The sequence below is a fragment of the Streptomyces sp. 840.1 genome (assembly GCF_003751445.1).
Taxonomy (GTDB): Bacteria; Actinomycetota; Actinomycetes; order Streptomycetales; family Streptomycetaceae; genus Streptomyces.
Map to the genome: position 1 here is coordinate 1,481,337 of NZ_RJUU01000001.1, position 55,272 is coordinate 1,536,608.

At 72.1% G+C, this 55,272-nt stretch carries 55 protein-coding genes (2 of these 55 running past the window's edge); 22 read left to right on the top strand and 33 right to left on the bottom strand.

All coding sequences use genetic code 11. The features are described 5' to 3' along the window. On the bottom strand, window positions 1-452 hold the beginning of the coding sequence (locus EDD93_RS06830) for an acyl-CoA dehydrogenase family protein (protein ID WP_123524296.1). Its footprint begins 802 nt before the window's first position; only the first 452 of its 1,254 coding nucleotides appear in the window; it begins with the start codon at window positions 450-452; its stop codon lies beyond the left edge, outside the window. A 163-nt stretch (window positions 453-615) separates the two neighbouring features. Between EDD93_RS06830 and EDD93_RS06835 the strand changes: the two genes are divergently transcribed. Continuing rightward, window positions 616-1,785 (top strand): thiolase C-terminal domain-containing protein, encoded by a 1,170-nt coding sequence (locus tag EDD93_RS06835; RefSeq protein ID WP_123524297.1) that lies wholly within the window; start codon window positions 616-618, stop codon window positions 1,783-1,785. 7 nt (window positions 1,786-1,792) lie between these two features. Here the strand turns inward: EDD93_RS06835 and EDD93_RS06840 are convergent, their stop codons facing one another. Both EDD93_RS06840 and EDD93_RS06845 read right to left on the bottom strand, forming a co-directional pair. Then, window positions 1,793-2,197, bottom strand: coding sequence for a type II toxin-antitoxin system VapC family toxin (locus EDD93_RS06840; protein WP_123524298.1), 405 nt, complete (start codon window positions 2,195-2,197; stop codon window positions 1,793-1,795). After that, complete coding sequence (locus EDD93_RS06845) at window positions 2,190-2,468, bottom strand: type II toxin-antitoxin system Phd/YefM family antitoxin (RefSeq protein ID WP_123524299.1); 279 nt, start codon at window positions 2,466-2,468, stop codon at window positions 2,190-2,192. The genes EDD93_RS06840 and EDD93_RS06845 overlap by 8 nt, the downstream gene beginning before the upstream one ends. A gap of 102 nt (window positions 2,469-2,570) precedes the next feature. On the opposite strand from EDD93_RS06845, the gene EDD93_RS06850 reads away from it, so the two are divergent. Next, window positions 2,571-3,272 (top strand): pyridoxal 5'-phosphate synthase, encoded by a 702-nt coding sequence (locus EDD93_RS06850; protein WP_123524300.1) that lies wholly within the window; start codon window positions 2,571-2,573, stop codon window positions 3,270-3,272. 30 nt (window positions 3,273-3,302) lie between these two features. On the opposite strand, the gene EDD93_RS06855 is transcribed toward EDD93_RS06850, so the two are convergent. Both EDD93_RS06855 and EDD93_RS06860 read right to left on the bottom strand, forming a co-directional pair. Further along, window positions 3,303-3,491, bottom strand: a complete 189-nt coding sequence (locus EDD93_RS06855) for a ferredoxin (RefSeq protein WP_123527620.1) — start codon at window positions 3,489-3,491, stop codon at window positions 3,303-3,305. Between the two features lie 56 nt (window positions 3,492-3,547). After that, window positions 3,548-4,804: a cytochrome P450 gene (locus EDD93_RS06860; protein WP_123524301.1), complete on the bottom strand. Its 1,257-nt coding sequence runs from the start codon at window positions 4,802-4,804 to the stop codon at window positions 3,548-3,550. A gap of 197 nt (window positions 4,805-5,001) precedes the next feature. On the opposite strand from EDD93_RS06860, the gene htpX reads away from it, so the two are divergent. Beyond that, window positions 5,002-5,913, top strand: a complete 912-nt coding sequence (htpX, locus tag EDD93_RS06865) for a zinc metalloprotease HtpX (RefSeq protein WP_123524302.1) — start codon at window positions 5,002-5,004, stop codon at window positions 5,911-5,913. Window positions 5,914-5,929: 16 nt separating this feature from the next. Then, window positions 5,930-6,514: a PspA-associated protein PspAB gene (locus EDD93_RS06870; RefSeq protein WP_123524303.1), complete on the top strand. Its 585-nt coding sequence runs from the start codon at window positions 5,930-5,932 to the stop codon at window positions 6,512-6,514. 30 nt (window positions 6,515-6,544) lie between these two features. Here EDD93_RS06870 and EDD93_RS06875 read toward each other — a convergent pair whose 3' ends face one another. Next, window positions 6,545-7,009: a GNAT family N-acetyltransferase gene (locus tag EDD93_RS06875; protein WP_123527621.1), complete on the bottom strand. Its 465-nt coding sequence runs from the start codon at window positions 7,007-7,009 to the stop codon at window positions 6,545-6,547. Window positions 7,010-7,686: 677 nt separating this feature from the next. Between EDD93_RS06875 and EDD93_RS06880 the strand changes: the two genes are divergently transcribed. Continuing rightward, window positions 7,687-9,123, top strand: coding sequence for a hypothetical protein (locus EDD93_RS06880; protein ID WP_260255643.1), 1,437 nt, complete (start codon window positions 7,687-7,689; stop codon window positions 9,121-9,123). Window positions 9,124-9,172: 49 nt separating this feature from the next. Here the strand turns inward: EDD93_RS06880 and EDD93_RS06885 are convergent, their stop codons facing one another. The 3 genes from EDD93_RS06885 to EDD93_RS06895 all read right to left on the bottom strand — a co-directional run bounded on the left by EDD93_RS06885 (window position 9,173) and on the right by EDD93_RS06895 (window position 10,936). Next, window positions 9,173-9,781, bottom strand: coding sequence for a DJ-1/PfpI family protein (locus EDD93_RS06885; protein ID WP_123524305.1), 609 nt, complete (start codon window positions 9,779-9,781; stop codon window positions 9,173-9,175). A 94-nt stretch (window positions 9,782-9,875) separates the two neighbouring features. Further along, window positions 9,876-10,127: a DUF397 domain-containing protein gene (locus EDD93_RS06890; protein ID WP_123524306.1), complete on the bottom strand. Its 252-nt coding sequence runs from the start codon at window positions 10,125-10,127 to the stop codon at window positions 9,876-9,878. After that, window positions 10,124-10,936: a helix-turn-helix transcriptional regulator gene (locus tag EDD93_RS06895; protein WP_260255644.1), complete on the bottom strand. Its 813-nt coding sequence runs from the start codon at window positions 10,934-10,936 to the stop codon at window positions 10,124-10,126. Before EDD93_RS06895 ends, EDD93_RS06890 begins: the two co-directional genes overlap by 4 nt. An 82-nt stretch (window positions 10,937-11,018) precedes the next feature. Between EDD93_RS06895 and EDD93_RS06900 the strand changes: the two genes are divergently transcribed. Next, a complete protein-coding gene (locus tag EDD93_RS06900) occupies window positions 11,019-11,423 on the top strand; it encodes a hypothetical protein (protein WP_123524308.1) in 405 nt (134 codons plus the stop codon). Between the two features lie 139 nt (window positions 11,424-11,562). Here EDD93_RS06900 and EDD93_RS06905 read toward each other — a convergent pair whose 3' ends face one another. Then, window positions 11,563-12,345 carry a thioesterase family protein gene (locus tag EDD93_RS06905; protein WP_123524309.1) on the bottom strand — a complete coding sequence of 261 codons (783 nt, stop codon included), beginning with the start codon at window positions 12,343-12,345 and terminating at the stop codon, window positions 11,563-11,565. A gap of 80 nt (window positions 12,346-12,425) precedes the next feature. Continuing rightward, a complete protein-coding gene (locus EDD93_RS06910; protein WP_123524310.1) occupies window positions 12,426-13,493 on the bottom strand; it encodes a zinc-binding dehydrogenase in 1,068 nt (355 codons plus the stop codon). 152 nt (window positions 13,494-13,645) lie between these two features. On the opposite strand from EDD93_RS06910, the gene EDD93_RS06915 reads away from it, so the two are divergent. Then, the gene (locus EDD93_RS06915; protein ID WP_123524311.1) at window positions 13,646-14,203 is read left to right on the top strand and encodes a TetR/AcrR family transcriptional regulator; all 558 of its coding nucleotides are present in this window, start codon (window positions 13,646-13,648) and stop codon (window positions 14,201-14,203) included. 67 nt (window positions 14,204-14,270) lie between these two features. Here the strand turns inward: EDD93_RS06915 and EDD93_RS06920 are convergent, their stop codons facing one another. Together EDD93_RS06920 and EDD93_RS06925 are read right to left on the bottom strand one after the other, a co-directional pair. Then, on the bottom strand, window positions 14,271-14,654 hold the full coding sequence (locus EDD93_RS06920) for a Zn-ribbon domain-containing OB-fold protein (RefSeq protein WP_260255891.1): 384 nt from the start codon (window positions 14,652-14,654) through the stop codon (window positions 14,271-14,273). 80 nt (window positions 14,655-14,734) lie between these two features. Then, entirely contained in the window at window positions 14,735-15,187 is a 453-nt protein-coding gene (locus EDD93_RS06925; protein ID WP_123524313.1) for a DoxX family membrane protein, read from the bottom strand. Between the two features lie 184 nt (window positions 15,188-15,371). Between EDD93_RS06925 and EDD93_RS06930 the strand changes: the two genes are divergently transcribed. The 4 genes from EDD93_RS06930 (at window position 15,372) to EDD93_RS06945 (ending at window position 20,725) form a co-directional block, all read left to right on the top strand. Then, window positions 15,372-16,559 carry an NAD(P)/FAD-dependent oxidoreductase gene (locus tag EDD93_RS06930; RefSeq protein WP_123524314.1) on the top strand — a complete coding sequence of 396 codons (1,188 nt, stop codon included), beginning with the start codon at window positions 15,372-15,374 and terminating at the stop codon, window positions 16,557-16,559. 294 nt (window positions 16,560-16,853) lie between these two features. After that, window positions 16,854-19,082: an acetate--CoA ligase family protein gene (locus tag EDD93_RS06935; protein ID WP_123524315.1), complete on the top strand. Its 2,229-nt coding sequence runs from the start codon at window positions 16,854-16,856 to the stop codon at window positions 19,080-19,082. Window positions 19,083-19,164: 82 nt separating this feature from the next. Continuing rightward, window positions 19,165-20,004 carry an enoyl-CoA hydratase/isomerase family protein gene (locus EDD93_RS06940; protein WP_123524316.1) on the top strand — a complete coding sequence of 280 codons (840 nt, stop codon included), beginning with the start codon at window positions 19,165-19,167 and terminating at the stop codon, window positions 20,002-20,004. Window positions 20,005-20,104: 100 nt separating this feature from the next. Next, entirely contained in the window at window positions 20,105-20,725 is a 621-nt protein-coding gene (locus EDD93_RS06945; RefSeq protein WP_123524317.1) for a flavin reductase family protein, read from the top strand. A 52-nt stretch (window positions 20,726-20,777) separates the two neighbouring features. On the opposite strand, the gene EDD93_RS06950 is transcribed toward EDD93_RS06945, so the two are convergent. Beyond that, entirely contained in the window at window positions 20,778-22,094 is a 1,317-nt protein-coding gene (locus EDD93_RS06950; RefSeq protein ID WP_123527622.1) for an MFS transporter, read from the bottom strand. 282 nt (window positions 22,095-22,376) lie between these two features. Between EDD93_RS06950 and EDD93_RS06955 the strand changes: the two genes are divergently transcribed. Then, complete coding sequence (locus tag EDD93_RS06955) at window positions 22,377-22,652, top strand: hypothetical protein (protein ID WP_260255645.1); 276 nt, start codon at window positions 22,377-22,379, stop codon at window positions 22,650-22,652. On the opposite strand, the gene EDD93_RS06960 is transcribed toward EDD93_RS06955, so the two are convergent. Together EDD93_RS06960 and EDD93_RS06965 are read right to left on the bottom strand one after the other, a co-directional pair. After that, window positions 22,609-23,061, bottom strand: coding sequence for a DUF2809 domain-containing protein (locus EDD93_RS06960; protein WP_123524319.1), 453 nt, complete (start codon window positions 23,059-23,061; stop codon window positions 22,609-22,611). The genes EDD93_RS06955 and EDD93_RS06960 overlap by 44 nt on opposite strands. Further along, window positions 23,058-24,326 (bottom strand): MFS transporter, encoded by a 1,269-nt coding sequence (locus EDD93_RS06965; RefSeq protein ID WP_123524320.1) that lies wholly within the window; start codon window positions 24,324-24,326, stop codon window positions 23,058-23,060. The genes EDD93_RS06960 and EDD93_RS06965 overlap by 4 nt, the downstream gene beginning before the upstream one ends. A gap of 151 nt (window positions 24,327-24,477) precedes the next feature. On the opposite strand from EDD93_RS06965, the gene EDD93_RS06970 reads away from it, so the two are divergent. Further along, on the top strand, window positions 24,478-25,470 hold the full coding sequence (locus EDD93_RS06970; protein ID WP_123524321.1) for a GlxA family transcriptional regulator: 993 nt from the start codon (window positions 24,478-24,480) through the stop codon (window positions 25,468-25,470). 26 nt (window positions 25,471-25,496) lie between these two features. Here the strand turns inward: EDD93_RS06970 and EDD93_RS06975 are convergent, their stop codons facing one another. From EDD93_RS06975 to EDD93_RS06985, 3 genes are all read right to left on the bottom strand, one after another. After that, window positions 25,497-26,546 (bottom strand): Zn-dependent alcohol dehydrogenase, encoded by a 1,050-nt coding sequence (locus EDD93_RS06975; protein ID WP_123524322.1) that lies wholly within the window; start codon window positions 26,544-26,546, stop codon window positions 25,497-25,499. After that, window positions 26,543-27,742, bottom strand: coding sequence for an acyl-CoA dehydrogenase family protein (locus EDD93_RS06980; protein WP_123524323.1), 1,200 nt, complete (start codon window positions 27,740-27,742; stop codon window positions 26,543-26,545). Before EDD93_RS06980 ends, EDD93_RS06975 begins: the two co-directional genes overlap by 4 nt. Window positions 27,743-28,051: 309 nt before the next feature. Beyond that, on the bottom strand, window positions 28,052-28,969 hold the full coding sequence (locus tag EDD93_RS06985) for an SDR family oxidoreductase (protein WP_123524324.1): 918 nt from the start codon (window positions 28,967-28,969) through the stop codon (window positions 28,052-28,054). A gap of 83 nt (window positions 28,970-29,052) precedes the next feature. Between EDD93_RS06985 and EDD93_RS06990 the strand changes: the two genes are divergently transcribed. Continuing rightward, window positions 29,053-29,979 (top strand): cyclase family protein, encoded by a 927-nt coding sequence (locus tag EDD93_RS06990; protein WP_123524325.1) that lies wholly within the window; start codon window positions 29,053-29,055, stop codon window positions 29,977-29,979. Between the two features lie 81 nt (window positions 29,980-30,060). Here EDD93_RS06990 and EDD93_RS06995 read toward each other — a convergent pair whose 3' ends face one another. The 4 genes from EDD93_RS06995 to EDD93_RS07010 all read right to left on the bottom strand — a co-directional run bounded on the left by EDD93_RS06995 (window position 30,061) and on the right by EDD93_RS07010 (window position 34,461). Next, window positions 30,061-30,636 carry an ATP-binding protein gene (locus tag EDD93_RS06995; protein WP_260255646.1) on the bottom strand — a complete coding sequence of 192 codons (576 nt, stop codon included), beginning with the start codon at window positions 30,634-30,636 and terminating at the stop codon, window positions 30,061-30,063. Window positions 30,637-31,131: 495 nt separating this feature from the next. Next, a complete protein-coding gene (locus tag EDD93_RS07000) occupies window positions 31,132-32,091 on the bottom strand; it encodes an acyl-CoA dehydrogenase family protein (RefSeq protein WP_123524326.1) in 960 nt (319 codons plus the stop codon). A 7-nt stretch (window positions 32,092-32,098) separates the two neighbouring features. Beyond that, window positions 32,099-33,256, bottom strand: coding sequence for an acyl-CoA dehydrogenase (locus EDD93_RS07005; RefSeq protein WP_123524327.1), 1,158 nt, complete (start codon window positions 33,254-33,256; stop codon window positions 32,099-32,101). Window positions 33,257-33,267: 11 nt separating this feature from the next. Then, a complete protein-coding gene (locus tag EDD93_RS07010; protein WP_123524328.1) occupies window positions 33,268-34,461 on the bottom strand; it encodes an amidohydrolase family protein in 1,194 nt (397 codons plus the stop codon). Between the two features lie 144 nt (window positions 34,462-34,605). Here EDD93_RS07010 and EDD93_RS07015 point away from each other — a divergent pair, with 144 nt between their 5' ends. Beyond that, window positions 34,606-36,144: a class I adenylate-forming enzyme family protein gene (locus tag EDD93_RS07015; protein WP_123524329.1), complete on the top strand. Its 1,539-nt coding sequence runs from the start codon at window positions 34,606-34,608 to the stop codon at window positions 36,142-36,144. A gap of 523 nt (window positions 36,145-36,667) precedes the next feature. Here the strand turns inward: EDD93_RS07015 and EDD93_RS07020 are convergent. Together EDD93_RS07020 and EDD93_RS07025 are read right to left on the bottom strand one after the other, a co-directional pair. Further along, complete coding sequence (locus EDD93_RS07020; protein WP_123524330.1) at window positions 36,668-37,189, bottom strand: EF-hand domain-containing protein; 522 nt, start codon at window positions 37,187-37,189, stop codon at window positions 36,668-36,670. A gap of 93 nt (window positions 37,190-37,282) precedes the next feature. Next, complete coding sequence (locus EDD93_RS07025; protein ID WP_260255893.1) at window positions 37,283-37,651, bottom strand: STAS domain-containing protein; 369 nt, start codon at window positions 37,649-37,651, stop codon at window positions 37,283-37,285. 387 nt (window positions 37,652-38,038) lie between these two features. On the opposite strand from EDD93_RS07025, the gene EDD93_RS07030 reads away from it, so the two are divergent. After that, the gene (locus tag EDD93_RS07030; protein ID WP_123524332.1) at window positions 38,039-38,638 is read left to right on the top strand and encodes an RNA polymerase sigma factor; all 600 of its coding nucleotides are present in this window, start codon (window positions 38,039-38,041) and stop codon (window positions 38,636-38,638) included. A gap of 113 nt (window positions 38,639-38,751) precedes the next feature. Further along, complete coding sequence (locus EDD93_RS07035; RefSeq protein WP_260255894.1) at window positions 38,752-40,032, top strand: zf-HC2 domain-containing protein; 1,281 nt, start codon at window positions 38,752-38,754, stop codon at window positions 40,030-40,032. A 34-nt stretch (window positions 40,033-40,066) separates the two neighbouring features. On the opposite strand, the gene purU is transcribed toward EDD93_RS07035, so the two are convergent. Together purU and EDD93_RS07045 are read right to left on the bottom strand one after the other, a co-directional pair. After that, window positions 40,067-40,972, bottom strand: a complete 906-nt coding sequence (gene purU, locus EDD93_RS07040; protein ID WP_123524334.1) for a formyltetrahydrofolate deformylase — start codon at window positions 40,970-40,972, stop codon at window positions 40,067-40,069. 28 nt (window positions 40,973-41,000) lie between these two features. Next, window positions 41,001-41,447, bottom strand: a complete 447-nt coding sequence (locus EDD93_RS07045) for an SCO4402 family protein (RefSeq protein WP_024494606.1) — start codon at window positions 41,445-41,447, stop codon at window positions 41,001-41,003. 186 nt (window positions 41,448-41,633) lie between these two features. On the opposite strand from EDD93_RS07045, the gene EDD93_RS07050 reads away from it, so the two are divergent. Continuing rightward, complete coding sequence (locus EDD93_RS07050; protein ID WP_123524335.1) at window positions 41,634-42,914, top strand: ABC transporter substrate-binding protein; 1,281 nt, start codon at window positions 41,634-41,636, stop codon at window positions 42,912-42,914. Between the two features lie 57 nt (window positions 42,915-42,971). Here the strand turns inward: EDD93_RS07050 and EDD93_RS07055 are convergent, their stop codons facing one another. Together EDD93_RS07055 and EDD93_RS07060 are read right to left on the bottom strand one after the other, a co-directional pair. Next, window positions 42,972-44,474 carry a hypothetical protein gene (locus tag EDD93_RS07055; RefSeq protein WP_185092230.1) on the bottom strand — a complete coding sequence of 501 codons (1,503 nt, stop codon included), beginning with the start codon at window positions 44,472-44,474 and terminating at the stop codon, window positions 42,972-42,974. 187 nt (window positions 44,475-44,661) lie between these two features. Then, the gene (locus tag EDD93_RS07060; protein ID WP_123524337.1) at window positions 44,662-46,044 is read right to left on the bottom strand and encodes a transcriptional regulator; all 1,383 of its coding nucleotides are present in this window, start codon (window positions 46,042-46,044) and stop codon (window positions 44,662-44,664) included. 335 nt (window positions 46,045-46,379) lie between these two features. Here EDD93_RS07060 and EDD93_RS07065 point away from each other — a divergent pair, with 335 nt between their 5' ends. Genes EDD93_RS07065 through EDD93_RS07075 form a run of 3 tightly spaced genes read left to right on the top strand, consistent with a single transcriptional unit; the run spans window position 46,380 to window position 49,552 of the window. Continuing rightward, the gene (locus tag EDD93_RS07065) at window positions 46,380-47,036 is read left to right on the top strand and encodes a bifunctional DNA primase/polymerase (RefSeq protein WP_123524338.1); all 657 of its coding nucleotides are present in this window, start codon (window positions 46,380-46,382) and stop codon (window positions 47,034-47,036) included. 39 nt (window positions 47,037-47,075) lie between these two features. Next, entirely contained in the window at window positions 47,076-47,906 is an 831-nt protein-coding gene (locus EDD93_RS07070; RefSeq protein ID WP_185092231.1) for an ABC transporter ATP-binding protein, read from the top strand. Continuing rightward, on the top strand, window positions 47,903-49,552 hold the full coding sequence (locus tag EDD93_RS07075) for a transporter (protein ID WP_123524339.1): 1,650 nt from the start codon (window positions 47,903-47,905) through the stop codon (window positions 49,550-49,552). The genes EDD93_RS07070 and EDD93_RS07075 overlap by 4 nt, the downstream gene beginning before the upstream one ends. 60 nt (window positions 49,553-49,612) lie before the next feature. Here EDD93_RS07075 and EDD93_RS07080 read toward each other — a convergent pair whose 3' ends face one another. Further along, window positions 49,613-50,497: an alpha/beta fold hydrolase gene (locus EDD93_RS07080; RefSeq protein WP_123524340.1), complete on the bottom strand. Its 885-nt coding sequence runs from the start codon at window positions 50,495-50,497 to the stop codon at window positions 49,613-49,615. Window positions 50,498-51,154: 657 nt separating this feature from the next. Next, the gene (locus EDD93_RS07085) at window positions 51,155-51,847 is read right to left on the bottom strand and encodes a metal-dependent transcriptional regulator (protein ID WP_123524341.1); all 693 of its coding nucleotides are present in this window, start codon (window positions 51,845-51,847) and stop codon (window positions 51,155-51,157) included. 208 nt (window positions 51,848-52,055) lie between these two features. On the opposite strand from EDD93_RS07085, the gene EDD93_RS07090 reads away from it, so the two are divergent. After that, window positions 52,056-52,811 carry an SIS domain-containing protein gene (locus tag EDD93_RS07090; RefSeq protein WP_123524342.1) on the top strand — a complete coding sequence of 252 codons (756 nt, stop codon included), beginning with the start codon at window positions 52,056-52,058 and terminating at the stop codon, window positions 52,809-52,811. Between the two features lie 67 nt (window positions 52,812-52,878). Here EDD93_RS07090 and EDD93_RS07095 read toward each other — a convergent pair whose 3' ends face one another. Both EDD93_RS07095 and pdxH read right to left on the bottom strand, forming a co-directional pair. Next, on the bottom strand, window positions 52,879-54,312 hold the full coding sequence (locus tag EDD93_RS07095) for a PAS domain-containing protein (protein ID WP_123524343.1): 1,434 nt from the start codon (window positions 54,310-54,312) through the stop codon (window positions 52,879-52,881). 356 nt (window positions 54,313-54,668) lie between these two features. After that, on the bottom strand, window positions 54,669-55,272 hold the 3' portion of the coding sequence (gene pdxH / locus EDD93_RS07100) for a pyridoxamine 5'-phosphate oxidase (RefSeq protein ID WP_123527624.1). Its footprint extends 41 nt past the window's final position; only the last 604 of its 645 coding nucleotides appear in the window; its start codon lies off the right edge, out of view; the stop codon is at window positions 54,669-54,671.

The following is a 55,272-nucleotide window of genomic DNA, read 5'->3' on the forward strand; positions in this document are numbered from 1 at the left end:
CGGCCGCCGCCCGCCCAGCTGCCGCCGGTCAGGTCGCCGGTGAGGCCGAGGGCGGTGGCGAGCGAGCCGCCCGGGACGGCCAGGGTCGCGGTGAGCCCGCCCGCCGCGATCTCCGGCAGCAGGGCGGTGCGCTGCTCCTCGGTGCCGAGGGCGGCGATCAGGGGCGCGGCGAGCACGGCGGTGGCGAGCAGCGGCGACGGCAGCAGCGCGCGGCCCGCCTCCTCGCAGACGACGGCGAGCTCGGCGGGGCCGCAGCCGGCGCCTCCGTACTCCTGCGGGAGGGCGAGTCCGGGCAGCCCGAGGTCCTGGGCGAGCCGGCGCCACAGTTCGGCGTCGTAGCCGTCCCGCGTGCCCACCGCGCTCCTGACGTCGTCGGGGCCGCTGTGTCTGGCCAGCAGTTCGCGCACGGTGCGGCGGATCTCGTCCTGTTCCGCGGTGAAGGCGGCATCCATCGTCGGACTCCTTCCCCTCAGAGGCCGACGGCCTCTGATCTGACGGGGCGTCATGCTAGGGCGGATCCTCCGAGATTCCCAGAGCCGCGCACCGCGACGACGCCCAAGATCCAGGCTCCACGCGCTGGTTCACGTCACCACAATCTGATGTACCGTCAGATTCATGCCCTCTTCCTCCCGCAAGGTCGCTGTCGTCGGCATATCACTGGCCGACTGCGGACGCGTCGACACCGCGACGCCGTACGCCCTGCACGCCCAGGCCGCCCGCCGGGCGCTGGCGGACTCGGGTCTGGACCGGTCGGTCGTCGACGGGTTCGCCTCCGCCGGGCTCGGCACCCTCGCCCCGGTCGAGGTCGCGGAGTACCTGGGGCTGAAACCCACCTGGGTGGACTCCACCTCGGTCGGCGGATCGACCTGGGAGGTGATGGCGGCCCACGCCGCGGACGCCATCGCGGCGGGCCGCGCCAACGCCGTACTGCTGGTCTACGGGTCGACGGCGCGGGCGGACATCAAGGCGGGCCGCCGCACGTCCAACCTCTCCTTCGGGGCCCGGGGCCCGCTCCAGTTCGAGGTGCCGTACGGGCACTCGCTGATCGCCAAGTACGCGATGGCCGCCCGCCGCCACATGCACGAGTACGGCACCACGCTGGAGCAGCTGGCCGAGGTGGCGGTGCAGGCCCGCGCGAACGCGGCGGCCAACCCGGACGCGATGTTCCGCGACCCCGTCACGGTCGACGAGGTCCTCTCCGGCCCGATGATCGCCGACCCGTTCACCAAGCTGCACTGCTGCATCCGCAGCGACGGCGGCTGCGCGGTGCTGCTGGCCGCCGAGGAGTACGTACCGGACACGGCGAAGGACCCGGTCTGGATCCTCGGAACCGGTGAGCACGTCTCGCACTCCGCCATGTCCGAGTGGGACGACTTCACGGTCTCGCCCGCCGCCGTCTCCGGCCGCCTCGCGTTCGAGCGGGCGGAGGTGCGGCCCGCCGAGATCGATCTGGCTGAGATCTACGACGCGTTCACCTACATGACCCTGGTGACGCTGGAGGACCTGGGCTTCTGCGCGAAGGGCGAGGGCGGCGCGTACGTCGAGAAGGGCCGCACCGGCCTGACCGGCGAGCTCCCGGTGAACACGGACGGCGGCGGCCTGTCCGCCTGCCACCCCGGCATGCGCGGGCTGTTCCTGCTGGTGGAGGCGGTACGCCAGCTGCGCGGCGAGGCGGGGGAACGGCAGGTCCGCAAGGCGGGCGGCCGGCTGCCGGAACTGGCCGTGGCGTCCGGGACGGGCGGCTGGTTCTGCTCGTCGGGGACGGTGGTGCTCGGTCGGGGGTGAGGCGCGCTCACACGGCGACGACCGTGAGCATCCCTTCGAGCCCCCTGAAGTCGTCCGCGTTACGGGTGAACAGCGGCAGCTCCCTGACGGACGCGATGGAAGCGATCATCAGGTCCATCCGCCGGGGCCGGGGGTTACGGCCTGCGGCGACGACGAGAGACACCAGACTCCCGTAACGGGCGGCAGCTTCTCCATCGAAGGGCAGCGGTTCGAAGTCGGCCACCGCGGCGCCCAGCTTCTCCATCCGTGCCGCCCGCCCGGCCGGGTCCCCGGCCATCGCCACACCTTGCTGAAGCTCGGCCATCGTCACGGCGGTGAGCAACGGAAAGGCCGGCAGATCCTCGGCGCTCAACAGATCGAGATCGATATAGGCGCAGGTGTCGAGCACCCCCGAGCCGAAGCGCTCAGCCACGTGCGCGCTCCCAGGGATCGTCGCCCCCGACGCGGTCCTCATCACCGAAGAGGTCGTCCGCTTCGCGGCGCATCAGCACGGCATCCACTCGGGGCAGCCGTCGATGCCGGGCCACGAGCTCCTCGGCACTCAGCTTCCGCTTGCGCGTGAGCGGCCTGAGCTCCGCGACCTCTATCCCGTTACGGGTGATGTGGAAGACCTCCCCCTCTTCCACGGCGTTCATGACATCGGCGGAGCTGTTACGGAACTCTCGCTGCGTAATGGTCCTCATACACTCACTGTAGCGCCACGTGTCCCGCCGTGCTACAGCGTGAGGCGGCAAGAGCGCAGTCGTGGCTTCGGTTCCGGCCCGCTCGTGAGGTCCAATGGCCGCATGACCGACGCCTCCGCACAGCACGCCTTCCGCGCACTGCTCCACACCCAGCGCGTGTGGGACATCGAGCTGCCCGCCTTCGACCCCGCCGCCGCGCCGGACACCCCCCTCCCGCTCTTCCACGCGTGGTTCGCCGAGGCGGTGGCCGCCGGGCAGGCGGAGCCGCACGCGATGACCCTGGCCACGTCCGACGCGGAGGGGCTGCCCGATGTGCGGACCCTGATGCTGCACGACGCGGACGAGCGAGGCTGGCACTTCGCCACCCACGCCACCAGCGCGAAGGGCCGCCAGCTGGCCGCCCGCCCGCACGCCGCGCTCGGCTTCTACTGGCCCGCGCAGGGGCGGCAGGTACGGGTACGGGGTCCGGTCACCGCGTGCCCGGCCGCCGAGAGCCGGGCCGATCTGCACGCCCGGTCCACCGGGGCACTGGCCTCCGCGCTGGTGGGGCGGCAGAGCGAGGTGCTCGGCTCGTCCGAGGAGCTGGCCCGCGCCTCCGACGCCGCCTGGGACCGGGCCCGGGAGGAACCGGATGCGGAGGTGGCGTCCTGGACGCGGTACGTGGTCGAACCGTACGAGGTGGAGTTCTTCCAGGGCGACGCGCGGCGCCGGCACATCAGGCTGCGCTACCACCGGGGGGCCGGGACCGGGACCGGGGCGGCGGGGGCCGCCGGGGCCTGGCAGCGGGAGCTGCTCTGGCCCTGACGGCAGCCGGTCGCCCCGGTCGCGGAGCGCTCAGTTCACCGTGATCGCCTGCACGGGGCAGGCGCGGGCCGCCTCGCCGACCATGGGACCGGTGAGGGCGTCGCCCGGTTCGGGCAGCAGCTCGCTGAACCCGTCGTCGTCCTGGGTGAACACCCTGGGAGCGACGAGCGCGCACTGCCCCGCGCCGATGCACACGTCCTTGTCAATATCGATCTTCATCGTCATCTGCACCTCGCCTGAGCCTTCGTTCGGATGTCGGTCGTCCCGGATGCCGGTCACCATGTGACGGGCAGTTCCAGCAGCCCCTGGAGCGTGTCGCCCGGCTTGAACGGGACGTCCTCGGCGGGCACCGCCAGCCGCAGGCCGGGAAGGCGCTCGAAGAGGGCGGGCAGCGCGATCTCCAGCTCGGCCCGTGCCAGGTTCTGGCCCAGGCACTGGTGGATGCCGAAGCCGAACGCGACGTGGTTGCGCGCGTTGCGGCCGAGGTCCAGCTCGTCGGGCGACGGGTACACGGACTCGTCGCGGTTGATCACCGACGTGGACAGCAGGACGCCGTCCCCCGCCCGCACGGTCACCCCGCCCACCTCGATGTCCTGGACGGCCACCCGCGACAGCCCGTCCGCGATGGACAGGAACCGCAGCAGCTCCTCCACCGCGGCGGGCATCCCGCTGCCGGGGGCGTCATCGGTGGAGGCACCGGCGGCGCGCAGACGGGCCAGCTGTTCCGGGTGCTGGAGAAGGGTGAAGGTGCCCAGCGAGATCATGTTCGCGGTCGTCTCGTGACCGGCCACGAGCAGGATCTCGGCCAGCCGCACCAGCTCCTCGGTGTCCACCGCGCCGGTCTCCAGCTGCTTGACGATCAGCTCGTCGAGCAGCCCCTCGCCGGGATCGCGCCGCTTGCGCCCGATCAGTACCCGGAAGTACTCGTCGAGGGCGTCCCGCGCGGCCTCGACGTCGGAGGCCTCGGGGCCGCGGAGCAGCTTGCGCGACTGGGCTTCGAAGAAGTCGTGGTCCGCGTAGGGGACGCCGAGCAGCGCGCAGATGACCATCGAGGGCACCGGCAGCGCGAAGGCGGTGACCAGGTCCGCCGGTGGCCCCTGCTCGACCATCGCGTCGAGCAGGGCGTCCACGGTCGCCCGGATCTGCGGCCGCAGCGCCGCCGTCCGCCTGACCGTGAAGCTCGGGATGAGCATCCGGCGCTGGGCGTTGTGCTCGGGATCGTCGACGCCGATCAGCTCGACGCGCCGCTGGGTGGTCTCGGCCTGCCGTTTGACGAAGAGCGGGAAGTCGGGGTGTTCCCGGTCGGACGACAGCCTGGGGTCCACCAGGAGCGACCGCGCCTCGGCGTGACCGGTCACCAGCCACACCGTCCGGCCGGTGTAGAGACGGACGGGGGTCACCGACTGCTGGCCCCGGCTCTCGCTCGGGTATCCCGTCGGCGGGTGGTAGGGGCAGCTGCGGTTCTGCGGAAAGGCGACGGTTCCGGTGTCGGTCTCGGTGACGACCTGGTTCTCGGTGTCGGTCTCTGTCATGGAGGACCTCGCAAAGAGATGGGGGAGTCCTGCCGATCACTCACCACTAGATGCCCCAGGCACCTAATTGGGCTAGGCGTAGTTCGGCCAAATCCCCCGTACCGGACTCGCCCGTCATGGCTCGTACGCTGCCACCCTTATCCCATTTCAACCACCGAGGAGCACTATGGGAAGCAGATGAGGACTGGAGGTCACCCATGACCCGAACCCGTAGCCGGTACGCCTCGGACCGCGGTCTCACCACACGCATGGTCACCACCATGTTCCTGATCGGCTTGCTGTACGTGGTCCTGGTCGGCGTACTGCTCGCCGTGCTGCGCGGTGCCTGGCCGATCATCCTGATCATCACCGGGGGCATGTTCATCGCCCAGTTCTGGTTCAGCGACCGCATCGCGGCCTTCAGCATGGGCGCCCGCGAGGTCACACCCGAGCAGGCACCGGAACTGCACGGCGCGATCGACCGCATCTGCGCCCTCGCCGACATGCCGAAACCACGGGTGGCCATCGCCGAGAGCGATGTCCCGAACGCGTTCGCCACCGGCCGCAGCGAGAAGACGGCCCTCGTCTGCGCGACCACGGGACTGCTGCGCAGACTGGAGCCCGAGGAGCTGGAGGGCGTGCTCGCCCACGAGATGTCGCACGTCGCGCACCGTGACGTCGCCGTCATGACGATCGCCTCGTTCCTCGGCGTACTCGCGGGCATCATCACCCGGGTCGCCCTGTGGGGCGGGTTCTCCCGCAACAGCCGGAGCAACGACCCCGTCGGCATCGCGATCATGCTGATTCCGCTGATCAGCGCCGTCGTCTACGCGCTGAGCTTCCTGCTGACCCGGCTGCTCTCGCGCTACCGCGAGCTGTCCGCCGACCGCACCGCCGCACTGCTCACCGGCCGCCCCTCGGCCCTGGCCTCCGCCCTCACCAAGGTGAGCGGCCAGATGGCCCGGATCCCGACGGAGGACCTGCGGAAGGCGGAGCCGTACAACGCCTTCTACTTCGTCCCGGCCTTCTCCTCCAAGGAGAGCCTGAGCCGGCTGCTCTCCTCGCACCCGACCCTCGAACAGCGCCTCGACCAGCTGTCCCGCATCTCCGCCGACCTGTCCCGTCCCTGAACCGAGGAGTACGTCCGTGGGCCTGCTCGACACCATCCTGGGCCGCAGCAAACCGGTCCGCCCGGACCTCGACCAGCTTTTCGCCGTCCCGTCGGCCGCGCTCACCCTCCAGGCGGCGACGGGCTTCGTCCCGACCGGCCTCGGCTCGGTGTGCTTCGCGGGGGTGGAGGGCGCCACCTTCGCCCGTATCCAGCAGGACGTACGGGAGCTGCTGGACGCGGACACCGCGAGCGGCGGCATCCCGGTGGAGTTCAGCCGGGACTCCTACGGCTACACCTGGCTGCTCGCCCGCCAGCCCGCCGAGGACACCGCCGCACTGGTCAACGACCTGCACGCGGTCAACACCCTGCTCCAGGACGGCGGCTTCGGCCCGCAGCTGCTCTGCTCCCTGATCGCCTTCCGCGACGAGCAGGAGCGCCCACTGGCCCTGGTCTACCTCTACAAGCGGGGCACGTTCTACCCCTTCGCCCCGGTGCCGGGCAGCGGCGAGAAGCGCGACAACCAACTGGAGCTGCAGACCCGGGCCGCCCTCGGCGACGACCTGCGCGTGGAGAAGGACCTGGCCCGGTGGTTCCCGGTGTGGGGAGCGCCTGGGCTGTGAGGGCCGGCGCGCGTGATACCGCGCTGAGTGTCACGGGCCCGTGGGGAGCAGCCCAGGCGGGCACAGGTAGAACAGCTCCGGGTCCCCCTCGTCCAGGCCGTGGAGCAGGCCGGCCGGGCTCCATCCCGCGCGCTGCAGGAGCCGCTGCATCGGCTGGTTGGACACGTTGGTCGAGGTGAACAGCTTGGGAGTGACACATGAGGCCGCGGCCTCCGCGAGCAGCCGGCCGCCCACACCCCGGCCACGGGCGGCCGGGGCCACCATCAGCATCGTGAGGAAGCCCTGCTCGAAGAACGTGTACTCCACCACGCAGTAGCCCAGCGGCCCGGACGCGTCCTCTGCCACGGCCGCGAGGCCTCGGCCGCACCAGCGCCGGATGTCCGTGCGCCGAGCGTCGTCACCGTCCGCCGCGACCGAATCGATCCGGACCAGCGCTTCCGCATCCGACTCGCGCCCGCGCCGCACGGCGAACCGTCCCCGCTCCCCTGCATCCATGTCGTCCACAGTGGCATCAACACGCGGTGCGTGCGGGTTGACGCGTGGAAGCAGTCATCGGGGTGGGCGGCCGCCGGGGCTGCACGCGGCCACCCTAACGGGGTAATGCCCGACAGATCACGGGATAGTACATTAGGGACGGCACCGAAGAAGACAAGTGACTGAGCTTCAGGTCCGGTGTCCGAGCGCCCCACGCGGTTTGCCCAGCAGTAGTGGCAGCATCGCGAAGTGGGGCCGACACGGCCGCTTCCGCTTCCCACCCCACGTACCTGACCGGCTGCGGGAGCACGTAGCCGGATGACGACCGACGTCAGGTCGGTCAGCCAGCCACTGCCGGGCGAGCGGTCCGCCCCATGGCCCTCTCCGCTCCCCGGCCGAACGGTCGGATTCAGGCCGCCGTCATCCCCTCAACGCCCCAGGCGCGACTCTCCTCCGTGTCGGCCGACGAGCCGACGCACCACTCCCTCCGCGCACCCACCGCGCCGAGGGGCACGAGACACACCCTCACTGCCATCACTCCACCCTCCAGCAGGAGTTGACCCATGAGCGGATGCGGCTGCGGGCAGTCCCCCATCGCACTGTCCCCCAACACCCAGTCCCCCATCGCCATCGGCGGCCGCCACCCCTCCAAGCCGGCCTGTCCCCCGGCGCCTTGCCCCCCAGTGGCCTGTCCCCCCGTGGCCTGCCCCGGCTCCAAGCCGTGCGAGCACTGCGAGACGACCCCACTGCGCGACTCCGCGCCGTACCGGGTCGCGGCGAGCGCGATCAGCACCGACCCGTCGCCGTACTACACCATCGCCAACACCCATGCCGCGCTGGACCCGGTCGTCGCCCAGACCGTCCTGGACAGCGGCACGGGCACGTTCCCGGCCGACGACGGAACGCACGACGGCCGGCACACCTGGCTGGCCGGCGTCGTGCGCATCGACCCCGAGTCCGTGCGCGGCAACCCCACCAGTGTCACGGTCAGCGCCTCGGTCCACGTCCACAACGACGGCCCGAACGCGGCCTGCCGGCTCTACGGCCGCTTCGCCCTGTGGAACGGTACGACTCCGGTCCGCACCGACCTCCTCGGCCCACCCGACCTGCCGGCGGGCGGTGACGACAACGGCGTCATCCCACCGACTACCGTGCCCCTCGCGGATGTCCTCGCGGGAAGGGTCGTCGTCGAACTCAACCTGGAAACGGGCAACGACGGCGCCTGCCGCGTCGGCCCCAAGCAGTGGACCGTCGACAGCTTCGTCCTCACCGTTCAGGCGGCCACCCCGGGCTGCGGCAGGCACTTCCTCCGTACGACGTGCCGCACCTGCGACGGCACGGTCACCTGCACGACCGACACCCTCGACGGCTCATCGACCCCCTACGCCCCGGTCCCGCCGGTCGTCCCGGCCGACTCCTGTCAGGAGGGGTGCTCCACCGACCGGCCCCCGTGCATCTCCACCGACCGGGGCAACGCGATCACCCGGGGCAGCGACGGGTGCCTCTACGCGCCCGACGCGCCTGCTCTGGACCCGTCCCCCTGCAATGCCGCACGGAACACGACCGGCGGGCTGCTCGTACCGCGGATCGACCTGGCGGGTATCGCTCCCGGCGGCAACAGCGGCGTAGAGCGGTCGGTGGACATCGACGTCACCGGCGCGCCCGGCTGTCCCGAAAGGTGGAAGATCGGCGCCCGACTCACGCCGGTGAGCGCGTTCCTCAACTCCGAGCGGCAGAACGCCGACCTGCTGGCCCGGACCGGTGCCGACGTGCCGATCCCCGAGTCCGACATCGTGCTCCCGGAAGCCGGGGTCTACCACATCGACAGCGACGTGCGGTACGGACTCGGTTCCGCCACCGGAGGCAGCGGCTACATCATCGGCTGGCTCAGGGACGAGACCACGGACACCCTCCTGACGAGCTTCACGCAGATCTCGGTGATCAACGCGGCGAGGCAGGAGCAGCACGGCGGAACCACACACATCATGACCGAGTACACGGTCAGCTCCGGCCCCCGGACGGTTCGCCTGCACCTGATGTTCGTCCTCACCGGCGGCAAGATCACCAACGCCGAGGCCGGCGGCACCGACAGCAACGGCGCGACCCGGATGCGCTTCCTCAAGGTCAGGGACTGACTGCCGAGGACGAGCCGGCGTCGGGGTGCCCGCCGCTGCCTCGCGGGCGTCAGCGCAGTGCGACCTCGCCGGCGCGGACGGTCCCCATCACGCGCTCGACGGTCTCCTGGACTTCACCGACCGGAGCCGCGTAGCCGATGGCAGCGCGCGCGGCGTCCTCCCCGAGCATCCGGGTGATCACCCACCCGGCAAGGTACTGCGAGGCCAGGCAGCCGCCCGCCGTGGCGATGTTTCCCTCGGCGTGGAACGGCGCGTCCAGCACGGTGACGTCGCACGCCTCGACATAGGGCCGGCTCTTCACATCCGTGCAGACCGGCATCGCGCCCAGCAACCCGAGCCGTGCGAGCACCAGCGCACCGGAGCACTGCGAACCGATCAGCTGCCGCGACGGGTCGAGCGGCAGCATGGCGAGCATTCGGTCATCGGCGACCACGTCGCGCGTCTTCACCCCGCTGCCGATCAGCACGACGTCGGCCTCGGTTACGAACTCCATCGGACGCTGCCCGGTCACCTCGACTCCGTTCATCGACGTGACCACGGGCGCGGGCGTCGTGATGAAGGCTTCCAGACCGTCCTTGCGACAGCGGTTGATCAGCGCTGAGGCGATGAAACTGTCGAGTTCGTTGAACCCGTCGAAGGTGACCACGGCTACCTGCATCACAACTCCCTGAATATGCCGTCCGGGCACCCAGCCTCTCAGACGCGCCGGGCCCGGTTAAGAGCCAGTCGGCGGCCGTGAGGTGCCGCTGCTCTCAGTTGCCGACCGCGTGCCCCAGGAACGCGGTCCAGGCGGCGGGGGCGACCGCGAAGGTCGGCCCGTCGGTGACCTTGGAGTCGCGGACGTGGACGGTGTGGGGGCAGGTGGCGACCTCTACACAGGCCGCTCCCTCGTTGGCGCTGTAACTGGACTTGTGCCAGTCGTAGGCGACTTCGATGCACTCGGCACCCTCGTTGCCGCTGTAGCTGGACTTGAACCAGATCAGTCCGGTGGCGTGGTGGCTCACAGTTGCCCCATCTTCTTCTCGATGATCTCTGCGGATTCCCAGGGGTTGTGCGCCTGAGCCCGCAAGGTGCCGAAGAGGTCGAACATGTCGACGACCTGGTCCGGCTGCGAGATAAACCTATCCCCGCCACGCGCCTCCACGTACACGAGCGCGCGTCCCTCCGACGTGGAGATCAGGTGCATGGGCCCCGTCAGCCCCGCATGGGTGTGCTGCGCTGTCGGCATCACCTGCACGGTCAGGTGGTTGTAGCGCTCGATGCAGTCGAGCATGTGCCGCAGTTGCGCCTTCAGCACCTCCGGCCCGCCCAAGCACCGTTCCAACACCGACTCCTCCACCACGATTCCGATGTGCGGAGGCGGTGTGCGGGTCAGAACCGCCTGCCGTTCCAGCCTCGCTTCCACGCGGCTGATGACCTCGGCCTCCGTGTACGCGGGGACGCGCACGCGGTGCAGTGCGTAGGCGTACGCCTCGGACTGAAGCAGGCCTGGCATTACCATCGTGTCGTACCCGTTGATGACACGCGCGGTCCGCTCGGACTGTGCCCAGCTCACGAACTTCGGCGGATACTTCTCCTCGTCCAGCATCTCGCAGCACTCCACCAGAGCGCCGTTCGCTGCGAACAGTTCATCGGCCGCCACCAACAGATCGATCGACGGAATCCGTTCCGCGCGCTCCACCGCGCCCATCAGCGACTCCGAGATCAGCAGCTGCTCAGCGGCCGTCTTCTGTGTGAACCCGGCACGCACTCGGTGAACGCGAATCAGCTCCCCCACGAGCCGCCGAACATGAGATGCCTCGGTCTTCCCCACAACTCACCACCGTTCCCCACACCGCGCGATGTGGACCGTTTCCTCCTGGTCACGCTACGCAGTCGCCGCGATGCTCGTAGACATGACGAGCAAGAAACTCCCCGAATGGGTACCCGCCTCGGGGCTCCAACTGCACCTGTCCGGCATCCACTTCGACGCGATCCGGCTACGCGGAGTGCGGGGCGAGGCGGCGCTGCACCATCTGGCCACCCTCACCGACGGCGATCCGGGGCCCGTCGTCCGGGAGATCGCGGGGGCGCGGTGGACGTACTTCCTGCTGGCCCCCGGTGCGAGCCGGGACTTCGACTGGCCGCCCGGCGCGAAGTGCTTCGGCCCGGCCGCCCGCGACCAGTACGTGGGGATCCCCGCGCCGGACGGCAACACGTACCCGCTGAGCTGGCGGTGCAGGGCCCCGGACGCCGGGGACTTCGTGGACGCTGAGCTGCTCCACGGAGTCGTGATGGCCCAACTCGTGCCGGAGGAGTGACCGGCCGGAGCCGCAGCGTCTCCGTATCATCAGGTGCATGGCTGCAGAGCCCTCGCGATCCGCCGTCATCCGCAACCCCAACCTCCGGGAGCTCCGCAGGCGGCGCAAGGCAATCGGCCGCTGAACCGCGCACACCGCCTTACGCGGGCCGGACGGTGAGGATCTGCTGGGCGTGGCCGACCGGTCCGTTGATGTCGTGCAGGACGGTACTGGTGATGCCCTGGCCGGTCGGGCCGAACACGACGGTGGTGTCCAGTCCGGTCCAGCGACCCTCGGGTGCGCGGTGGAGGTGGATCGTCAGGTCCACGTTAGGGAATATCCACTCGGTGGGCGCCTGGCGCACCGCGATGCCGTTGGCCGTGTCGACGAGTGCGACGTAGGACGCGAGCGGGCTCGCCTCCTCGCCCGCGACCAGGCCGAGGGGCGTCGAGATCCACGCGGTGGTGCGGCCCGGCTGCGGCTGCGCGAGGGGGCGGACGTCGATCGACGCGATGTAGCCGCCTGGCCAGAGCTCGGCCATCGGCCAGGGCGCGAGTTCCTCGGGAGCCGTGAGCCTGTCGGCGGTGCCGCCCGCGACGGCGGCCGTGTCGACGGCGGCGAGGCACCAGGCCCTGGCCCGTACGACGGGACGGTCCCCGATGAGGGCGACTGCCTCGACCAGTTCGATGGTGCGGCCGGGCCGGATGGTCTCGACCCGGATCTCGCACTCGTCCAGGGCCAGCCGGCCGAGGATGTCGAAGCTGATCCGGGACAGCAGCAGGCTCTCCCCCGGCCGGTCGGCAAGGTGGCGGTCGATGGCGTGCACGATGAGGCCGCCGAGCGGACTGAAGTGCACTTCGTCCGTGCTCCACGCGCCACCGGCGTGGGCCGTGGGCTTGTAACGGTGGTCGTCGGTGCGCTCGTAATAGCTGCCGGTGTTCAATGCGTGCTTCCCTCGCGGCCGTACGGATCAAGGAACCTCAGCCTGACACCCGCACGGCCGCCGCCCTGCGCCCGGGTCCCTCAGGCAGGTCCTGCGGCACCGGGGTGCAGGACGATCTTTCCCACGTGCTCCCGGCGGGAGAGCTCGTCCTGCGCCTCGGCGGCCCGGTCCAGCGGGAAGGCCGCAGCGATGACGGGCCGGACCTCCGCCCGGCGGGCCAGGTCCATGAGGAGGGCGAAGTGCCGGGGCGTGTGCATCGCGGACCCGATGACCTGGGCGTTGTGCAGGTAGAGACGGCGCACGTCAAAGCTCACGCCGTACCCGCCGAGTGCGCCCGCGATGACCCACCGGCCGCCCTCGCGCAGCAGCGGAAGCCCCTCATTCACGAGTTCGCCGGCCACGACGTCGAGCGCGACGTCGATGCCTTCCGGGGCGGCGGCCCGGATCTGCCCGGCGACGTCTCCCGCACGGTCGACGACCGCGTGCGCGCCCGCCGCCCGCACCGCGTCGATCTTGGGTCCGCTGCTGATGGCGAGGACCCTCGCCCCGCGCGCACGGGCGATCTGTACCAGCGCGAGGCCGACCCCGCCGGACGCCCCCGAGACCAGGGCGGTCTCCCCCTGCCGCAGCCGGCCCCGTTCGATCATGCCCAGCGCGGTGCCGTAGGCGGTCGGCAGCGTCGCGAGCTGGTCGTCCGTGAGCGGGGATTCCGTCACGTCGTGCACGCGCTCCGCCGGCGCGGTCACGTACTCGGCGTACCCGCCGTCGCGCTCGCTCCCCATCAGGCCCACCGGGTTGGCGTCCGGCCCCTCGCTGTCGTAGATCGCGGGGTCGACGACCACACGGCGTCCGACGAGGCCGCCCGGCACCCCGGCCCCGACGGCCACGACGCGGCCGGCCACGTCGGCACCCTGGATCCGGGGGAAGTCGATCGGGCCGCGCCAGCCCGACTTCGCGTCCGGGTCCCCCGGCCGCCCGTAGGCACCCTCCCGCGTCCAGAGGTCGGTGTTGTTGAGGGCCACCGCGCCGACCCGGACCAGCACCTCCCCTGCTCCGGGCACGGGCGTCGGGACCTTAGCCGGCTCAAGGACCTCCGGACCTCCGTGCCCCGTGATCCGCACCGCTCGCATGACCTGGGGCTCACCCATCGCTTGAACCTCCTCGCAGGTATACTGATCTGTGAACACGTTCCACTGTACACCGATCAGTGAAGAGGCTCGCAGTGACGGAACCCGCAGGGCACGAACTCACGGGGCAAGAGCTCACGGGGCACGAGCTCTCCGGAGCGGAGGCGCGGCCTGTGACGGCGGCCGGTCTCCGCATCGTGGCGGCCGCCGAGGAGTTGTTCTACGAGCGCGGGATCACCTCGGTCGGGGTGGACCTGATCGCCGAGCACTCGGGGGTGACCAAGCGGACCCTGTACAACCAGTTCGGCTCGAAGGACAACCTCGTGGCGGCCTATCTCACGGGCCGCGACCAGCGCTGGCGGGCGCTCGTCCGTACCACCGTCGACTCCTGCGGCACCCCCGCCGAGGCCGTCACCGCGCCCTTCGACGCGCTGCGGAGCTGGAGCGGGGCCAACACCCGCGGATGCGCCTTCATCAACGCGCTGGCCGAACTGCCGGACCCCTCGCACCCCGCACACCGCATCGCCGCGAACCAGAAGCTCTGGCTGCTGGACCTGTTCAGGGAGCTCGCCGCCGGCGCGGGCTGCTCGCACCCGGCCACCCTCGCCGTCCAGCTCCTCGTGCTGCACGAGGGCGCCGTCGCGACCCAGCCCCTCCCGTTCGACAGCTTCCCGGAGAGCATCGCCCTGGCGCGGGCCCTGGTCCGGGCCGACGTACCGCCCGGCCGGTAGAGCGCCTTGGGCGCCTCGTCCGGCCGCTCGCGACCCGGGCCGCGCCCGGCCGGGCGGTCAGGCCGCTCTACGGCCGGAACACCGCCACCGCCTCGCACCCCTCCTCCCTCCGGAACGTCACCCGCAGCTCCATCCCGACGGCGAGGGCGGACTCCTCGCACTCCACGACCTCCGTCATCATCCGGGGCCCCTCGGCCAGGTCGACGACGGCCGCGACGTACGGCACCCGGCCGCCGAACGGCGGCAGGTCGTTGCGGTGGACGACGGACCAGGTGTAGAGCGTGGCCCGGCCGCCGGCCGGCTCCCAGTCGACGTCCTCGCTCCAGCAGTGCGGGCAGAACTCGCGCGGGTAGTGGTGCGCCCGCCCGCAGGCCCGGCAGCGGCGCAGCAGCAGCCGGCCCTCGGCGGCGGCGTCCCAGTAGGGGCGGGTGGAGGCGTCCGGCTCGGGCAGGTCGTAGCGGGGCGCGGGGACGGGGGCCGCCGCTGGGGCGTGTGAGGGCTTGGGGGCCGGGGCGACCGGCCTGTCGGCGGTCACAGGAAGAGTCCGATCGCATTGTCGAGGGACCAGGTCTGCCAGGACATCGCGAACAGCGCGACGAGAGAACTCAGCGCCATCATCGCGTTCTGTCCCTGCTCGGCCCAGTCGTGGATCATCAGCACCAGGTAGAGCAGGTTGAGCAGCAGCCCCGCGACCAGCGCGACCGGGGTCAGCAGACCACTGACCAGGCCCAGCCCCAGGGCGAGTTCCGCGTAGACGACGACGTACGCCATCATCTTCGGGCGCGGCGCGACGACCTTCTCGAAGCCGCTGCGGACCACCGGCCAGCGGTGTTTCCCCGCGACGTCCGCGGCCCAGGCGATGCCGGTGCCGCGTTCGAACCAGCCCTTCTTGTCCTTGTGCCGCCAGCTCTCCAGCCACCACAGGCCGAGGCCTATCCGGAGCACGGCGAGCCACTGGGCTCCGTCGAGCCAGATCGTCCGCATGGGGCCCTCCCGTTCGCCTAATCTGACGGTACGTCAGTTCACCTGATGGCGGCGGCCCGCGCAAGGGGTGGGCAAGGCCCGGGAACCCGCAGCCGGTTCATGAGTGCGTACCCGTGATCAATTCGCAATCGATTCCGGTCTTGACCGAGACCCATCAACAGAGCGCGCGATTACGCTCCAAACCATGCCCGACAGCACATCTGCCCCCGGTAGCCCCATTCCGGCCTCCGTCACGCTCACCGAGGACCGGCCCGTCTACGTCATCGGCGGCGGTCCGGGCGGTCTCGCCGCTGCGGCGGCCCTGCGCGCGCAGGGCCAACGGGCCGTCGTGCTGGAGAAGTCCGGGGACGTCGGCGCGTCCTGGCGGCGCCACTACGAGCGGCTGCACCTGCACACCACGCGGCGCTGGTCCGCCCTTCCGGGGCTGCCCATGCCCCGCCGGTTCGGCCGCTGGGTGTCCCGCGACAACGTGGTGCGCTACCTGGAGAAGTACGCCGAGCACCACGAGCTGGAGGTGGTGACCGGCGTCGAGGTCTCCCGCGTGGACCCGGCACCGGACGGCACCGGGTGGCGGCTGACCGCGACCGGCGGCCGCGAACTGACCGGGCGGGCCGTGGTCGTGGCCACCGGCTTCAACCACACCCCGCGCATCCCCGACTGGTCCGGGCGCGACACCTTCACCGGCGAACTCGTGCACGCCGCCGACTACCGCAACCCGGCCCCCTATGCGGGCAAGGACGTCCTCGTCGTGGGCGTCGGCAACACCGGGGCCGAGATCGCCGTCGACCTGGTGGAGGGCGGGGCGGCACGGGTGCGGCTCGCGGTGCGCACCGCTCCACACATCCTGCGCCGCTCCACGGCGGGCTGGCCCGCCCAGGGCACCGGCATCCTGGTGCGCAGGCTGCCGGTCGCGCTCGTCGACCGGGCCGGGCGCCTGCTGACCCGGCTCTCGATGCCCGACCTGGCCGAACAGGGCCTGCCCCGGCCGGAGACCGGCCTCTACTCACGGGTCAGGGACGGCGCGATCCCGGTCCAGGACGTGGGGCTGATCAAGGCCGTGAAGGCCGGTCACGTGGTGCCGGTGGCGGCCGTCGAGTCCTTCGACAAGGACGAGGTGGTCCTGGCCGACGGGTCCCGGATCACCCCGGACGCCGTCGTCGCGGCGACCGGCTATCTGCGCTCCCTGGAGGGGCTGGTCGGCCACCTCGGGGTGCTGGACGCCCGGGGCCGGCCCGTGGTGCACGGCGGCCGCACGCCGAAGCAGGCCCCCGGGCTGTACTTCACCGGGTTCACCAACCCGATCAGCGGCATGCTCCGCGAACTGGCCCGGGACGCGGAGAAGATCGCCAGGAAGCTCGCCCGCACCCGCTGACCCGGGGGCGGCCGGGAGGAGCCCACCCGTGATCCCGCCCCTGAGCGCGGGGTTGCGGGGCACCGCACACCCCCGGGCGCGAGGTTGCGGGGCACCGCCTTGCCCTCGATCGCCGGGCGGGCCCGAAGGGGCGCCCGGCCCCGCCCGCCTGCTCCCGGAGGCGCCACTCTCAGCCTTTGCCTGCACACCCATTCCTGACGGGCCGTCAGTTCAGTAACCTGACACGGCGTCAGTTCATGACGCCGGCCGGGCGGCACGAGCGCCGGGGACCTTCGAGCAGGAGTGGGCGGAACGATGCTTGGATCGACTCACGGCACCCTCACCACCGACTTCCGCGCCAGGGTGGTGGCCTGCGGCGAGGAGCCGCACGCCGCCGTCCACAGCATGACGGCCGCCGCGGCGGAAGGCGACCTCGACGTCAGCGGCCGTCCGCTGCACGCGGCCGTGCCGGACCTGGACCGGTTCTTCCGGCCGGAGTCCGTGGCTGTCATCGGCGCGTCCGACACCGACGGCCGGCCCAATACCGGCATCACCCGGCAGCTCATCGCCTGGGCCGAGCGGGTCGGGGCGCGGCTGTATCCCGTGCACCCCACGCGGGAGACCGTCTTCGGGCGGGCGTGCTCTCCTTCCGTGTCCGATCTGCCGGAGCAGGTGGATCTGGCGGTACTGCTGGTCGGTGACCCGCTCCCGGTGATCGAGGAACTCGCCCACGCCAAGGTGAAGTTCGCCGTCGCCTTCGCGTCCGGGTTCGCGGAGACCGGGGCCGAGGGCGCCGCCGCGCAGGCCCGGCTGGCCGCCGCGGTGGAGCGGTCGGGGCTGCGGCTGCTCGGGCCGAACACCAACCTCAACGCGTTCGAGGAGTTCCGGGACGACCTGGAGGGGCCGGCGATCGCACTGATCACCCAGTCCGGCCACCAGGGGCGCCCCGTCTACACCCTTCAGGAGCTGGGCGTGCGGCTCTCGCACTGGGCGCCCACGGGCAACGAGGCCGATCTGGAGACCTCGGACTTCATCTCGTACTTCTCCCAGCGTCCCGAGGTCGGGGCCATCGCCTGCTACGTGGAGGGGCTCAAGGACGGGCGCTCCTTCCTGCTCGCCGCCGACCGGGCCGCACGGGCCGGTGTCCCGGTGGTGGCGGTCAAGGTCGGGCGTACGGAGACGGGGGCCAGGATGGCCGCGTCACACACCGGCAAGCTGACCGGCGCCGACCAGGTCGTCGACGCGGCGATGCGGCAGTTCGGCGTGATCCGGGTGAACGGTCTGGACGAGCTCCAGGACACCGCCGCCCTGCTGGCGCGGGCACGCAAACCGCTGGCCGACGGGGTCGTGGTGTATTCGATCTCGGGCGGCACGGGGGCGCACTTCTCGGACCTGGCGACCGCGGCGGGCCTGGACATCCCGGTCCTGTCCGAGGAGAAGCAGGCCGAGCTGCACACCTGGATACCCGGCTACCTGAACGTGGCGAACCCCGTCGACAACGGCGGGCACCCGGTCGGCGACTGGCGCGGCCGGAAGATCATCGACGCGATACTCGCGGACCCCTCGGTCGGGGTGCTCATCTGTCCGATCACCGGCCCCTTCCCGCCGATGAGCGACAAACTCGCGCAGGACCTGGTGGACGCGGCGGAGGCCACGGACAAGCTGGTGTGCGTGGTGTGGGGTTCGCCGGTCGGCACCGAGGACGCCTACCGCACGACGCTGCTCGGCTCCTCGCGCGTGGCCACCTTCCGCACCTTCGGCAACTGCATCACCGCCGTGAAGGCCTACCTGGACCACCACCGGTTCGCCGCGTCCTACCGCTCCCCCTTCGACGAGGCGCCGCGCACGCCGTCGCCCTCGTTCCGCAAGGCGCAGGCGCTGATGCGTCCGGGCCACCAGCTGAGCGAGCACGCGGCGAAGCAGCTGCTGCGGGCGTACGGGATCCGGGTGCCCCGCGAGCAGTTGGTGACCAGCGCCGCCGCGGCCGTCCGGGCGGCCGCGCTGGTCGGCTACCCCGTCGTCATGAAGGCGTCCGGCGCGCGGCTGGCCCACAAGACCGAACTGGGCCTGGTCAAGGTCGGGCTCACCTCCGCCAGCCAGGTGCGGGACGCCTATCGCGAGCTGACCGACATCGCGCGCTACGAGGACGTCGAGCTGGACGGGATCCTGGTCTGCCAGATGATCGAGCGGGGCGTCGAGATGATGGTCGGCGTCACGCAGGACGCCCTGTTCGGTCCGACCGTGACCGTCGGGCTCGGTGGCGTACTGGTCGAGGTGCTGCACGACGCGGCGGTGCGGGTGCCGCCCTTCGGTGAGGACCAGGCGCGGGCGATGCTCGGCGAACTGCGTGGCCGGGCCCTGCTGGAAGGGGTGCGCGGCGGTGCGCCGGTGGATGTGGACGCGCTCGTGGAAGTGGTGCTGCGGGTGCAGCGGATGGCGCTGGAACTGGGCGACGACCTGTGCGAACTGGACATCAACCCGCTGATGGTGCTGGGACGCGGACAGGGCGCGGTGGCGCTGGACGCACTCGCGGTCTGCCGCTGACCGGCCCCACAGCCGCGCCCCTCGCCACCGCGCCCCCCGCCTGCCCCGCAAGCCGTCCCGCCACCTGCCCAGGAGCTGCCTCATGCCGTCCTCCCCCGAAGACACCACCGACCGGAGCGACCCGTCCGGACCGCCTGATTCATTGATACTGCACGCCACTGACAACGGCGTCTCGACGATCACCCTCAACCGCCCGGAGGCGATGAACGCCGTCACCTGGGACCAGCGCGAACGCGTCATCGCGCTGCTCGCGCAGGCCTCGGCCGACCCCGGGGTGCGGGCCGTCGTCCTGACCGCCACCGGCCGCGGCTTCTGCGCCGGCGCCGATCTGCGGGGCGCCCCGGTGTCCGGCGACCGGGTGCCGGGCGATGTCGCCCGGACGATCCGGCTCGGCGCCCAGCGGCTGATCGCCGCCGTGCTGGACTGCGAGAAGCCCGTCATCGCCGCCGTCAACGGCACGGCGGCCGGGATCGGTGCTCATCTCGCCCTCGCCTGCGACCTGGTGCTGGCCGCCGAGTCCGCGAAGTTCATCGAGGTGTTCGTGCGCCGCGGCCTCGTGCCGGACGGCGGCGGCGCGTATCTGCTGCCCCGGCTGGTCGGGCCGCAGCGCGCCAAGGAGCTGATGTTCTTCGGGGACTCGCTCCCGGCCCGGGACGCGGAACGCCTGGGGCTCGTCAACCGGACCGTTCCGGACGAGGAGCTGGCGGCGACCGCGCAGGCCTGGGCCCAGCGGCTGGCCGAGGGCCCCACCCGTTCGATCGCCCTCACCAAGCAGCTGGTCAACGCCTCGCTGGACACCGACCGGGCCACGGCGTTCGCCGCCGAGGCCATGGCCCAGGAGATCAACATGACCACGCTGGACGCCAACGAGGGCGTGGCGAGCTTCGTGGAGCGACGCGCACCGAAGTACCGGGGTGTCTAGGGCCTGCCCCAGGGGCCCTCGTTCGGCTCAGGTCGTGTCCGCAGCCCTTCCCATCTGACGCTTCGTCAGTTCTAATCGGAGGGTGATGGGACACGCAGGCATGGCCGCAACCGCCGTCCGCTACCTCAGGTCCGTCGGCGCCGCGACGGCCGTCTCCCCGGTACCGGTCGATCCACTGCCGCGCCCGGCCCTGCGGGCCGTCGCCGACGACGAGCGGCTGCCCGTCGATCCGGGCGAGTTCCGGCGGGTGCTCGGGCACTTCGCGAGCGGGGTCACCATCGTCACGGCGCTCGATCCGGACGGCGGCGACGGCACGGCCGGTCCGGCCGGGTTCGCCTGCCAGTCGTTCGCTTCGGTCTCGCTGGACCCGCCGCTGGTCACGTTCATGGTCGCCCGTACGTCGACGACCTGGCCGCGCATCGCCCGCGCCGGGGCGTTCTGCGTCAACATCCTGGGCGCGGAACAGGGCGCGCTGTGCCGGTCCTTCGCGGTCAGCGGGGCCGACAAGTTCGCCGGGGTGGCCCACAGCCCCGCGCCCGCGACCGGGTCGCCGCTGCTGGACTCCGTGGCCGCCTGGGTCGACTGCCGCATCCAGGCCGTCCACACCGGCGGCGACCACCTGATCGTGGTCGGCCGGGTGGAGGCCCTGGGGGCGGCGGACGGGGACGGGAACGGCCCGCTGCTGTTCCACCAGGGGGCGTTCGGGCGCTTCAGCAACTGAGCGAGGCCGGAGTGTTCGGCCGCTTCAGCCGCTGAGCGGGCTCGGCGGCCGTTCACACGGCTTCGGCGGCCGCCGGTTCGCGGACGCGGCGGATCACCAGCGCCATCAGCGCCGCCATCGCGCACAGCGCGCCGGCCGCGTACCAGACCACGTCGTACGAGCCGAAGTGGTCGCGCGCCACCCCGCCGAGGAACGCCACCAGGGCGGCGCCCACCTGGTGGGACGCCAGGACCCAGCCGAAGACGATCGCGCTGTCCTCACCGAACTGCTCCCGGCACAGGGCCAGGGTCGGCGGGACCGTGGCGACCCAGTCCAGTCCGTAGAACACGATGAAGAAGACCATCGGCGGCTCCACCGTGGGGTGCAGGAGCAGCGGCAGGAACAGCAGCGAGATCCCGCGCAGCGCGTAGTAGACGGCCAGCAGCCGGCGGGCGTCGAAGCGGTCGGTGAGCCAGCCCGAGAAGACCGTGCCGACGATGTCGAAGATCCCGACGACGGCCAGCAGCGAGGCCGCGGCGGTGATGGGCATGCCGTGGTCGTGCGCCGAGGGCACGAAGTGGGTGCGGATCAGGCCGTTGGTCGAGGCGCCGCAGATCGCGAAGGTCCCGGCCAGCAGCCAGAACGGTCCGGTGCGGGCGGCGTCGAACAGGACGCGTACGGTCCGGCTCGCCGCACCCAGCGCGGGCGCGGGCTTCTCCACGTACTCCCCGCCGTACGGGGCCTGGCCCACATCGGCCGGGTGGTCGCGCATCAGGAGCCAGACGAACGGGACGACGACCAGGGCCGCGAGCGCGACGGTCACCGAGGCCGGGCGCCAGCCGTGCCGGTCGACGATCCAGGCGCAGAGCGGCAGGAAGACCAGCTGACCGGAGGCACCGGCCGCCGTGAGGATGCCGGTGACCAGGCCGCGCCGGGCGACGAACCAGCGGTTGGTGACCGTCGCGGAGAAGGCCATCGCCATCGATCCGGTACCGAGGCCGACGAGCAGCCCCCAGTAGATCATCAGCTGCCAGGCGGCGGTCATCCAGACGCTGGCCAGCGCCCCGGCGGCGACCGCGCTGAGCGCGACGACCACGACCCGGCGGATGCCGAACCGGTCCATCAGCGCCGCGGCGAACGGCGCCGTGAGCCCGTACAGCGCCATGTCGAGGGAGACCGCGAGACCGATCTGCCCGCGCGACCAGCGGAATTCCGAGTGCAGGGGGTCGATGAGCAGCCCGGGAAGGGAGTTGAAGGCCGCGCCGCCGATGATCGTCACGAAGGTGACTGCGGCGACGATCCACGCGCGGTGGATACGCGGCCGGCGCCGCGTCTCGGGGGCGGTCCGCCGGCCGGCGTCCCGGGCGGGAGATTCCGTTGTCTGGGTCACGTCACTCAGCATCCGGCCACCGCGCCCCTCCCCACGAGTGGCCCGATGGACACTGTTCGCAGGAATCGGGCCACGCCGAATCGAGCCCCGGGTCCGGCGCCGTGGACCGGTCGGCGCAGCCGCACCAACCGACCCGCATCCGGAGCCGTTTCACGCTGCGCGTACGCTCACCTGCTCCGGGCGGCCCGTGTACGCAGACGGGCCCGCGCCGCCCCATCCACGTCCTCGGAGGACCTCATGCACTGGGTCGCGACTCAGAGATTCCACCATCGGTCCGCACTGATGCAGAGGTGGGGCGTCGCACTGCTGCTCGGCGCCTGCGCCCTGTGGATATGGCTGGCCTTCCTGCTGGCCGACCGGTCCGACGCGTACTGCTATCGCGCCTGCGAGCGGATCACGGACCTGTCCGAGCTGCTCACCATCCTGATCGTGTCCGTGCCGCTGTCGGTCCTCGGCGCGGCACTGCTCATCGGCGGCAGTGTCCGCCGGCAGACCAGCGCACACATCCACCAGGTCATCGAGATGCAGCAGTCCGAGGACCGGGCACGCGAGAAGTGAGCGCCACGGCGTGCACGCCCCAGGCCGCCGCCGCGCCCACCGCGTACCAGAGCAGGTCCGGCGCGTTGAACGTCGAGCCCAGCACCAGCCGGGCCGCCGCGCTGTGCCGGGACAGCTCTGCGGGGACCCCGGTCAGCTGGAGCAGTTCGACCGCCCAGCTGACCGCCAGCCCCGTGCTGGCCACCGCGACCGGCCGGGCGCGGGGCGCGCACAGCGCGACGAGGGCGCAGATCAGGACCGTGTAGAGCGCGTCCCCGGCGTACTTGGCGAGGTCCCCGGTCGCGACGGCGCGGACACCGATCCCGGCCGCGACGGTCGCGGCCGCCGCCCCCGCCGCGGCGAGGCGGCGCCGGTACGCACGCGGGCCACGCCCACCCTCCGGCCCCGCTCCGGGCCGCCGCCCGCTCACCTGATCCGCTCCAGCCGTCGGATCGGCCGGGCCGCGAGCAGTACGCCCACCGCCAGCACGTTGATCACCGCCCCGGCCAGCAGCACCTCCGGTGCGCCCACCCGGTCCGCGACCGGGCCCGCCAGCGCCCGGCCCGCCGCCAGCATCAGCAGCGATCCGGCCACGTCGTACGCGTGCAGCCGGTTCAGCGCCTCCGGCGGCACCTGCGTCTGGACGGTCGTCGACCACATCACCAGCCAGAACGCGAACGCCGAGCCCGCGATGAACTGCCCCGCCCCCAGCGCGAACACGGGCAGCCCGAGCCCCAGCGCCAGCAGGTTCACGCACACCCCGGTCAGCGCCACGGCCCCCGCCGCCAGCGGGCGGCGCGGCCGCAGCCGCAGGGCGAGCAGCCCGCCGACGACACTGCCCGCGCCGTTCACCGCCATCATCGCGCCGTACGTCCCCGAGCCGTGCGCCTCGGTCACCTCGATCGCGGTCAGCGGGAGCATCGGGCCGAGCACGGTGAAGCCGTACACCGTCCAGATCGCGATCACGCCCCACAGCCAGCTGCGGGCCCGGAACTCCCGCCACCCGTCGACCAGTTCCGCGACGAACGTGCCGCGCCGGGCGTCGTCGGACGGGGCCGGGGCCAGGCGCAGCAGGAAGAGGCAGATCCCGGAGACCAGGAACGTCGAGGCGTTCGCCGCGTAGACCGCTCCGGCGCTCGCCAGACCGACCAGGACACCCGCGAACGCCGGACCCGCCATGGTCATCAGTGCCTCGGAGACCCTGAGTACGGCGTTGGCGCGCTGCACGTCCGACGACACCCGGGGCACGGTCGAGGCGACCCCCGGCTGGAACAGCGCCGCCCCCACACCGGCCACCGCGCTCAGCGAGTAGACCGCCCACAGCGGCGGGTTGCCGACCGCGAAGGAGACCGCGAGCGCCGAGGCGCCGAGCAGCCGCAGCGTGTCGGCGATGATCATCATGCGGCGCGGGGTGAACCGGTCCGCCAGCACGCCGCCGAAGAGCACGAACAGCGCCAGCGGCCCCATCCAGGCCGCCAGCGCGTACCCCACCGAGGAGTGCGGACGCCCCGCCCCCAGCAGGCCCGCCGTGAGCGCCACCGGGATCATCCCGTCACCGAACAGCGCCGCGGTGCGGGCGACGAAGAAGAGCCGGAAGTTGCGGTTCCAGAGGGCTTCGGTCCCGGGGGCCGGATACGGCAGCGGGGGCAGCTGGGACAACGGGGATGCGGGGGACGCGGGGGACACCGGAGACATGGGGGACACGGGTGGCACTGGCGGCGTATCACGCACAGCGTTCTCGCGGTCCACGGCGGGAATGCGCGCGCGGTCTGCTGACTTTTCCTTCACACCGATGACATGTATCAGCTTATGGTCTATACCAGCTAGTGGGTGAAGGGAGTCCGCGGTGCTGCACCGAGTCGTCGTTCTCGCCCTCGATGGGTTGCTCCCCTTCGAACTGGGCATCCCCCAAAGGATATTCGGCCGTTCACTCGGTACCGAGCCGCTCAACCGGGGCGAGAAACTCTACGAAGTCGTGACCTGCTCGGTCCGCGCGCCCGGCCCGATCCACACCGACGCGGACTTCACGATCACCGTCGAGCACGGCCCGGAGGCCCTCGCCACCGCCGACACGGTGGTGATCCCCGCCAGCTACGAACTCGGCCCCGTCTACACCGAGGGCCGGCTCACCGACGAACTCGCCGCCGCCTTCGCGTACATCAGGCCCGGCACCCGGATGGTCTCCATCTGCACCGGCGGCTACGTGCTCGCCGCCGCCGGCTACCTCGACGGGCGCCCCGCCACCACCCACTGGTCGGCCGCCGACCACTTCCAGGAGCTGTTCCCGGCGGTCCGGGTCGACCCCGACGTGCTGTTCATCGACGACGGCGACGTCCTGACGTCCGCCGGGGTCGCCGCCGGTATCGACCTCTGCCTGCACATCGTGCGCCGCGACCACGGCACCGCCATCGCCAACGACGTCGCCCGGCGCACCGTCGTGCCGCCGCACCGCGACGGCGGCCAGGCGCAGTACATCCAGCGCCCGGTGCCCGACGCCCAGATCGCCGGGACGACGACCGCGCGGGCCTGGGCGCTGGGGCGGCTGGAACGGCCGATCCTGCTGCGCGACATGGCGCAGCAGGAGTCGATGAGCATCCGGACCTTCACCCGCCGGTTCCGCGAGGAGGTCGGCATCAGCCCGGTCCAGTGGCTGACCCAGCAGCGGGTGGAGCGGGCCCGCCAGCTGCTGGAGTCCACCGACCTGTCGATCGACCGGATCGCCCGCGACGCCGGGTTCGGCACGCCCACCTCGCTGCGGCAGCACCTCCAGGCGGCGCTGGGGGTTTCACCGACGACGTACCGCCGGACCTTCCGGGCGACGGCGGGAGACCGCTGCTGAGCGGGCTCCCCGCCGGCTCCCCGTCCTCAGAACACCAGCACCCCCCGTGCCACCCGCCCGTGGTGCGCGTCGTCCGCCGCCTTGGCGAAGTCCTCCACCGGGTAGGTCTCGGTGACGAGTTCGTCCAGCAGCAGCCGGCCCTCCCGGTAGAGGTCCGCGTACAGGGCGATGTCGCGCTGCGGGCGCGAGGAGCCGTAGCGGCAGCCGAGGATCGACTTGTCCAGGTACATCGACGAGACGAGGAACGACGCCTCGGCCGTCGCCGCCGGTACGCCCAGCAGGATCGCCTGGCCGTGCCGGTCGAGCAGGTCGATCGCGGTGCGGATCAGCTCGGTGCGGCCCACGCACTCGAAGGCGTGGTCGGCGCCGCTGGGCAGGATCTCCTTGACGCCGTCGGCCGAGGTCAGGAAGTGCGTGGCGCCGAACTGACGGGCCACCGCCTCCTTCGCCGGGTTGGAGTCGACCGCGACGATGGTCAGCGCGCCCGCGATCCGGGCGCCCTGGATCACGTTGAGCCCGATGCCGCCGGTGCCGATCACGACGACGCTCTCGCCCCGGTCGACCTTGGCCCGGTTCAGTACGGCTCCGACTCCCGTCAGCACCCCGCAGCCGATCAGGGCCGCCGAGGTGAGGGGCAGGTCCGCCGGGATCTTCACCGCCTGCACGGCCTTGACCAGGGTCCGTTCGGCGAACGCCGAGTTGGACGCGAACTGGTACAGCGGCTGCCCGCCGCGCGAGAACGGCCGGCCGGGCATCCCGATCGCCTTGCGGCACATCGTGGGACGGCCCCGGTCGCACTGGGCGCAGGCGCCGCAGCTGGCGAGCGTGGACAGCGACACGTGGTCGCCGGGCGCCACATGGCTCACTCCGGCCCCGACCGCCTCGACCACCCCGGCGCCCTCGTGGCCGAGCACCACCGGCAGCGGGAACGGGATCGTCCCGTCGATCACCGACAGATCGCTGTGGCAGAGGCCTGCCGCGGCCACCGCGACCAGCACCTCGCCGGGACCCGGATCACGTATCTCCAGGTCGTCGACGACCTCGGTCCGCTTGCCGTCGAAGACGACGCCTCTCATCTCGGCTCCCTCGGTAGGCCGAGCACGCGCTCGGCGATGATGTTCCGCTGGATCTCGTCCGAGCCGCCGTAGATGGTGTCGGACCGGGTGAACAGGAACAGGCGCTGTGCCTCGTCGATCTCGTACGGTGCGCCGGGCGACCAGTCGTGCGGGCCGACGGCTCCGGCCGCTCCCCTGATCTCCACGGCGAGTTCGCCCAGGCGCTTGTGCCAGCCGCCCCAGAGCAGTTTGGCGACGCTGGGCGCGCCGGGGTCGGTGGTGGTGCCGAGGGTGCGCAGGGCGTTCCAGCGCATCGTCCGCAGTTCGGCCCACTGGCGGACGAGCCGTTCGCGCAGGACCGGATCCCCGGTGGCTCCGCTGTCGACGGCCGCCCGCACCACCCGGTCCAGCTCGGCGGCGAACCCGATCTGCTGGACGAGCGTGGAGACGCCGCGCTCCAGGGCGAGCAGGCCCATGGCGACGGTCCAGCCGTTGCCCTCGCCGCCGACCACCTCCTCGGCGTGCGCCCCGTCGAAGAAGACCTCGTTGAACTCGCTGGTCCCGGACATCTGCCGGATCGGCCGCACCTCGATCCGGCCCGGCTGGTCCATCGGCACCAGCAGGAACGACAGCCCGTGGTGGCGCCGCGAACCGGGTTCGGTACGGGCCAGCACGAAGCACCAGTCGGCGTCCTGGGCGAGCGACGTCCAGACCTTCTGACCCGTCACGCGGTATCCGCCGTGCTCCGGATCGCGTACGGCGGCCGTCCGCACCCCCGCCAGGTCCGAGCCGGCGCCCGGCTCGCTGTACCCCTGGCACCACAGGGCCTCGCCGTGTGCGATGGGCGGCAGGAACCGGTGGCGCTGCTCCTGGCTGCCGTAGGCGATGAGGGTCGGGGCGAGCAGGTTCTCCCCGATGTGGCCGACGCGGGCGGGGGCCCGGAGCCGGGCGTACTCCTCGGCCCAGACGACCTGCTGGGTCAGCGTGGCCCGCCGCCGGCCGCCGGCCGCCTCGCCGTCGTCCTCCCAGCCGAGGCCGATCCACCCACCACGGCCGAGCTCGCGCTCCCAGGCCCGCCGGACCGCGATGCCCTCGTGCTCACTGCCCGGACCGCCGGTGCCGATGGCTCCCGCGTACTCGTCGACGAGATGGGCCTCCAGCCAGGCGCGGGCCTCCTCGCGGAACGTGCCGTCGTCGGGGCCGAAGGTGAAGTCCACGCTGCGTCCTTTCGATACGGGGCGTGTATGGGGCCGCCCATCCCGGGCCCGCCCGACTGTCCGGGGCACCGCCCATCTCAAGCCCGTCCGGCGATTGAGGGCCGGGGCCCGGGGCAGCGCCCCGGCGACGAACCCGCGCCCGGCACCCGGGGGCTCCGCCCCCGCACCCCCGCTCCTCAAGCGCCGGAGGGGCTGGGAGTGGGCGCTGCACCCGCCGGACTCGTCCATCAAGCGCCCGAGGAGCAGAAGTGGACACCGCACCCCGGACTCGCTCCTCAATCGCCGGAGGGGCTTGAACAGGGCACCTCACTACGCGTTCGGCCGCTTCGCATCCCGCGCCGCCTCCGCCATCGCGTCCAGCTGGGCCAGCATCGGCATCGGGTCCGTGCCCACCGTCCCCGGGAGGAAGTCCGCGATGCGTTCGGGCGTCCAGGCGGCCCCCTCCGCGTACCCCGCGCGCAGCTCCCTCGGCTGGGCCCAGACCGCGATCTTCGGGCCCGCGATCGTGTACACCTGGCCGGTGATGCTCTCCGCGCGGGCCCGGTCGCTGAGGAGGTAGACGACGAGCGCGGCCACGTCCTCCGGCTCACCGATCTCCTTGAGCTCCATGGGCACGTTGGCGGACATCCGGGTACGCGCCACCGGCGCGACCGCGTTGGCCGTGACGCCGTACTTGTGCAGGCCCAGCGCCGCGCTGCGGACCAGCGAGATGATCCCGCCCTTCGCGGCGCTGTAGTTCGCCTGGGCGACGCTGCCCTGGTGGTTGCCGCTGGTGAAGCCGATCAACGTGCCCGCGCCCTCCTGCTTGCGCATCACCGCGGACGCGGCGCGGAAGACGGTGAAGGTGCCCTTGAGGTGGGTGGCGACCACGGGGTCCCACTCCGCCTCGGACATGTTGAACAGCATCCGTTCACGCAGGATGCCGGCCACGCACACCACCCCGTCGATGCGCCCGAACCGCTCGACGGCGGTGTCCACGACCCGCTGGCCGCCGGCCATGGTGGAGATGTCGTCGGCCACCGCGACCGCCTCACCGCCCGCCGCCACGATCTCCTTGACGACGGACTCGGCTATCTCGCTGGCGGGTTCGCCGCCCTCGATGGAGACGCCGTAGTCGTTGACCACGACTCTCGCCCCCTCGGCCGCCGCGGCGAGCGCGACGGCCCGTCCGATGCCCCGTCCGGCACCCGTGACGGCCACCACCTTGCCTGCCAAGAAGTTCCCCATGCCCGGCCCCTTCCCGCGGTTTCTGACGGACCGTTAGATTCTATGGGTCATCAGGTCCACCGGCACAAGCCCCAGGAGGCTCCATGTCACTGCCGGACGAGTTCCACGACATCGCCAAGCGCGTGAACAACTGGGGCCGCTGGGGCGCGGACGACGAGATCGGAACGCTGAACCTCATCACCGACGAGGTGGTCCGTCAGGCGGCGGCCACCGTCCGTACGGGGCGGCGGGTGCCGCTGGCGCTGGCGCTCAAGCAGGACGGCGTACAGAGCGGGCTGATCCAGGGGCGGGTCAATCCGCTGCACACCATGGTGCAGATCAACCAGGAGCTGTTCGGCCCCGGCACGGTCGCCACCAGCGACGACACCGCGGTCCTGAGCCTCCAGACCGCCACCCACTGGGACGCCCTCACCCACGTCTCGCACTCCGGGAAGATCTACAACGGCCGCCCGGCCGACAGCATCACCGCGCACGAGGGGGCCAGGTTCAGCGGCATCGAGAAGGTCCCGCACCTCGTCTCGCGCGGGGTGCTGCTCGACGTCGCCCGCGCCCACGGGCTGGACCGGCTGCCCGGCGGCCACGCCGTCACCCCGGACGACCTGGACGCGGCCGAGGAGCTGGCCGGGGTGCGGGTGCGGGCCGGGGACATCGTTCTCGTACGGACCGGACAGGTGCAGGTCTATCTGGCCGGGGACAAACACGCGTACGGGTACCCGTCACCGGGACTCTCGATCCGGACGCCCGAGTGGTTCAGGGCCCGGGACGTGGCCGCGGTCGCCAACGACACGCTGACCTTCGAGATCTTCCCGCCGGAGATCGACGATCTGTGGCTGGGCGTGCACGCGCTGGATCTGGTCGAAATGGGCATGCTCCAGGGCCAGAACTGGAACCTGGAAGGGCTGTCCACAGCCTGTGCGGAGTCGGACCGCTACGACTTCCTGCTCTCCGCCATGCCGGAGCCCTTCGTCGGCGCCACCGGCACACCGGTGGCCCCGGTCGCGGTCTTCTGAGGAACGACCACCGCGGAGCCGGGCCGGGCGCGGGACGACATCCCGCGCCCACAGCACACCGAAAGCGGCTGCCGAACGAACCTACGCGCGATGGGTGACCGCGTGCGACGGCTCGTACACGGCACCGGCCTCACGCCCGACGCCCGCCTCGCGCCCCACTGCGTCGCAGCCGCCGGGGCCGCCGCACTGCCCGGCGCCGTGCGCGCCGGCCCCGTGGGCGCAGGGCTGCATCTGGACCTGGATCACCGGGATGCCCCGGTCCACCTCGCACCAGATGCGCTTGCCGGCGCCCTCCGGCTGCCAGCCCCAGCGGTCGGCCAGGCCGTCGACCAGCTCAAGGCCCCGGCCGCCGGTGTCCTCGCCCTCCGCGTGCCGCTGCTGCGGCGGGCGGCAGCTGGTGTCGGCCACCTCGACCCGGACGGTCCCGGCGTTGCCCGGTGCCCCCGTCGAGCCGAACAGCATGCGCAGCACGGCCGGACAGCCGGTGTGCACCACCGCGTTGGTGACGAGTTCCGAGATCAGCAGGATGAGCGTCTCGGCCAGCGGCTCGTCGTCTCTTATCCCGGACCCGACCAGCCGCGAGCGCGCCCATCTGCGGGCCCGCCCGACCTCTGCGGGGTCGGCCCCGACCTCCAACTGAACCTGAAGCACCTGCACCGCTCACACCATCCGAACCGGCGGACACATCGCCTCGCGCCTCCTCAGGGTCACGGAACGTGATTCCCTTACGAGACAGCATGGTTGACGTACAGTCACCGCAACAAGCGCTTCGGGCATATTCCAGCGCGAAGGAGTACGCGTGGTGCATACTGTGCGACGCACGCTGCGGAGAGTCGAACAGAGGCGCCCGGCGGCCACGAAAACCCCGGGAAACGTTTCCCCGGCAGGCCCGGCCCCTCTGCGTGGATCACGAGCAGGGCACCTCTCGCGGACCGGAGCGGCCGCACAGGCCACATCCGGATCGCCAGGTTCCAGAACCACTCGCATCCAACGGAGCGTACCCGAGCCCGGCGCCGACTCCACCCCGTGACGAATCACGCATCGGACACAAGCCGGTATCGGTGCATACCGACTGCGCTGCGTCACTCCGCAGCGTGAACCTCAGGGGTCCGTAGCGTCACACGCACGCAGCGGACCCCCGGGAGCCCCGGGTCAGCCCAGATCGGCTGCCAGCGCCTCCTCCGCGTCCGCCGCCGTGAGCCACTGCCCGGCCCGCAGCCAGGCCCGCTTGAGGTGCAGGTGTACATCCGCCTCCCAGGTGAAGCCCATGCCGCCGTGCACCTGGAGGCAGTCGCGGGCATTGCCGACGGCCGCCTCGTCGGCCAGCAGCTTGGCCCCGGCGATCTCCATGGGGTCCCCGGTCACGGCGGCCGCGTAGACGGCCGTGCGGGCCGTTTCGGCGCGCACCAGCATTCCGGCGCACAGATGCTTGACCGCCTGGAAGGAACCGATGGGCGCCGCGAACTGTTCACGCTCACGGGCGTGTTGAACCGCCGCCTCCAGGCTGCGGCCGGCACTGCCGAGCTGCTCGGCGGCGGCCAGCAGGGCGCCCTCGTGACGCGGCCGCGCCCCGTCCGGCAGCGGCTCGCCCTCGTACCCGGCCAGGTCGGGCACCCGCCACAGGGGGGTACCCGGGTCCAGCGAACGCATGGGCTCGGCCTCCCGCACGACCTGCCGCAGCGCCCGCCCGCTCAGCACCCGGCCGACGGCGCCGCCCGCCTCCCCGTCCAGGACCAGCAGCGCATCGGTCCCCTCCAGGTGCCCCACCGGCCGCCCGGCCTCCGCCAGGGCCACCACCGCCTCGCCCTCCGCCGCCCCCTTCACCGCTCCGGCGGCGAGCTGGGTGGCGGCCAGCGGTCCGGGCAGCAGCGCCCGGCCCATCTCCTCGAACAGGAGTACGGATTCGGGCAGGCCGAGTCCGACGCCGCCCGCCGTCTCCGGCAGCCGCAGCGCGAAGAGCCCGGCCGCGCCGAGCTCCCGCCACAGCGCGCGGTCCACTCCCCCGCCGCCGTCGTGCGCCGCCCGCATCCGGTCCCTGTCGAACCGGCCCGCGAGCAGCTCCCGTATCCCCGCCCCAAGGGCCCGCTGGTCGTCCGAGAGCTGGAAGTCCACGGTCCGCTCACCGCCCCTTCGGCAGGCCGAGAATGCGCTCGGCGACGATGTTCGCCTGGATCTGCGAGGTGCCGGCCGCGATCGTGTACGAGAGCGAGGAGAGCCGGTCCAGCACCCACTCCCGGTCCAGGTCGAGGGCGTCCCCCGCACCGAGCACCTCGGCCGCCGCCTCGTACAGCTCCTGGCGGGCGTGCGAGTAGCGCAGCTTGAAGACCGAGCCGCCGGCCCCGGGGACTCCCCCGCCGGCCTGCGCCTCACTGACGTTCCACTGCGTGAGCCGCCACAGCGCCCGGAACTCGGCGTTCAGCCTGCCCAGCCGGCGGCGCAGCACCGCGTCGTCCCACCGCCCGCTGCGCCGCGCCTCGGCCGCCAGGGCATCCAGGGTGCGGCGGCAGGCGACGACCTCGCCGACGAAGGCCGTACCGCGTTCGAAGGACAGCGTGACCATGGTGACCCGCCAGCCGTCGTTCTCCTCGCCGACCCGGTGCGGTACGGGCACCCGGACCTCGTCGAGGAACATCTCCGCGAACTCCGTCGAACCGGCGAGCGTGCGCAGCGGCCGGACGGTGACGCCGGGGGCGTCCATCCGCATCGCCAGCCAGCTGATCCCGCGGTGCTTGGGGGCGGCCGGGTCCGTGCGCACCAGCAGTTCGCACCAGTCGGCGACCTCGGCGTGCGAGGTCCAGATCTTGCTGCCGCTCACCACGTAGTCGTCGCCGTCGCGCACCGCACGGGTCCGCAGCGAGGCCAGGTCGGAGCCCGCCTCCGGCTCGCTGAAGCCCTGGCACCAGATCTCGTCGCCGCGCAGCACCGGCGGCAGCCAGCGGGCCCGCTGCTCGGCGGTGCCCTCGGCCGCGATGGTGGGCCCGGCGTGCAGCAGCCCGACGAAGTTGGCCCCGACGTAGGGCGCCCCGGCCCGCTCCGTCTCCTCCAGGAAGATCAGGTGCTGGGTGGGGGTTGCGCCCCGGCCGCCCGCGTCGGCGGGCCAGTGCAGGCCCGCGTAGCCGGCGTCGTACAGCAGCCGCTGCCAGTGGGTGTCGTACGCCCGGCGCCCCGGCCAGTCGCCTGGGTCCGGCTTCCCGGGCAGCCCGGGGAGCGCGGCGGCCAGCCACTCCCGCAGCCGTGCCCGGAAGGCTTCCTCTTCCTCCGTGTACGAGAGGTCCATGACGCGCGCGCCTACTTGTCGAGGTCCAGGCCGAGCATCCGGATCGCGTTTCCGCGCATCAGTTTGTAGATGGTCTCGTCGTCCAGTCCCTTGACGTGGTCGAGGGCGACCTCCTTGGTGTGCGGGAAGGTCGAGTCGACGTGCGGGTAGTCGGTCTCGAAGGTGGCGTTGTCGCGGCCCACCACATCCAGCGACGCCACCCCGTGCTTGTCGCGGAAGAAGCAGCAGAACATCTGCCGGTAGTAGTACGTGGACGGCGGCTCGGGGATCAGATCGCGCACCCCGCCCCAGGCCCGGTGCTCCTCCCAGACGTCGTCGGCGCGCTCGAGGGCGTACGGGATCCAGCCCATCTGGCCCTCGCTGTAGGCGAGCTTGAGCTGCGGGAACTTCACCAGGACGCCGCTGAAGAGGAAGTCCATCATCGAGGCCATGGCGTTGTTGAAGGAGAGCGAGGCCTGGACGGCGGGCGGGGCGTCCGGCGAGGCGGCGGGCATCTGCGAGCTGGACCCGATGTGCATGTTCACGACCGTGCCGGTCTCCTGACAGACGGCGAAGAACGGGTCCCAGTAGCCGGAGTGGATGGACGGCAGCCCGAGGTAGGTCGGGATCTCCGAGAAGGTGACCGCTCGCACCCCGCGCGCCGCGTTCCGCCGGATCTCCGCGACGGCCAGGTCGATGTCCCAGAGCGGGATGATGCAGAGCGGGATCAGCCGGCCGCCGCTGTCCCCGCACCACTCCTCGACCATCCAGTCGTTGTAGGCGCGCACGCACGCCAGCGCGACCTCCTTGTCGTGCGCCTCCGCGAAGGTCTGCCCGCAGAAGCGCGGGAAGGTGGGGAAGCAGAGGCTCGCCTCGACGTGATTGAGGTCCATGTCCTTCAGCCGCTCGACGGGGTCCCAGCACCCGCGCCGCATCTCGGCCCGGGTGATCCCCTCCAGCGTCATGTCGTCGCGGTCGAACCCGACGGCGGCGATGTTGCGCTTGTACGGGAACTTGAGGTCCTCGTAGATCCACCAGTCGGTGGGCGGGCCGTCCGGGTCCATCGTGATGACGTACTTGCCGCCGGTGTACGCCAGCTCACCGATACCCGCGGTCAGCGGCTGCGGACCGCGCTCCCGGTACTTGGCCGGCAGCCAGGTCGAGAACAGGTGCGGCGGCTCGATCACATGGTCGTCGACGCTGACGATCCGAGGCAGTTCCGTCATGGTGTCCCCTTCGGCGCACACGTTTCTGATGACCCGTCAGATTGACGTCGCCCTCAGGCTAGCCCCGCACCCCTGGACCGACAAGGCGCAGCGCTCTACGCTCTCCGCACGATCTGACTACCCGTCAGCTGTGAGGGGTTCGCCGTGAACGAGACCGCACACGCCCTGGGAACATCGGGCACCTTCTGGGAGCTCATCGAACGCCGGGCCGCCCTGACCCCGGATCTGCCCTTCCTGATCCAGGACGACCGCACGCTCACCTTCGGCGAACTGCGGACCCGTGCCGAACGGGTGGCGGCGGGCCTGTACGACCTGGGCGTACGACCCGGGACCGTGGTCGCCTGGCAGTTGCCGACCCGGCTGGAGACGGCGCTGCTCTCGTTCGCGCTGGCCCGGCTCGGGGCGGTGCAGACCCCGCTCATCCCGTTCTACCGCGACCGCGAGATCGGCTTCGCGCTGCGCGAGTCGAAGGCCGGGTTCTTCTTCGTGCCCGGCACCTGGCGCGGCTTCGACCATGTCGCGATGGCGGCCCGCCTGGCCACCGGGCCCGGCCGCCCGCCGAGGGTGTTCGAGGCGTACGAGACCCTCCCGGACGGCGATCCGGCGGTCCTGCCCGCACCGCCCGCCGAGGGCACCTCGGTGCGCTGGATCTACTGGACCTCGGGCACCACCTCCGACCCGAAGGGCGTCCTGCACACCGACCGCAGCCTGATAGCGGCCGGCTCCTGCCTGGCCCATGCGCTGCGGCTGTCGGCGGCCGACGTCGGCTCGATGGCATTCCCGTTCGCCCACGTCGCGGGCCCGGACTACTCGGTGATGCTGCTGCTGTACGGCTTCCCCGCGGTGCTGTTCGAGCACTTCGCGATGCCGGACGCGCTCGCCGGATACCGGCGGCACGGGGTGACGGTCGCGGGCGGCTCCACGGCCTTCTACTCCATGTTCCTGACGGAACAGCGCAAGGCTCCCTCCGTCCCCCTCATCCCCACCCTGCGCCTGCTGGCGGGCGGCGGCGCCCCGAAACCGCCGGAGGTCTACCACGCGGTGGTCCGCGAGATGGGCGTCCAGCTCACCCACGGCTACGGCATGACCGAGGTCCCCATGATCACGATGGGCGCCCCGGACGACACGGTGGAGAACCTGGCGGGGACGGAGGGGCGGCCGCCCGAGGGCATGGAGATCCGGATCACCGACGAGGACGGCAAGCCGCTGCCGTACGGCACGGACGGCGAGGTACGGCTACGGGGCGAGGCCGTCTGCAAGGGCTACCTGGCCGGCTCGGACCCGTTCGACGTCGAGGGCTTCCTGATCACTGGCGACGTCGGCCACCTCCGGCCGAGCGGCCACCTCGTCCTCACCGGCCGGCTGAAGGACATCATCATCCGCAAGGGCGAGAACATCTCGGCGAAGGAGATAGAGGACCTCCTGGCCCGCCACCCCGGCGTCGGTGACGCGGCGGTGATCGGCCTCCCGGACGAGGAGCGCGGCGAACGCGTCTGCGCGGTCCTCGAACAACCGCCGGGCGCCGCCCCCCTCACCCTCCCCGAGCTGACCGCCTACCTGCGCGGCGAGGGCCTGTCCGTCCACAAGCTCCCCGAACAACTGGAACTGGTGGACGCCCTCCCCCGCAACGAGACCCTCCACAAGGTCCTGAAGTACCGACTGCGCGAGCGGTTCGCGGGTTGACGAGTGCGGGGTCCCCTCGCCCGGGGTTCCGTCCTCAAGCGCCGGACGGGCTTGATTTTGTGCGGGTGCTCCGCCGGTGCGGGGTGCGCCTGCCCGGTGGGTGGGGGTTCGGTGTCCCTCCGGGGCGTCTCCTCAAACGACGAACGTGCGGCGGGTCCGCGATGAGTACCCGGGAACATGTTCGTCGTTCTGCGGGGACTCCCCTGCACGCCCCCGAACCCGCCTGTCACGCATGTGCGACAGCAGTGAGGCCGGTGTGCAGACGCGCACGATGCGGGGGTGGGGACGTGCAGGGGAGTCCCCGCAGGGAATGGCGTTCGACGGGGGTCGCTCGCGTACCCGGGTGAACACGCCATTTCCGAGGAGACGCCCCGGAGGGGCACCACCCCCCACCCACCGGACAGGGCGCACCCCGCACCCGGCGGAGCACCCGCACACCAAGCCCGTCCGGCGCTTGAGGACGGAACCCCGCACCCCGGAAAGGGACAAGGCCAAAGACCCCGCGCGCCCGCCCGGCCAAGGGCTATGCGTCGGGCTCGATCACCGTGAAGTACGCCGAGAACGCCGCCACCGCGTCCGCCTCCGCGATCCGCCCGTCCCGGTCCGCGTCCAGGCTCTGGGCGCCGAAGGCCGCCGCCTCCGGGCTCGCACCCAGCACCCGTAGCGCCCGCTCCACGGCGGGCACCGCGGCGCCGCCCACGTCGTCCTGGGCGGCCACGGCGAGGGCCGCTCGCAGGAAGGGGCGGGCGATCTCCGCGAACCGCTCGGGGTTGTCCCTGAGCCGTTTCACCGCGCCGCCCACGAACTCCGCACGGCTGACGCGCTGGTCCCCGTCCACGTCCGCGATGCCCGCCATGCCCTGCCAGAACGCCTCGGCCCCGCTGTAGAGCGCCTGGCCCTTGTCGCAGCGGGCCGCCGTACCGAACTCGGTGAGCAGACGGGCCGCGGCGGCATCGAAATCCGCGCGATCGATGTAGCCGTTGCCGTCCTGGTCGAAGGCGGCGAAGCGGAATGCGATCTTGCGCTCATACTCTGCGCTGTCCATGCGGGGAGCGTACGACGCCTACGGCGTTCACGTGTCACTTACCGGCGTCAGCGGTGTGACAAGCCGGTACTCAGCGACGCCCGGCAGACGGTTTCAGGCCGAGAGCGGCTGGGCCCCGTCGACGACGGCCGAGTCCGAGTCGGGGTAGACCTCGAACAGCCGACGCACGCCGAGCGCCGCGAGCACCCGGTTGACGTGGGAGCCCTCCTCCGCGCCCCTGGCGGGCAGGATCAGCCGCAGCCGGCCCCCGCAGGAACGCATCAGGCGGCGGGAGGCGATCAGGACGCCCACGCCGCTGGAGTCGCAGAAGAAGACCTCGGAGAGGTCGAGCACGACGTCATGGCGGCCGACGGCCACCGCGTCATGGACGGACTGCCGGACGGCGGGCGAGGTCACCAGGTCGAGCTCGCCCCGTATGTGCAGCACGGTCCAACCGCCCTGCTCGCTCTCGGCCACTCTCAGTGGCTTCCGGGAACGTTCCGGGGCGAGCCAGGCGGCGTGGTTCGTGGCAGCCGCAAGGTCGTTTCCAGGAGGGGATGGCTTTGTCACGCGACTGGGCCTCTCGTTCCGGGGATTCCGGGGAATTCGCGATCCGGAAGTTTGCGTTCCTCCTCGCGGCTGCCCCGGGGCACTCTCCATGAAACACCGCTTCGGCCACGAAGGCCCAGAAGGGTTTCAGGCAGAAATGATCACTTCAGGTCTGATTCCGTCGCCCGGGGCGCCGCATTCCCTACCATCCAGGGCGTTCGCGCGGGCGTACTTGCCACAAAGAGCGTGCATGATCAGGACAGCCGACTACATTCGATGTGACGAGGGGTACAGGGCGACGGGCACAGGGCTGGGGGTCTCATGGCTAATAACGCACCACCCCGCTGGGACCGCAAGATGCAGCAGCGGCTGGCACGCGGTGAGGCGGCCGCCCTCGGGGAGCTCTACGACCGGTTCGCCTCGCTCGTGCACAGCCAGGCCCACCGGATGCTCGACGACGAGAGCGCCGCGGACCTGGTGACCCGCGAGGTCTTCGGGTACGTGTGGGAGAACCCCGACGCCTACGACCCCAAGCAGGGCTCGATGCGGTCCTGGGTGGCCAGGCTCACCCACCACCAGTCCGTGCGCCGGCTGCGCAGCACCGCCGCCGACCCGGGCACCTGCGAGGACGCGGAGGACGGCGGGGCCCGCGCGGACCCGGCCGAGCTGGAGGAGCGGGTGCGCCGGGCCACCGCCGCGGCCCGTGCCGACTACATCGTCGCGTCCATGCCCGCGCCGCTGCGGGCCGCGCTGGAGCTCGCGTACATCCAGCGCCGGGACTACCGGCAGACCGCGGCCGACCTCGGAGTCACCGAGGACGAGGCCCGGCGCCGGCTGCGACTCGGACTCCAGCTCCTCTCCACCGCCCACACCCGTCCCCTCGAGGACTCCTCGCCGCCCGGATACGGGCGGCGGCTGTGACCGACGACGCGGAAGGGCCCGACGGCGCGGGCCGCGAGCGGGGCGGCCAGGACGACGAGGTGCGCGACGCCCGTCGTATACCGGGACCACGGGCAGCGGCGGACGACTTCGACATGGACCACGTGACGCCACCCGTACCCGAGCCGGAACCCGTACCACCCGAACCGGAAGCGGAACGCGAACCGGAACCGGAAGTGGAACCGGAAGCGGCAGCGAACCGGGCAGACAGCCCGCCACCACCGCCTCCGCCGTTCCCACCGGCCCTGGTGCTCCCGCACCGCGTGCTGAAGGCCCTCCTCGGCGCATGGGCGCTCTCCGCCTGCTCCACCGAGGAGACCGAGGCCGTCGAGGAGCACCTCACGGAGTGCGCGCCCTGTGCGGACGAGGCGCTGCGGCTGCGCGACGCGGTCGGGCTGCTGCACACCGACGGCAGCCTGGACCTCGATCCGCTGCTCAGGTCCCGGGTGCTGGACAACTGCCTGAGCCGCCGGCCGGCCAGGATCCCGGTGCCCGACTGGGCGGCCCCGTACGACGCGGAGACCGCCCGCCTCGACGCACTGCTGCGCGACATCGGCGCGTCCGAGTGGCACGCGCCGGTGCGGCTGAAGTGGTTCGAGGGCGAGCGCGGCGTCAGCCGCAAGACGACGGTCGCCGGAGTGATCGGCCACCTCATGACCGTCGACGGGCTGGTCAGCACCGCCCTCGGCCTCGACGACCCGCTCGCCGACAGCGTCCCGGGCGTCCCGCGCCGGGGACCGGGACCGGTGCTCGCACCCACCGCGCGCACCGAGACGTACTGGTCCTCGGCGCAGCTGCCGCCGACCCGCGCCGTGCGTGAGCCGTGGCGGGAGCAGAGCCACACCCTCATCCGCACCGTGTCCTTCGCCGGACGCGGGGTCTCGGACCTCTCGGTCTCCTACGGGGACTTCGCGCTGCCACTTCAGGACGCCCTGGTGGACCGCGCCTTCGAGTGCTGGGTGCACGGCGGCGACATCGCCAGGGCGGTGGACTACCCGTACGAGACGCCCTCCGCACCCCATCTGAACCGGATGATCGACCTGGCGGCCCGGATGCTCCCGGCGGCCCTGGCCGGGCGGCGGCGCGCGGGGCTCGCCGGTCCGGCCCGCCATCTGGTGACGGCCGGTTCACCGGGCCGCTCGCTCCATCTGGAGGTCGAGGGCCTGGGTGGCGGCAACTGGTACATCGCGCTGGACTCCCCGGCCGCGGTCGGCTCCCCGGACCACGCGGTGGCGCAGGTCGCGCTGGACGGCACCGAGTTCTGCGAGCTGCTGGCGGGCCATGTGCCGCCCGTGGAGACGGCGGCCGGTCAGCGCGGGGACCGCGAGGCCATCCACGACGTGCTGTACGCGGCGGCCTCGCTCAGCAGGCTGTGACAGCCGCGCCCGGTCCGGGCGCGGGGCCGGGACCCTACGGGAAGACCACCGTGCGGCGGCCGTTCAGCAGGATGCGGTGCTCCGCGTGCCACTTCACCGCGCGCGCCAGCGCCCGGCACTCCACATCGCGCCCGGTGGCGACCAGCTGGTCCGGCGTGACGCCGTGGCTCACCCGCTCGACCTCCTGCTCGATGATCGGCCCCTCGTCGAGGTCGGCCGTCACGTAGTGCGCGGTGGCACCGATGAGCTTCACGCCTCGGGCGTGCGCCTGGTGGTACGGCTTGGCGCCCTTGAAGCTCGGCAGGAAGGAGTGGTGGATGTTGATGATCCGGCCGCTCAGCTGCTTGCAGAGGTCGTCCGAGAGGACCTGCATGTAGCGGGCCAGGACGACCAGTTCCACATCCTCCTCGCGGACCAGCTCCAGCAGCCGCGCCTCGGCCTCCGCCTTGTTGTCCCTGGTCACCGGGATGTGCCGGAAGGGGACGTCGTAGGAGGCGACGAGCTCGGCGAAGTCCGTGTGGTTGGAGACGACCGCGGCGATCTCGACCGGCAGCGCCCCCGTCCTGGAGCGGAACAGCAGGTCGTTCAGGCAGTGGCCGAACTTGCTGACCATGAGCACGACCCGCATCCGGTCCGAGGACCGGTGGATCTGCCACTCCATCCGGAAGGAGTCGCCGATCGCGGCGAAGCTCGCCCGCAGCTTCTCCGGGGTCACCGCCGGGCCGTCCGCCGAGAAGTGGACGCGCATGAAGAACAGACCCGTGTCGTGGTCCCCGAACTGCTGGCTGTCCTCGATGTTGCAGCCGGTCATGAAGAGATAGCTCGACACGGCGTGCACGATGCCCTGTTTGTCCGGGCAGGAGAGCGTGAGTACGTACTGCTCGGACGCGGCGTCCGGGACAGCTGAGGAGACGGTTTCGGCGGGCTGCGGCGCGGTCATCCCCGTAGGGTGCCACACCGCCCGGATCTCAGGCCGTTCTGGTCATGATGCGGAGCACGTCCAGCGAGCGCGGCGGTACGTCCGGGTCCTCGCCGTCGTTCGAGGCGAGCAGCACATGGGCCTCGCGGGCGGCCCTGACGGCCTCCGGCCAGCCGTGGTGCTCCAGGTAGGCGGAGACGGGGGCGTCCGCGCCGACCTGGTGCATGATGCGCAGCACCCGCAGCACGGCGACGTCCACGAGGGCGGCCTCGCCGGAGTCCCGGAAGACCGTGCCGACGTACTTCTCGGCGGACCAGTTGTCGAGCCAGGTGTCCTCGACCAGGCGGTACACGGCGTCGGTGACGTCGCCGTACCCCTCCCGGCCGGCCAGCCAGCACTCGTGGTGGAAGACGGGGTCGGAGAGCATGTGCAGCGCCGAGCGCACGTTGCTGCGCCAGCGCCACCACGGAATGTCGTTGAGCGGCATGCCGCCCATGGTGGAGGAGCGACGGCCGCGACGGGAAGTGTTCTCGGAACCTTGCTGCACAGCTGTCGATCGTACGTTCCCTTTACGACACTCCGTGCGGCACCCTGTGCGGCCCCCTGTAATTCACCCGGATGTCACCGAGCGTTGAACGGAGCACACTGCGGCGTTACCCGGAGCCGGGAAAGGTCTGGGCCCATGACCGGACGGCAGCGCCCCATCCTTCCCCGCCCTTCCAGGCCGTTCATCGGCGCAGTGGCGGCAGGGGCCCTGCTGCTGACCGGCTGCGGTGTGCTCCCTGGGGCCTCGGGGGACTCCAGGGAGCCCGTCACCGTCGTCACCTGGGCGCCCAGCGGCGCATCCGGTCCGGACAGCGCCAGCATGGCGGGCATGACGGCCATGGCGCAGACCTACGCGCGCTGGGTCAACACCGGCGGCGGGATCGACGGGCACAAGCTGCGCGTCGTCACCTGCGACGAACAGGACACCTCGGTCGGCGCGGGCAGGTGCGCCCGCCGGGCCGTCGAGGAGAAGGCGGTCGCGGTCGTCGGCTCGTACAGCCGGTACGGGCGGGCGTTCATGGCGCCGCTCGAAGTGGCCGGGATTCCCTACATAGGCGGCTACGGCGCCTCCGAGGAGGAGTTCCGCAGCTACATGTCCTACCCGGTGACCGGCGGCCAGTCAGCGCTGCTGGCGGGCAACGCCAAGCAGCTGGCCCGGGGTTGCGAGCGGGTATCCCTGGTGCGGCCGGACACGCTGGGCGGCGACGGGCAGTCGTGGCTCCTGCGGACCGGCCTCACCGAGGCCCGCCGGCCCGCGCCCCTCGACATCCGGGCGGCGGAGACGGCCACTTCGTACGACGACGCGGCCGGCCGGGCGCTGGACGGGGCGGGCGCGGCCGGCGGGTGCGTGACGGCCGTGCTGGGCGACCGCACGGAGACCTTCTTCGACTCCTTCCGGCGGCTGGCGCCGACGGCCGCGAAGGTCAGCATCTCCTCGGTGCTCGGCAGCGTGGGCCAGCCGCTCATCGACCGCACCGGCGGCCGCGACAGTCCGTTCGAGGGCGCGTACGTCACCGGCTGGTACCCGGACATGGGCGACGCCCGCTGGAACGGGATGCGCCAGGTGATCCGCGAGCACGCCTTCGGCGACAACCGCATCGACCCGGACGACACGGGCGTGCAGACCACCTGGATCGCCTACACCGCCCTGAAGTCCATCGTCGAGTCCCTGAACGAGCCGGCGATCACCGCGGGCAGGGTCACCAAGGCCCTGAACAAGGGCATCCGGGTCGACACCGGCGGCCTCACCCCCGAACTGCGCTGGCGCTACGAGGACATGATCGGCTCGGACGCGTACCCACGCATCGTGAACAGCAAGGTGACGTTCCAGGTCGTGCGGGACGGCAAGCTGGTCGCCGACAAGAAGGGCTTCGTGGACGTGACGAAGACCCTGTCGGACGCGAGCGCCACCGACTGAGCCCGTCCCGCGCCCCGGGGCGGGCGGGCCCGTCCGCCCGGCCCCGCCCCCGCCACGTCAGAGCGCGGTGGCCTCGCGCTCGGTCAGGCCGTACTTCTTCGCGATGGTGTTCCACAGCTTGGACGCCTCGCGCTTGGCCTTGCTCGCCTCGCCGCTCTGCACGTTGGCCGCCTGCGTCTGCGAGGTCGTCCGGGCCTTGCCGTGCTTGCAGACCTTCTTGCTCTTGGCCTGCGCGGCCCAGGCCGCGTAGTGGTCGTCGGCGGAGGCGGACGCCTGCCAGGCCTTGGTGAGCGAGGCGGTCAGGTCGCCGTTGGCCGGCAGCTTGTCGACCGACAGTCCCTTGAGCCGGGTGACCAGGTCGCGGCGCTGCTGGGCGGCGCCCTTCAGGTCCGACACGGCCTTGTCGAGGTTGGTGCAGGTCTTGGTCTTCTCCACCGCGCCGATGACCGCGGCCCGGCTGTTGTTGCTGTCGGCGAGCAGCTTGTCCAGCGCCTCGGCCTGCGGCTTCGCCGGGTCGACCGCGGCCTTGGTGGAGGGCTGGGCGGCGGGTGAACTCGCCGAGGCCACCGGCTGCTTGCTGTCCTTGCCGTCGTCGTCGCCACCGCTCAGCAGCGCACCGGCGCCGAGCCCGATCACGGCGCAACCGACGACGACCGCGGCGATCAGCGGGACGTGCGCGGGCCGCTTGCGCCGCTCCTCGCGCCCGTCGCCCGGCAGCCCGCCCTCGGGTCCGCTGTACGGGGGCGGCTGCTGGTAGGACTGCTGGGGCTGCGGGGGGCCCTGGTACTGCGGGGCCTGCTGCTGCGCGGGGTCGAACCGGGGCATCTGCTGCGTGGCGCCCGCGGGCCCGTCGCTGCGGAAGAGGTTGTCGAACTCGGCGGGCGGCGGGCGCTCACCGGGCGTACCGGGCCTGATTCCGTACGGGGCACCGCCGGGCACCGGGGGTATGTACTGGGTCGCGTCGGAGTCCTGGCCGCCCTGCTGCGGCTGCGGTTGCTGGTACCCCTGCCGGCCCAGGTACTGGGTCGACTCCGCGGGGCTCTCCGGCGGCAGCCCGCCGGGCGCGGGGCCCGGGGGCACCGGCGCGATGTACTGCGTGGCGTCCGAGTCCCCGCCCATGCCCATGCCGGGCACCGCCTCGGGCGGCAGCGGCTGGGCGTACGGGGACTGCGGCCGGGCGGGCGGCAGCGGCTGCTGCCCGCCGTAGGCCGGTCCCGGCTGCTGTCCCTGCCCGTACTGCCCCTGGTCGTACTGGCCCTGCTGCTGCCCCTGGCCGTACGCCGGCGGCTGCTGCTGCCCCTGGCCGTACTGCCCGTGCTGCTGCCCGTACGCGGGCGCCTGGCTCTCCTGCTGTCCGTACCGGCCCTGCGACGCGGCGTCCTGGTGCGGAGCCTGCGGCCCCCAGGGCTGGCCCCACGGCCGGCCTTCCGACGGGGCCGACTGGTCTGCGGGCGTACCCGGCGTCCAGGGCTCGCCGCCACCCGCGGGCAGCACGACACCCTCGTGCGCGGGTCGTACAGCAGGGAGCTGCTGCTCGTCGCCCTGTCCGCTCTGTGTCACCGGGACTCCTACGTGTGTACCTATGGAATCGTCGGCTCACGCTATCGGGTGGCAGCCGCCCTTCGCCAAGCGCGTGAGGTCACTCACCACCCCTTCACACCGGCTGTAACACTCAGTGGCCTTAAGACGCAGTTAAGGGGCGGGCCGGGCCGGACCACCCCGCAGGGCCCCGGCCGCACCCTCTGGATCACGCCGCCTGGAGCTCCAGACGGGCCCCGAACTCCCGTACCGCGGGCTCGTCCCCGTACGGCACCAGCCGCTGCTGGAGGTCCTCCAGGTACTCCGCGCCCCGGCTGGAGCGCACCGAGCCCAGCAGCTCCATCGCGCGCGTCCCGGTGTGGCAGGCCTGCTCGACCTCGCGCATCTGCACCTGTGCCGTGGCCAGCAGCGCCAGGCCGATGCCGCGGCGGCGGGCCCTCGACTCCGGGTGGCCGTCCAGGGACTCCTTCGCCCGGCGCGCGGCGGCCTCCGACTGGCCGAGATCCCGGTGGCAGTGCGCCAGTTCGTCGGCCAGGTAGGCGTGGTCGAAGTGGGCGATCCAGTCCGGGTCGTCACCGCTGTCCGGGTCGGCGCGCTCCAGGGCCGCCTGCGCGAGCCCCGCGACCGACTGACAGGTCCCGGCGTCCCCGAGGAGGGCGTGGCCGCGTGCCTCGGCGGCGTAGAACATCGCCTCCGCCCTCGGTGTGACCCGGCCGCGCGCGCCCTCCTGCGCCGCCCTGGCCAGTTGGGCGATCTCGCGCGGATTGCCGAGCTGGGCCGCGAGATGGCTCATCGAGGCGGCCAGCACATAGCCGCCGTAGGCGCGGTCGCCGGCCGCCTGGGCCAGGCGCAGCGCCTGGATGTAGTAGCGCTGGGCGAGGCCCGGCTGGCCGGTGTCGATGGCCATGTATCCGGCGAGTTCGGTGAGCCGCGCGACCGCCGCGAACAGCTGCCGCCCGGTCGATTCGCGGTACGCGCCCGAAAGCAGCCCGGAGACAACGCTGTTGAGGTAGTGCACCAGGACCGGCCGCACATGTCCGCTGCCGAACCGGTGGTCGAGGTCGACCAGCGCGGCCGTCATCGCCCGCACCGCCTCCACGTCCGGCATCCCGACCCGGGCCCCGGCCGCCCGTGCGACCTGTGGGTCGGCGCCGCTGATCAGCCAGTCCCGGCTGGGTTCGACCAGCGCCGAGGAGGCCACCGCCGAGCCGGTGAGGAAGTCGCGGCGGCCGACGTCGCTGCGCCACAGCTCGCAGACCTGCTCGATCGCCCCGATGACCGTGGGGGCGAACTGCAGCCCCACACCGGAGGCGAGGTTCTTGCCGTTGGCCATCCCGATCTCGTCGATCGTGACGGTACGGCCCAACTTGCGGCCGAGAGCCTCGGCGATGATCCCCGGCGCCCTGCCGCGTGGCTGCTGTCCGCGCAGCCAGCGGGCCACCGAGGTCTTGTCGTACCGGAGGTCGAGGCCGCGTTCGGCACCGACCATGTTGACGCGGCGGGCCAGGCCCGCGTTGGAACATCCGGCTTCCTGAATGAGCGCCTGCAGCCGTTCGTTCGGCTGACGTGCGACGAGAGGCCTGGCTGCCATGTTTATCCCCCTGAGGCCGCAGTGATCGTTGCGGGATCACTGCCCGACATATGCCTGAGAAATGCGGCGATTCATCGTGTTGGTCACTTTCACGACGTCTTGCATCTTTCGTCACAGCAAGCGCTCTAAGATGCGAGACGAACTGTGCCGGAATTCCCGTATCTGGTTACCCGTCCTTCGTCGTGACGCCTACCGCGCGCCCCCGCACATGCATCGATGCGCCCCGTGTGCGGGAGCCGGCGCCCGTCCCAGGCGGCCCCCAACAGCGCAGGCCACGCCCGTAACCCAAGGTGATGACGGGAGTTGTGCTGTGCGTGGAAGATCCCATCGGAGTCATGGAAGCCGCACAGGTCCCCCAGCAGCGTGCCGAGCCGCTGCTCGACGCCGCCGTGCGGTACGCGGAGGAGCGGCACTGGGACGTGTGCCCCGGCACCTGGCTGGAGCCGGCCGAGGGGGCGGAACGGTGCTCGTGCGGCGAGAGCCGGTGCGCGGTTCCCGGCGCGCATCCCACCCGGGCCGACTGGGCGGGACTGGCCACCGGCAGCGGTGCGGCGGCCCGCCGGATGTGGGAGCGGCAGCCTCGGGCGTCCATCCTGTTGCCGACCGGCCGCGCCTTCGACGCGATCGACGTACCGGAGTCGGCGGGGTTCCTCGCACTCGCCCGGATGGAGCGCCTGAGCCTGCCGCTCGGCCCGGTCACCCGTGGCCCCGACCGGCGGATGCAGTTCTTCGTCCTGCCGGGCGCCGCCGCCAAGGCCGACGCACTGGTGCGGCGGCTGGGCTGGAGCGCCGCCGCGATCGAACTGCGCGGCTGCGGCGAGGGCCAGTACGTGACGGCCCCGCCGACCCGGGTCGGCGGCAGCGGCGTGGTGCAGTGGGTGCGCCGCCCCACCACCGCCAACCGCTGGCTGCCCGAGGTGGAGGAGCTGATCAGCCCGCTCGCGTACGCCTGCGGCCGGGAAGCTGCTGACGCACGGACCCGCCTTTCGTAGGGTGGCCCCCACATACGGGGACTTCGAAGGGCGTGCACGATGCCGGACCGGCACGAGAGCGACAGGACAGAGCAGGCGGCCGAAGCGGACACCTCGCGGGTGACACCACCCGCCGTGCGCGTGGAGGGACTCTGGAAACGGTTCGGCGAGCAGACGGCGGTGGCCGGAATCGATCTGGAGCTGCCCGCAGGGAAGTTCATCGGTCTGGTCGGGCCCAACGGCGCGGGCAAGACCACCACCCTGTCGATGGTCACCGGGCTGCTCCGGCCCGACATGGGCCGGATCGAGGTCGGCGGGCGGGACGTCTGGCGCGATCCGGTCGAGGTGAAGTCCCGGATCGGGGTGCTGCCCGAGGGCCTGCGGCTCTTCGAGCGCCTCTCGGGACGCGAACTGCTCGGCTACACCGGCCGGCTGCGCGGACTGCCGGGGCCCGAGACGGACAGCCGCGCCACCCAGCTGCTGGACGTACTGGACCTGGCGGGCGCCCAGCACAAGCTGGTCGTCGACTACTCGACCGGCATGCGGAAGAAGATCGGGCTCGCGGCGGCGCTGCTGCACAACCCCGAAGTGCTCTTCCTGGACGAGCCGTTCGAGGGCGTCGACCCGGTGTCGGCGCAGACCATCCGCGGCGTCCTCGAGCGCTACACCCGCTCCGGGGCGACCGTCATCTTCTCCAGCCACGTGATGGAGCTCGTCGAGTCGCTCTGCGACTGGGTGGCCGTCATGGCGGCCGGCACCATCCGGTCCCAGGGCACCCTGGCGCAGGTGCGCGGCGACGCGCCCTCGCTCCAGGACGCGTTCCTGGAGCTCGTCGGCGCGGGCGGCCGCGACGGCGGCGCCACCCTGGACTGGCTGGGCGGCGCCCGATGAGCGTGCTCGACACCCCGGCGGGGTCGGGGCCCCGGACGGGCGGCACGGAGGGCACGGCCCTGATCCCCGTCTTCGTACGGCTCAAGCTGACGCTGCTGCGCAACGGGCTGCGGCAGTCCTCCGGGCGGCGGGCCGCGTACATCACGTCCGTCGTCGTCACCCTGCTGATCGCCGCCGGCCAGCTCATCGCGCTGATCGCGCTGCGCGGCAACGCCCACGCGGAATCGCTCGTGGTGCTGCTGGCCGCGGTCCTGGCGCTCGGCTGGGCCGTGATGCCGCTGTTCTTCTCCGCCGGGGACGAGACCCTCGACCCGAGCCGCCTCGTGATGCTGCCGCTGCGGCCGAGGCCGCTGATCGCCGCACTGCTGACGGCCTCGCTGGTCGGCATCGGGCCCCTGTTCACGCTCTGCCTGGCGGCCGGTTCGGTGATCGCGCTGGCCCACGGGGCGGGCGCGGTGGTGTTCGCGGTCCTGGCCGCCCCGCTCACCCTGCTGGTCTGCGTGGCGCTGGCACGGGCCGTCGCCACGGCCAACAGCCGGCTGCTGACCTCCCGCAAGGGCCGCGACCTGGCGGTGCTCAGCGGACTGGTGATCGCCGTGGGCATCCAGGCCGTCAACTTCGGGGCGCAGCGGCTCGGCCGGGCCGGCGGGCTCTCCGCGCTGGACCCGGCGGCGGAGGTGGTGCGCTGGGTGCCGCCCGCCTCGGCCATCGGCTCGGTGCACTCAGCCTCCCAGGGCTCCTACGGCCGGGCCGCCGTCCAGCTGCTGCTCTCCGCGGCGGCGCTGGCCCTGCTGGTGTGGTGGTGGCAGCGCAGCCTGGTGAAGCTGATGACGGCGCCGGACGGCTCGACGCTCGCCGCCGCCGAGCCGGCCCGGACGAAGTCCGGCTCGCGCGGCTCCGGCGTCTGGGCGCTGCTCCCCGAGGGGCGCACCGGCACGGTGATGCAGCGCAGCCTGCGCTACGTCGCCCGGGACCCGAAGACGAAGGCCGCGTGGGTGACGGCACTGGCCATCGGGCTGATCGTGCCGCTGCTCAACGCCCTCCAGGGCACCGGCTCCGTCTACTTCGCCTGCTTCGCCGCGGGGATGCTCGGCATCCAGATGTACAACCAGTTCGGGCAGGACACCTCCGCCTTCTGGATGGTGGCCCTGACGATTTCCTCGACCCGGGACGCGTACCTGGAGCTGCGGGCGCGCTCGCTGGCGCTGCTGTTGATCACCCTTCCCTACACGGTCCTGGTGACGGTGCTGACGTGCGCGCTGCTCGGGGACTGGGAGCAGCTGCCGGGGGTCATGGGGCTGTCGTTCGCGCTGCTGGGCGCGATGCTGGCGACGGGCGCGGTGGCCTCGGCGAACCTGCCGTACTCGATCCCGCAGGACGGCGCGTTCAAGAACGTGGCGCCGGGGCAGGCCGGGCTCGCCTGGATGTCGATCTTCGGCGGCATGGTCTCGGCCGCGCTGCTGTGCTCGCCGGTGATCGCCGCGACGATCTGGCTGCGCGTCGCCGGTGCGCAGGAGTGGCTGTGGGTGCTGCTGCCGGCGGGTGGTGTGTACGGGGCGCTGATCGCCTGGGCCGGACTGCGGGTGGCGGCGCCCCGTACGGCAAACCGGCTGCCGGAGATCCTGGCGGCGGTCAGCAAGGGGTGAGCCTCGGCCCGCGAAGGGTGAGCCTCGGTCCGCAGGGGGCGGCGGGCTCCCCTTCGCGGGTTACGGGGACACCGGCTGCCGGTCGTCCTCGGCCAGCTGTTCCAGGAAGGGTTCGACCGCGGCCCGCCAGCCGTCGGGCTGGTCGTAGTGGACGAGGTGGCCGGCGTCGGCGACCTCCGCGTACTGCCCGCGCGGCAGCACCCGGACCATCTCCTGGGCCTCGGCCCGGCCCAGCTCGCCGTCCAGCCCCCGGAGCACCAGGGTCGGGCAGTCGACCTGGGCCAGCTCCTCCCAGTGCGCCTCGAAGACCCAGGTGGCGCGGGACTGGAGCATCTGGCGGCGGGAGAAGACGGGCCGCCAGCCGTCGGCGCGCTCGGCCATCACCTCGGCGAAGAACTCCCCGCGCGAGGGGTTGGGCCGCTCCACCCAGGGGTCGTCCTCCCCGAACCACTTCCGCACGTCGGACAGGGTCGCGAACGGCACCGGCCAGGACTTGAACCAGTCCTCCCACTCCCGCTGCGAGGCCGCGCCGAGTGCGGAGGCCCGCATGTCGCAGATGACCAGTGCCCGGACCAGGTCGGGGCGCTTGGCGGCGAGCTGCCAGGCGGTGAGCGCTCCCATGGAGTGCCCGACGAGGGTCACGGGGGCGAGGCCGAGCTGTTCGATCGCGGCCTCGGCGTCGGCGACGTAGGCGTCGCGCGTGTACGGGCCCTCTGCGGGCTTCTCGCTGCGGCCGTGGCCCCGCTGGTCGAGGCCGACCGCGCGGTGCCGCTCAGCGAGCCAGCGGGTCGTGGAGGCCCAGTGCGAGGCGCGGCCCATCAGGCCGTGGAGCAGTAAGACGCCGGGGGCGCGGTCGGTCTCCGCGCGCTCCTTGGGCGGATCGGCGAACTCCCAGGCCGCGAGGCGTACGCCGTCGGTTCCGGTCACATCGATGCGCCGCACCATAGTTCTGGCACCCCCTTCTGGTCCCTCGATCACCGTGTGGTCGCGTCCCAGCAGACTATCGAACTCTTATTCGAAAACCGGGTTCCGGCACGCAACACCGCTCGTACGAGTGACCGCTACCAAGGATTGACGTCGGCCGCTGAGGGGAGATCTTCTCCGGGAGGCGGGCCACTCGGGGATGAGGGCCCGCAGGGACCGACCTGAAGAGCTCGGGGCTCCAGGTCGGAAGCAGGGGAGGACAGGCCCCGGCGCCGTGAGGCGCCGGGGCCATCCGCTGTTCACGGGGCCCCCGGCGGGGGCCGGAAGCGGGCGTGTGCGCACGTCTCGTCCGGTGCGCAGGCCGGACACGCACATACGACGGGTGCATACCCTGCTCCCCTCCCCGACCGCGCGGCCAGGCGGCCGACACTCTCAGGTATCCCTCAGCCACAGCCTGGCACGCGATCCGTCCGAGCGCTGCAGTTCCGTACGGAAAAAAACCGGTCGCCGGACCGGAACGGCCGGAGCCGGACGCCGGGACCCGAACGTCCGGAGCCGAAGGACCGAGGCCGCACGGCGGGAGTGGAACGACCGCCGTGCGGACACCCGGCGCCGGACGGCGCGTGGGTGCCCGGCGGCGAAGCTGCGTCCGGCGGGCGTGCGGCGCCCGGTGGTGAATCAGCGCTTGGCGACGAAGACGTGCGACGCCACCTCGGAGTCCAGCTCCGCGGCCTCCCCGCTGCTGCCGACCAGTACGCCACCGGGCGACTCCGTCACGCTGACCACGGAACCGGGCTGCACGCCCGCCCGTCGCAGCGTGTACATCAGCTGGGCGTCCGTCTGGATCGGCTCACCGATCCGGCGGACCACCACGGTCTTGCCCTCGGCGCCCGGGTCGAGGTCCGAGAGGCTCACCATGCCCTCGTCGAGGAACGGATCGGCCTCGGCCTTCTCGCCCAGCTCCTCCAGGCCCGGGATCGGGTTCCCGTACGGGGACTCCGTCGGGTGGCGCAGCAGCTCCAGCACCCGCCGCTCCACGGCCTCACTCATCACGTGTTCCCAGCGGCAGGCCTCGGCGTGGACCTGCTCCCACTCCAGGCCGATCACGTCGACCAGCAGGCACTCCGCGAGCCGGTGCTTGCGCATCACCCGGGTCGCCAGCCGGCGCCCTTCCTCCGTCAGCTCCAGATGGCGGTCGCCCGCGACCTGAACCAGGCCGTCGCGCTCCATGCGGGCCACGGTCTGGCTGACCGTCGGACCGCTCTGGTCCAGCCGTTCCGCAATCCGGGCGCGCATGGGGACCACGCCTTCCTCTTCAAGTTCGAGGATGGTGCGGAGATACATCTCCGTTGTGTCGATCAGTCCGGACATTCGTGCCCCTCGATGCAATCGTGCGCTGGCCCTCACCCAATTCTGACGCATAGCACCGACAACCGTGCCTCGTCGGTCCGATGCGGCGCATCGGAGTGACCGCGCGGGCCCCCGCGCGGTATTGACATGTCACTGGTCCAGACCGCAACGTGATCGGCGGTACGGACGCCCCTGGTCACCCCCACCCCGCCGGAAAGGCCCTCCTCAGATGAGCGAAAGCAAGCTGGCCGGTCAGTTCTTCGACGCAGCGATCGGCCTGCTGGAGCGGGTGCGCGACGAGGAGTCCGAGAACATCGCGGCAGCCGGTGCGGCCATCGCGGACACCGTGGAGGCCGGTGGCAGGCTCTTCGCCTTCGGCGCCGGGCACTCCTCGCTCGCCGCCCAGGACGTCGTCTACCGCGCCGGCGGGCTCGCCCTGATGAACGTCCTGGCCGTCCCCGGCACGCTCGGGGTGGACGTCATGCCGGCGACCCTGGGCTCAGCCCTGGAGCGGGTCGACGGCCTCGCGGGAGCGGTCCTCGACTCCAGCCCCGCGAAGCCGGGCGACGTCCTGGTGATCATCTCGCTGTCCGGGCGCAACGCGCTGCCCGTGGAGATGGCGATGAACGCGCGTGCGCTGGGCCTGAAGGTCATCGGCGTCACCTCGGTCGCGTACGCGGACGGCACCCGGTCCCGGCACAGTTCGGGCGGCTTCCTGCGCGACCACTGCGACATCGTGCTGGACAGCAAGATCGCGATCGGGGACGCGGAGCTGAACGTGGACGGCATCGAGGCGCCGTTCGCACCCGCGTCCACGGTGGTCACCAGCGCGGTGATGCAGGCGATGATGGCGGCCGCTGCGGAGCGGCTGCTGGAGCGGGGCGTGGAGCCGCCGCTGCTGCGGTCGGGGAACGTCGACGGCGGCCATGAGTGGAACGGGCGCGTGATGTCGCAGTACGCGGACCGGATCTTCTACCGGCACTGAACCGACCGCTCGGCGGCGGGCGAGCGGGCCTGCGGAGCGAACGCCCGCCCCGGCGGCGGTTCCGTCCTCAGACGCCGGACGGGTTGGGATTGCCGGGGCCGGCGGCCCTCAGCGCCTCGTACAGGTCCACCGACGCCGCGACGCGGTCCGCCACGCTTTCCGCGTACACCGCGTCCGGGCGCTCGAAGGCCGCGCGGTGGGCCGAGCGCAGGAACGTCACGACGCCCAGCGTCCGGCCCCGGCTCCGCAGCACCGCGCACAGGGCGTGCACCGAGTCGGCGGGCCACTGCCGGCCGGCCGCCCACTCACCGGCCGCCCCGGCCCCCGCCGTGGCCCGTACCGAGCCCGTGCGGTCCACCGCCTGAAGGGCCGGGTGGCCCTGTACGTACCGCAGCGGGATACCGCCACCGGCCACCGGCAGGCACGGGCCCGGCGCGTCGGACGGCGTCGCCGCGGCGCGGACCAGCCGCTCCCCCGCGACCAGGTCGATCAGCGCGTGGTCGGCGAAGCCCGCGAGCGCGTAGTCGAGCGACGTGGTCGCCGCCTCCATCGGGTCGTCGCACTCGGCCGCCGAGCGCGAGGCCCGGTGCAGCTGGTTCGACCGGAAGCGCACCCGGTCCGCGTCCTGAGCGGCCAGTTTCGCCTCGGTTATGTCCTGGAACAGCCAGCCGACGCCCAGCGGCACCGGCTCCTCCGCGAGCGGCGAGGCCAGCCGCATGAAGCCGCTGCGCCAGCAGCGCCGCCGGTTGCCCTCGGCCGTCCGCAGCGTCACCCACAGCTCGACGGGGGCGGGCGGGTCCCCGGCGGCCAGCACGTGCTGGAGCGCGCCCTCCAGGTCCTCGACGCCCTGCACGATCAGCTCACCCAGCGGACGCCCCAGCAGCGCCGTGCGGCCGCCGCCCAGCGCGCGGGCGGCGTGGGCGTTGACGACGGTCGGCCGCAGGTCCACGTCGACCAGGACCACACCCCACGACGCGTCCTCGAACAGTGCCTCGCTGAGCGCGATGGCCCGCTCCAGATCGATCTGCGCGTGGACCTCGCCGAACGCGCAGTACACCCCGGCCGGCTTCCCGTCGGCGCCCCGCACCCCGGCCGACTGGGTCCGCACCAGCACCCGGCCGCCGTCCTTGCGCAACAGCGCGAACTCGTGGACCTGGCGCCCGGGACCGTCCATGACGGCCATCAGGCGCCCCTGGATCTCGCCCGCGTCCGCCCGCCGCACGGCCCAGCCGGCGAACCCCGGCCGCCCGACGGCCTCCTTCGCCGACCAACCGAGAATCCGCTCCGCCTCGCGGTTCCAGTGGGTGACGGTGCCGTCCGCGTCGAAGGCGCAGAGCGCGGCGTCCATTCCGTCGAGCAGGGCCGCCAGCAGCTCGGACCCGGGAATCGGCGCTGGTCCGTCCGCCGCCTCCGCCGTTTCCGCCGCAGGTGCGGGCCGTCCCTCCGGGCCTTCCTCGGGCCCGAGAGCGTCGGTGGTTCCGCTGCTCCTGGAAGCACTCATCCCCGTACCCCCTGCAGGACGTGTCCGGCATTACTGCACGTCAGACCATTGAACTCGAACGTGACCCAGCACACAGCGACTTCACCGAAATCAACCCCACCGATAATTCGGTTGTGCGGCCCCGGGGGTGGTTCCTAACCTGTGGGTACACATGAAGGGAGGTGCTCCGGAAGTGATTTCTTTTCGGACTCGTGAGGTGACTGCGGGCTGACGCCCGTCGTCGCACTCTTTGCAGTGCAAGGCCGGTCGCCGGCCAATCCCAAGCAGTCACCGACCCGCAGGCTCGCCGGTTAGTCCGGCCGGCCCCTCCGCAAGGAGGGACCAGAGCCTGCGGGTTTCTGCGTGTCCGGGGCGTCCTACGGACACAGCCGCTCGACGCGCCACGCGGCCCCGTCCACCCCGTCCGCGTCCTCGCGTACGTAGCGCAGCCGGTCGTGCAGCCGGTTCTCGTGGCCCTGCCAGAACTCGATCGTGCCGGGGACCACCCGGAAGCCGCCCCAGTGCGGGGGCGCCGGGACCTGCTCGCCCTCCGGGTAGCGGTCCGACAACTCCTCGTAGCGGCGGACCAGCTCCTCGCGGGAGCCGATCACCGAGGACTGGGCGCTCGCCCAGGCGCCGAGCTGGGAGCCGTGGGGGCGGGTACGGAAGTAGGCGGCCGTCTCCTCGCGGCCGACGCGGGACGCGGTGCCGGTGACGATGACCTGGCGGGCCAGCGGGTGCCAGGGGAAGAGCAGCGACACGCGCGGGTTGGCGGCCAGCTCACGGCCCTTGCGGGACTCGTAGTTGGTGAAGAAGACGAAGCCGCGCTCGTCGTACATCTTCAGCAGCACCGTCCGGGAGGACGGCGCGCCGTCGGGCGTCGCCGTGGACACCACCATGGCGTTCGGCTCGTGCAGCGCTCCGCCTGCGGCGATCTGCCGGAACCAGCGGGCGAACTGCTGCATGGGATCGGCGGCCAGG

Bases quoted from the DNA above. Each gene is read 5' to 3' on its own strand.
- EDD93_RS07020 (WP_123524330.1), bottom strand. From the start codon at position 37,189: ATGGACAGCGCAGAGTATGAGCGCAAGATCGCATTCCGCTTCGCCGCC.
- EDD93_RS07060 (WP_123524337.1), bottom strand. From the start codon at position 46,044: ATGGCAGCCAGGCCTCTCGTCGCACGTCAGCCGAACGAACGGCTGCAG.
- EDD93_RS06975 (WP_123524322.1), bottom strand. From the start codon at position 26,546: ATGAGAGGCGTCGTCTTCGACGGCAAGCGGACCGAGGTCGTCGACGAC.
- EDD93_RS06955 (WP_260255645.1), top strand. From the start codon at position 22,377: ATGCAGAGGTGGGGCGTCGCACTGCTGCTCGGCGCCTGCGCCCTGTGG.
- EDD93_RS06885 (WP_123524305.1), bottom strand. From the start codon at position 9,781: ATGCAGGTAGCCGTGGTCACCTTCGACGGGTTCAACGAACTCGACAGT.
- EDD93_RS06875 (WP_123527621.1), bottom strand. From the start codon at position 7,009: ATGGATGCAGGGGAGCGGGGACGGTTCGCCGTGCGGCGCGGGCGCGAG.
- EDD93_RS06855 (WP_123527620.1), bottom strand. From the start codon at position 3,491: ATGAAGATCGATATTGACAAGGACGTGTGCATCGGCGCGGGGCAGTGC.
- EDD93_RS07080 (WP_123524340.1), bottom strand. From the start codon at position 50,497: ATGGTGCGGCGCATCGATGTGACCGGAACCGACGGCGTACGCCTCGCG.
- EDD93_RS06935 (WP_123524315.1), top strand. From the start codon at position 16,854: ATGCTTGGATCGACTCACGGCACCCTCACCACCGACTTCCGCGCCAGG.
- EDD93_RS07045 (WP_024494606.1), bottom strand. From the start codon at position 41,447: ATGGGCGGCATGCCGCTCAACGACATTCCGTGGTGGCGCTGGCGCAGC.
- EDD93_RS07030 (WP_123524332.1), top strand. From the start codon at position 38,039: ATGGCTAATAACGCACCACCCCGCTGGGACCGCAAGATGCAGCAGCGG.
- EDD93_RS06845 (WP_123524299.1), bottom strand. From the start codon at position 2,468: ATGAGGACCATTACGCAGCGAGAGTTCCGTAACAGCTCCGCCGATGTC.
- EDD93_RS07035 (WP_260255894.1), top strand. From the start codon at position 38,752: ATGGACCACGTGACGCCACCCGTACCCGAGCCGGAACCCGTACCACCC.
- EDD93_RS07010 (WP_123524328.1), bottom strand. From the start codon at position 34,461: ATGACGGAACTGCCTCGGATCGTCAGCGTCGACGACCATGTGATCGAG.
- EDD93_RS06910 (WP_123524310.1), bottom strand. From the start codon at position 13,493: ATGGGTGAGCCCCAGGTCATGCGAGCGGTGCGGATCACGGGGCACGGA.
- EDD93_RS06925 (WP_123524313.1), bottom strand. From the start codon at position 15,187: ATGCGGACGATCTGGCTCGACGGAGCCCAGTGGCTCGCCGTGCTCCGG.
- EDD93_RS07090 (WP_123524342.1), top strand. From the start codon at position 52,056: ATGAGCGAAAGCAAGCTGGCCGGTCAGTTCTTCGACGCAGCGATCGGC.
- EDD93_RS06940 (WP_123524316.1), top strand. From the start codon at position 19,165: ATGCCGTCCTCCCCCGAAGACACCACCGACCGGAGCGACCCGTCCGGA.
- EDD93_RS07085 (WP_123524341.1), bottom strand. From the start codon at position 51,847: ATGTCCGGACTGATCGACACAACGGAGATGTATCTCCGCACCATCCTC.
- EDD93_RS06990 (WP_123524325.1), top strand. From the start codon at position 29,053: ATGTCACTGCCGGACGAGTTCCACGACATCGCCAAGCGCGTGAACAAC.
- EDD93_RS07070 (WP_185092231.1), top strand. From the start codon at position 47,076: ATGCCGGACCGGCACGAGAGCGACAGGACAGAGCAGGCGGCCGAAGCG.
- EDD93_RS07075 (WP_123524339.1), top strand. From the start codon at position 47,903: ATGAGCGTGCTCGACACCCCGGCGGGGTCGGGGCCCCGGACGGGCGGC.
- EDD93_RS06965 (WP_123524320.1), bottom strand. From the start codon at position 24,326: ATGTCTCCGGTGTCCCCCGCGTCCCCCGCATCCCCGTTGTCCCAGCTG.
- EDD93_RS07005 (WP_123524327.1), bottom strand. From the start codon at position 33,256: ATGGACCTCTCGTACACGGAGGAAGAGGAAGCCTTCCGGGCACGGCTG.
- EDD93_RS06930 (WP_123524314.1), top strand. From the start codon at position 15,372: ATGCCCGACAGCACATCTGCCCCCGGTAGCCCCATTCCGGCCTCCGTC.
- htpX (WP_123524302.1), top strand. From the start codon at position 5,002: ATGACCCGAACCCGTAGCCGGTACGCCTCGGACCGCGGTCTCACCACA.
- EDD93_RS06835 (WP_123524297.1), top strand. From the start codon at position 616: ATGCCCTCTTCCTCCCGCAAGGTCGCTGTCGTCGGCATATCACTGGCC.
- EDD93_RS06900 (WP_123524308.1), top strand. From the start codon at position 11,019: ATGACGAGCAAGAAACTCCCCGAATGGGTACCCGCCTCGGGGCTCCAA.
- EDD93_RS07095 (WP_123524343.1), bottom strand. From the start codon at position 54,312: ATGAGTGCTTCCAGGAGCAGCGGAACCACCGACGCTCTCGGGCCCGAG.
- EDD93_RS07050 (WP_123524335.1), top strand. From the start codon at position 41,634: ATGACCGGACGGCAGCGCCCCATCCTTCCCCGCCCTTCCAGGCCGTTC.
- EDD93_RS07065 (WP_123524338.1), top strand. From the start codon at position 46,380: ATGGAAGCCGCACAGGTCCCCCAGCAGCGTGCCGAGCCGCTGCTCGAC.
- EDD93_RS06850 (WP_123524300.1), top strand. From the start codon at position 2,571: ATGACCGACGCCTCCGCACAGCACGCCTTCCGCGCACTGCTCCACACC.
- EDD93_RS06860 (WP_123524301.1), bottom strand. From the start codon at position 4,804: ATGACAGAGACCGACACCGAGAACCAGGTCGTCACCGAGACCGACACC.
- EDD93_RS06945 (WP_123524317.1), top strand. From the start codon at position 20,105: ATGGCCGCAACCGCCGTCCGCTACCTCAGGTCCGTCGGCGCCGCGACG.
- EDD93_RS06985 (WP_123524324.1), bottom strand. From the start codon at position 28,969: ATGGGGAACTTCTTGGCAGGCAAGGTGGTGGCCGTCACGGGTGCCGGA.
- purU (WP_123524334.1), bottom strand. From the start codon at position 40,972: ATGACCGCGCCGCAGCCCGCCGAAACCGTCTCCTCAGCTGTCCCGGAC.